This is a genomic window from Kaistella yonginensis (assembly GCF_030409525.1).
Lineage (GTDB): Bacteria > Bacteroidota > Bacteroidia > Flavobacteriales > Weeksellaceae > Kaistella > Kaistella yonginensis.
On record NZ_JAUFQB010000019.1, the window covers coordinates 1 to 57,671 of the forward strand.

Genomic DNA, 57,671 nt, shown 5'->3' on the forward strand with positions numbered 1-57,671 from the left:
TATTCTATATATCAAACACTTAAATACATAAAAAAGTGCTTTTTTATGTATTTTATTTCTATTACATTTGGTTGTGCAACAAGCACATCGCATTGGCAAAATGGCAGGTTAAGTGCTAAATTGAAAGTTTCTGCATTTTATTCCGCCGAATGTGTTCCACATTCGCTTTTTATTTGTAAGTTAGCTCTGTGGAAACACATCGGCTACGTTCTCGCTAAATTGAACTTTTTGTCCAATTTATCCGCCACTTCGCCAATGCGTTTCCCGTTATGTGCCATTTTTGAATGACAATGCGAATAGATACAGACAAACAAATGAATTTACTTAGTGATAAGAACGTTGCAATAATTGGTGGTGGACCCGTTGGACTGACTATGGCAAAATTATTACAGCAAAACGGCATAGACGTTTCAGTTTACGAAAGAGACAACGACCGAGAGGCAAGAATTTTTGGTGGAACCCTTGACCTACACAAAGGTTCAGGTCAGGAAGCAATGAAAAAAGCGGGATTGTTACAAACTTATTATGACTTAGCCTTACCAATGGGTGTAAATATTGCTGATGAAAAAGGCAATATTTTATCCACAAAAAATGTAAAGCCCGAAAATCGATTTGACAATCCTGAAATAAACAGAAATGACTTAAGGGCTATCTTGTTGAATAGTTTAGAAAACGACACGGTTATTTGGGATAGAAAACTTGTTATGCTTGAACCTGGTAAGAAGAAGTGGACACTAACTTTTGAGAATAAACCGAGTGAAACAGCAGATTTGGTTATTCTTGCCAATGGCGGGATGTCCAAGGTAAGAAAATTTGTTACCGACACGGAAGTTGAAGAAACAGGTACTTTCAATATACAAGCCGATATTCATCAACCAGAGATAAACTGTCCTGGATTTTTTCAGCTATGCAATGGAAACCGGCTAATGGCATCTCACCAAGGTAATTTATTATTTGCTAACCCCAATAATAATGGTGCATTGCATTTTGGAATAAGTTTTAAAACACCTGATGAATGGAAAAACCAAACGCAGGTAGATTTTCAAAACAGAAATAGTGTCGTTGATTTTCTTCTGAAAGAATTTTCCGATTGGGACGAACGCTACAAAGAATTGATTCATACGACGTTGTCATTTGTAGGATTGGCTACACGGATATTTCCTTTAGAAAAGCCTTGGAAAAGCAAGCGCCCATTACCCATAACAATGATTGGGGATGCCGCACATTTGATGCCTCCTTTTGCAGGACAAGGCGTAAACAGTGGGTTGATGGACGCCTTTATATTGTCTGATAATCTGGCCGATAGGAAATTTAACAGCATTGAAGAGGCTATTGAAAATTATGAACAGCAAATGTTTGCTTATGGAAGAGAAGCACAGGAAGAATCAATAATAAACGAAACGGAAATGTTCAGCTCCGACTTTTCGTTCCAAAAACTAATGAATCTATAAAACAGAAAGGCGAGGAAATGAAAGAGAAAATAGTTAAAACAGACTAACAAAAATGGTATTTTCATTAAATCATATTATCTCGGAGATACAGCGAAAAGAAAATAAAATTTCTGTGTCTGCCACCAATGCGATTGATGAAGCGTACCAAATGCTGATATTCCTGAAAGAATATTTATGGTCGATGAGGGAGGTGGTTACAAAACAAGGCTTTAAAAACCAATGGGAGGAAATCAATTTCTTCCGCAACATTAAACCGTATATTCTCTCTAAACTCATTTACCACAATAAGATATTTCGCATACAGACATGTTGTCCTGTTGACGGAGGGAAAATGTATGCAAGTTATTTTTCAGAACAGTTGCAGGAACTAAAACAGGAATACAAAGAGCATATCTACTATTCTGATTTTTACAGGTATTATCGTTCGGGAAGAACCGATCGTGATGAAACCTACTTTAGGTTAGGCAACATTAATTTCCACGATGGTCTGAACAGTTTCGTCTTTGAAATTGACCCACTTTTTTCAACTTATTATGACAACAAAGTGGCTCGGATAATAGCAAATGAGCTACTCTATACCTACATACTCCAAAAAATTAACGATGATGAAATAGCAGGCTCTCTTTCTGCAAGAGATATTTCATCCGATGGTATTCTTTGGACGGATAGCAAAAATGCCTTGATAGAACTTATTTATGCTCTTTATGCGAATGGCTCTCTTTCCTATGGTAAAGTAGGAATACGAAAAGTCAGTTTAGTTTTAGAAAAACTATTCCGGATTACTTTAGGAGATCTGCATAACTCTTTCCATCGAATGAAATACCGTGCCGGTTCCCGCACCTCGTTTTTAGACCAACTGAAATCTTCTTTGGAAGAATATATGGATAAACAGGACGGGAGGTAGGGTTTATTTAGTATTTAATTGGGTGTATTCAAGATTTATATTTTCAATGTCATAGACATTAGTTTCAATGCACTTGAATTTTTCAGGATAAAATATTGCAACGTTATAACCCTGCGAATATAATGAACTTCTAAATTCTATACCGTCAAATCCCATTGATTTTATCAGTTCTGAAAGATACTGTGTTGGCAGATAATCCAATTCGCTGTCATTCTTTCTTCTTGGCTTTGAAAGTTCTTCTTCTAATTTATCAATGAAAGAACCGTGTAACATAACTTCTTCTAAAGACTCTAATTCTGCAAGCCTGAATACATCGTATGTGGAGCGACTTAAATTAACTACTCTTATGTCTTCTTCAAGTTTAAATGTACCGACAGAAACGTAATCAAATAAACTTGCTCTTGCTTCATATAAAGTTGTTGTTATGTCATTAGCAATATAGAGATAAGAAATACCATTTGGATTGGCTCTTCCGCTTTTAGCTAATTCATTAGGAGGATTACCCATTTGTTCGAAAGGATACCCCTGTGGATTATTACTAATTCTTGCTCGATAAAATTTCTTTCCCTTTTTGTAATCTTTCTGAAAATGTTTGAATAAGGATTTTAATTTTTGTAAATCCAAAGCATTTACAAAATGAAATCTATTTACGGTTTTTATTTCTTCGGAAAACTTATCCCAAGAAAGGAAAAGCGGTTGAGTAACGTCTTCCTCTGCTCCTGTATTATGAAACCTTAATCTTACAGGGTTGTCTAAAACATTTTGATAATTGGCAATGTCATCTTTAATAATCTCAGCAATGAGCTGTTTTATATTATTTGTATCAATTAGTTTTTGGGTAAATACCTTTTTATGAAAATCCGTAATGATTTGACTTTCTAATGGTTTTCCATTGACGGTATCAACTTCATACAAGTCAATAATCCCAAGAAAGAAAGGGTTTAATTCGGAAGCCTCATAGACACTCACATTTTCGGACAGGCAATAATCACAATTATCTGTTATCTTGTTACCCAAAATGATAGCATTTATATAACTGCTCTCAAAACAATTTGTGCAACAATTCATACTAAATCAATTTCAATACTAAATCTATATGGTTCATTAAGGAAAGTTTCTTCAATGTCCCTAATCCTGGAAAGTGTCCGTTTTCGTGAAATCGTCTAAATTCAGATATAGCAATAGAGTCATAGCCTGTTTGGTCACACCAAGCAATAAGTTTATCTAACGCCTCAGCAAACTTTCCTGCAATATCTGATGTGTCATCATTTGAGTCAGAAACAAAATGTTTAACTTTTATTCTATTTGTCTGTGCTTCCGCATAAGATAAATGTATCGCAACAGCATAGGGAAGAAACCCTGTTTCCGAATATTCCTCTCCAATAGAAAGATAGTCCGAAAAACCTTCAAACCCTTCTTCTTTGTAATAGATATGTTCTTCTGAAAAATTGCTTTCATCTACTTGCAAATAATCCGCATTCTTTGTTTGAGCATTGAAATAATCATCAAGTTCAATTAAGGTATTTCTTTCAAAATTTCTAAAATATCTTCTACTTGTCGATGATAGATTGATTACATTATATCGAATGGCAAAATGTTCTTGATATGATTTAAGAACATCTGAAATGTTATCAAACACGGCATTATGAATAATACTTAGAGCAGGAATAACTTTTGCATATTGTTGTAAAATGCCAATAGCTTTTGAATGGTCTATCCTATTATGGAAAATAACACCTATCTGATAATTTGTATAATCTCCAACTGAACTGCTAATAGCATTAAAGATTGCATTGGTATCTTTGAATGTTCCTACTTGTGGATTAACAACAACTGTAAAGTTGATATCATTACTTGCTAATTCTTTTATCGTAGTCTTTAAAGTAGAAGAATCCTTGACAGGTTCAATAATAGGAGATACTTTTTCTTTATTTGGCAAAAGAACAGGTTTAGTTAATTCTCTTATTCCTATCAACTCAAACTGCTTTCCTCTTATATACGGTTGATACATACGCTTTTGGTTGCTAAAAAATTATACAATCTTTGATATTCCTGCTCATTAAAATCCAAAGAATTACAAATGTGCTTTAGTTCTCTTGGGGTTTTAGATGATTTCAGCAAGTCGGGGTTCAATAGTTTTCTCTCTTTTAGTTTATTTAATACCTGCTTTTGAAAATCAACTATATCAATTGTGGCAAGTAGTTCGTAACAAGCTCTAAAAATCTTTGTATTAGGAACATCAGGGACAGAACCAAAATTAACAGCAACTAAATCAAGATACTCTTGCTTTCTCAATATTTTAAAAATAGTTTCAAAGTCGAAGAAAGATTTATTTGCATCTGCCTCTTTTATTGTTTCCAATTTATTTTTGGCATTTAATGCGATAATACCAATGCTTGTATTTTCGTATTCAACTTGGAGCTTTTTAGCATATTTTTCATCTGTAACAATATGTACCTCATTGGCAAATTTTTGGTAGTCATTTATTTGTTTTGCCAATTTTTCTAATCCGTCAAGTTCCGTTTTAATCTCATAGACTCTTACAGCACCGTTCAACATAACCAAGTCAGCTTTTGAAGCACCAATTTTTAGTTCATTAAGTGTTAATGTTGATTTTAAGCTATGAGTTTTTATAATATCAATAATCAAATTATTCTTATAGATGTATTCACATCTATATTGCTTTTGTAAGGACTTATATAAAGACTTGATTATGTCTAAGTTGGTTTCGTATGAGGTAGTGTTGAAGTATTTATCTATTTGTTTTTGAAAAAGCACATAATCGTCTTCCCGTACTATCTTTTGGAACATAGGCGGGGAGAAAATTTGTGATAATACTCTCAACTTTTGTATAGTTTTCATACTACTTCTTTACATTACAAAGGTAACAAATTACGAAAAGATAACTATTATAATGCTTGATAATTCGGTTTCGTGGCTTAAATAGGTTATAAATTTAGTCAAAAAAATGTACCAACATATACTTTAACATTATAAAACAGTATCAACAAATATATTTTTTCATTAGGGTTCTACTTAATGCTTTTAGGCAGTAGCTTCGTGACTTAACGAGTTTAACCGTTCCAAATCTTCCAAAAAATGTTTCGAGATTTGTTCGGGTTCGGCTACAAAAGTCCAGTATTATACTGGACTTTTTCTATTTACAATTCACTCTATTTTTTATCGAAATAATGTAATTTGTGATTAATAATCATAATTTATGTTATCTGAATGTTTATGCTTGTTTAGATGTGAATTTATTTTAATTTATGCGTTTTAAATGCGGGAAACGTAACGATAATTTTTTATAGGTCAATTTTAACATTTTTTATGGCAAAAGGTTTTGCTATTATAATTATTAGTGGTACATTTACAACGCTTTAATATTGGCATTTGTCAAATTAAAGCAATAAATTTTTTTTCATCATTTGTGTTTTTAGAATCGCGTCGTAAGATGCGATTCTTTTTTTTTATAAAATCCTCTATGGCTGATAACGGATAAGGAAATCAATGAAATAGGAGTAGGTAATGCTGCCTTCTTGTTGGTTACTCTTCAGGAATAGGTCATTGGTAAATCCGAAAAAATCATCCAATAATCCTTCGTGTTTTTTTACGAAAAGTTTCTCGGCAAGCCGGTCACGTTTCATTTCTGGGGAATATTGCATGATAATTTCATTAACAAAAACTCTTTCATTTTCAGCAAGTGAATGAAGTAATGTTTTTAAAACAAAATATTGAGTACTGTATTTTAAATCGGTATTTCTTGCCTTTTCACCAATTAAAAAACCAATGAAATTTGCTTCTTGCTCTCTGGCGTAACCGAGTTGATGAGCGCTTTCATGTGCAAGCGTAAACGGGACATACGTTGATGGCAGTGTGGCGTTGTACTGCGCTTCTGCGGTGAAAGGATTGTAATACCCAAGAATCCCAGTATAACTCATCACAGGTTCAAACAGGCTGGGTTTCAGGGTGCTAACTCCTGTGCCTTTTTTGTTATTCCAATACGAGGGAATCTTGACTTGATTGGAGAGAACCTCTGCTTTAATCGAAGGTAGATCTGTTATGATAAAGACACCGCGATCATCTTCATTTACTAAAGTTCTCGTTTTCTTGCATTTTTCTAAATAGACCAAAGTAAGTCGTTTCACCTCTTCCACTGTTATTTCCTTTTCTGGAAGTTTGTCGAGTATGGGTTGTTGAAAATATAGCATTCCCCAAGAAACCTGATACATTAAATAAAGGATGTTGAGGGCTATTAATCCTCGCAATAAAAATTTTCGCCGACTGTTTTTATAAGAAATTTTAAAGAGGAAGTAACCAAAACTAACAATCAGTAGAATGTAGAAAATATCACCAACTGAAAATGGGACGATAGAAAATAATTTTTGATGGAAATATTTCTGAAATTCAAAAAACCATTCAAAGAAATTACTGGCATATTTGATTTTCGAGAGGGTAAAAAACAAAAGAAATTGGGCAAGTAATAAACCAGCCCAAAATCTTTTTTTCTTATATGTTTTTAGTAGATTAATGATTGCTGCTTGGTTCTTCTCCCATTACAATGCCTTGTTTTTTAAGGATTTTTGGGGTTACAAAACCATAAAAAGCAAGATATGCAAAACAAAGAATAGGAATAACATAAGAAAAATGGGTCCAGGTAATTCCCATAATTCCAGCAGGATTGGTTAAATCAAAATCGCAAATATAACCTTGAATTAATGGAATGATCCCACCACCTAAAATCATCATCACTAAAAATGAAGATGCTTTTCCCGTGTTTTTACCAAGACCTGCGATTGCTAAATCAAAAATTGATGGCCACATAATCGAACAAAACAAACCACCAGAAATAAAGAAATATTTAGCCATTTCTTTGTCAGGGTAAACCAATCCCAAAAACATCATTGCAATTCCGGCGATCCCGAAAATCATTAAAGTTTTGCCTGCATTTTTACCTCCAATAAGACTCATGATAACAAAGGCAATAATCCAAATGGCGTAAATATAGAACGATGAAACATCTTTGCCACTCAATTCGTTTGCAACAATGATAATTAAAAATGCTATAAACGGAACAATGAATTTCAAAATCATGTTCGTTATCTTAGAAATATTAAAAACATTGATACTTCCATTCCATCGTCCAATCATCAAACTTCCCCAATAGAGCGAGACGAATGGCGCAATATTATGTTCTAAAATCCCTCCGAATTCTTTGGTATGCAACAAAGCGGGCAGATTACTGATGATCGAAACTTCTACCCCTACATAAAGGAAAATTGCGAGCATTCCTAAATAGAGTTGGGGATAGTCTAAAATTCTAAATTTTGTTGTTCCTTCTTCTATGACAGCTTCCTCTTCTTTTGCTGGATCTTCGATTTTAGAAAAAAGCATAAATACAGCAACTAAAATAAATGCGAGCCCTAGGACAATAAAAGGAGTTTTTACTAATTTTAAATGATCTTTAACGAACCCAATTGGGTAGCTGATATTAGTCGACCGTTGTTTGATTTCACCAAGTTTAGTAGAATATGCATCAATTTGGGAATCATTTGCAGCCGCATTTTCTTCAATTGAAGCGATTTGCAGCTCAAGATCACTGATGTTTTTTTCTACGGTTGCAACAACCTCATTAACTTTTATAGGATCATCTTGATTGTCTTTTCTTAAGTCCAGTATGTTTTTGGTGAGTTCTTCACGATGAACTTGATATTCGTTTTTAACGATTTCAATTTTCGTTAAATTTTCGTTTTTGGGTGCAGAGTCTTCTTTGTTGCCCATTCCGAATAACGCGATACCCACTAAAATAGGACCTATTGTTGTTCCTAACGAATTAATTCCTCCGGCCATTGTTAAACGGTGTGCGCCAGTTTGTGGACTCCCCATTTTGATCGCCAACGGATTGGCAACGATTTGCTGAACAGAAAAACCTAAACCTACGATGAATAAAGCAGTTAAGAAAAACCAGAAACTAGCCGCAGAAGCTGCCGGAACAAATAAGAATGCTCCAATCGCGGATATTACCAATCCTACAGCAAGTGTTTTCTTATAACCAAATTTCTGTAAAATATCGGTTTTAATAGAAATAATAAAAAAGATGACTGAGCCAACAAAATACGCCACATAAAACGCCCAAGCTACAAGTTGACTCTGAACTTGGGAAAGAACAAACCATTTCTTGAAAACGGGAATTAAGATATCATTACTAGCGGCGACAAATCCCCAAAAAAAGAACACTACAATTAAGGATAAAAACTGTGACCATTTGGTCTGTTGCTGATTAGCATTCATATGTTTTAATTATTTCTTGAAACAAATATAACTATTTTAATTTCTCAAATTGAGATTTTCAAAATATTTTTAATTTTCTGATGGGCTTCAGCCTTTAGCGATTCAATGGATTGATTCGGTGCGATGATATCATTGAAATAAACTTTCACTTTCCCTGGGCGACCTTTAGAATAGTCAAAAGGAAACATTTCTTTTAACCCAACAAAAGTAAATACTGCAATCGGTGATTGATGCTTGGAAGAGAGCGTAAAAGCACCATCTTTAAATGAATCCAAAATTAGGGTCGTGTCATCGGGTACGCCTCCTTCTGGGAAAATAACAATGCTTTGCCCTTCTTCCATTCGCTCCGCACAACGGCGATAAACATCAGCGCGACTTCGGGGAGATGTTCGATCGACTATCACGCAAATTCTTTTATAAATAATCCCGAAAATTGGAATCTTAACAAGTTCCTTTTTTCCCACATAGCATAAAGGATGCTGCGGCATTAAAATACACGGCAACATCACATCCATAATCGAGGTGTGGTTAGAAATAAAAACGTACTGCTGATTTTTGTCAATTTTTTTGTCCGTCAACTTTATTAATTCGTAACGAAAGCCCATGCCGTAGAACATTCCCAGACACCACAAACGAATAAAAAAATAGGCATAAGGATAATGCTCCTTTTTTATGGATAAAAGTAAAACAGGAATTCCTAAAATGATGGTTAAAACTGCGCCCAAAATGATCATCCAGCCACGCCAGATATAATTTAATATTTTTGTCATGTACTCTTAAAAATTATTTTTACAAAGATTGCGAAAATAGTTTGGTGTAAATTTTTACGGTTAACCATTAAAAATCACTTTTTTCTTAACCGAGTAATTTAGTATAGAAACCAACAGAATTGCTGCGATTTTACTCAAAATCTCTTGGCTGATAACGAAAAAGCCGAGGTCGATGTGCTCCTTAAACACAAATCTAAAGAAAACTTGAAAGAAAGCAAGGCTAATGATTGTAGAGAAAAAAGAAACGAACATAAAATAAACAAACTCTTTCCTTTTGGAATGTTTGCCACGTTCAAAAACAAACCAAATGCTTAAAAAGTAATTGGTGATGATACCGCAAGTCGTAGAGAATATGTTACTTAAAGGAAAGTGAATCCCGTGAAAATTATTTTCCTGCGAAAAAATCTGCGGCAAATAAACACTAAATGTTTTAAATGAACCGATTTCTACCACGGCACTTAGTGCGCCGGCAAGCACAAATAGTAAAACCTGTTTTTGTTTTAGTATAATTTCTTTCATAGATAGGTGATGCAAATTTAAAACTATATGTTAAACAATCAGAAAAACTTGTTAAAATATTTTTTTACATCGATTTATTGTTTAATTTTAATTTCTCAATGTAGATCGTATAGGGTTACTTAGTCATTTTTAATGAGTTATTGAATGTGTTTTTGGATCCTAATCAGCAGTGTAATTTTCAAGAACGTGTCTAAACTTAAAATCTATTAATTGTCATGATCACCAAAAGAACCTATAGGAAATTCAATCCACAACAGAAAAAAATTGAGGAGTTAGAGAAAAATAGTCCTCGTTTTAAGAGAGTGTATTCAGAATATGAATTAATGGCGGATCAATTGTGGAATCTTGAAAACACCGATACTTCTAATATTCCCGATGACTTTATCGAGGCCATTAAATTACAGACAGAATATTTGGAAGAAGAAATCGATGATTGGCTTTTAGAAAATCCATCAAAATAATAGGAATTATCAGATATTTAAACTCATTAAATAATGAGTTTTTTTGATTTAGAAACCTTTAAAAAACCTTTGTTTCATGCGGAATAAGACCGTGATTGACTGAGAAACTTTATCTTTGTATAAAATTTCGCTGCCATTCTTATGAAAATCAATCTTAACCAAAATAAAAATCTCAAACTTTTTAAACTTATTTCAGAAGTCGCTTCCGATACTAACCAAAACGTTTTTATCGTGGGTGGTTTTGTGCGGGATTTATTGATGAGCCGAAAAGCGCCCACGGATATTGATTTTGTAACCGAAAGCAACGGAATGACCTTGGCAAAATCTGTTGCAGATGTCTTAAAACCTGCTCCCAAAGTTTCTATTTTTAAAAACTATGGCACCGCGATGTTTAAATATAACGGACTCGACTTAGAATTTGTAGGGGCTAGAAAAGAAAGCTATGCCGAAGATTCCCGTAATCCTTCCGTGGAAATCGGTAATTTAGATGATGACCAGAAACGCCGTGATTTTACCATCAACGCCTTGGCGATTTCTTTAAATAAAGAAAATTTTGGCGAACTGATCGATCCGTTTGATGGAATAAATGATATTAAAAAAAGAATTATTCGTACACCATTAGAACCAAGTCAAACCTATTCTGATGATCCTTTGCGAATGATGCGGGCGATTCGTTTTGCGGCAACGTTAAATTTTAAGATTGAAGAAAATTCTTTAGCATCGATAAAGAAAGAAGTAGAAAGGATCAGAATCGTGTCTATGGAAAGAATTATGGTTGAGTTTAATAAAATTATGCTTTCTGAAAAACCTTCTGTAGGTTTGAAATTATTGGAGGAAACAGGAATTTTACACCTCATAATCCCTGAATTAACTGCCTTGAAAGGCATTGAAGAAGTGGAAGGACAAACCCATAAAGACAACTTTTGGCACACCTTGGAAGTGGTGGATAATATTTCAAAAAACACAGATAATCTCTGGCTTCGATGGGCGGCTTTGCTCCACGATATTGGAAAGGCCCCGACCAAAAAGTTTGTAGAAGGAAGTGGCTGGACTTTCCGCGGACATGAATTTTTAGGCTCTAAAATGGTGAAATCCCTTTTTTATCGTTTAAAACTTCCGCTCGGAAGCGATATGAAATATGTGCAGAAATTGGTAAAACTTTCATCCAGACCGATTGCTTTAATTGATGATGATACTTCAGACTCTGCACTACGACGTCTTTTGTTTGATGCTGGTGAGGATTTGGAAGATTTATTTATTTTGAATAAAGCAGATATTACCACCAAGAATTCCTCAAAACAAGCGAAGTTTAAAAAGAATTTTGAAGAAGTAGCACAAAAAATTAAAGAAGTCGAAGAGAAAGATCAGGTTCGGAATTTTCAACCACCGATATCCGGCGAAGAAATTATGGAATTGTTTAATCTAAAACCAGGTCGAGAAATTGGGGTTTTAAAGGAAAAAGTGAAAGAAGCAATTCTAGAAGGTGACATCGCCAACGATAAAGAAGAAGCCAGAAATTTTGTGATTAAAGAAGGTCAAGCCATCGGTTTGATTCTGGCATAAATGAGAAATAAATCATAAAAAAGCCCTTACAAAATATATTTGAAAAGGGCTTTGTGTTAAATATATGAAAGAATGTTTTAATTTTTGTAGAAACCATTGGTTCCTTTTCCTGCGGTTACTGTTTTAAGTAATGAGCCTGCGGTTGTATAGATTTCTACGGTACTGTCTGCCGTGAATCCATTCGCATTAGAAATATAAATTTTCCCATCAATCACATTAAATCCATACATTGCTGACCAAGAATTATCTGCAATGGTGATGATTGGAGTGGTTGGTGTTGTGGTACTGCTCATCTCCATCGTATAAACATTTGAACCCGCTGTAAAGAAAAATTTCGAGCCATCAATTTCTAAATTAGTTGCATTTGCAAGGCCGGTAAGGGTAATCGTAGAAGTGATGTCTCCTGTTGGGCTGAGTTTGTAAATATAGGAATCGGTCGCTGTTTTAGCAATAGTGTAAACGTTACCACCATTAGAAATTGTTTTTTGGATATTCCCATTCGGAAGGGTTACAATACTTTCTACGGTGTTTGAAGTCGGGTTGATTATGGTGAGCTTTTTACCTGATCCAAACGAGGCATTTTGCACGATGATTTTCCCGCCGGCTTCTACAATTCGCTCGCCGTTGTTTGCCAAATCAATCTTTTTAACAAGGGTGTTGGTTGAAACGTTGTAGACATTTACAAATTTTGCAGAACCTGAGCTGTTGGTTACGTAATAGTGATTATTTGCAAATGCCATATATCTTGGCTGAGAAACCTGGTCAGATACGGTTGCTACTTTTTTAAAAGTGTAGCGGTTTACAACTTCAATTTTATTGGAATTATTAAGAATTAAATAAGCGTTATCCCCTTGTATTGCTACGTTTTGAAGAACATCTCCTAAGGCCGCATTTCCATTATTTGCACTGTAGATGTTATTTTCTACCTTGGTTAAATCATTGGAGATAAATGAAACCGTGGCGGTAGGAGTGCCGAAGTTTCCTTCGTTAGACATAATGATTCCGTTTTCATACGCACCTTTGGGAAGCTCTTCTTCAACAGGGTCATCATTTCTACAAGCAATGTTAAGAAGTAGAGTTAGAGCGAAAGCGGAAGCAATCAGTTTTGAAATTTTCATTTTATTTTTATTTAAAAGTTTATTAAAAGATTGGCGCTGTAATTTCTTTTCGGTAAAGGAAAGTAAGCGGTGGTTTCGTAGATTTCGTCGAAAATGTTATTGATTTTAAATCCTAATTTATAGATTTTCAACAGCGTTAAGTTCAAGCCACCATTCACTACAAAATAAGGGTCAAGTGCCTCTCTTCGCTTTTCGTCGCTGGTTGTATAGGTCAGCCCGTTATACATTCCTTGAAGAAAAACCTCTGCAACTTTATATTTGTAAGTCGCATTTCCAAAAATTTTATGTTGAGGTACATACATCAGAAATCGGTCTGCATCAGTGTCTTTAGAATGAGTGTAAACGTAACCGGCAGATAATTTCGTTTTATGATTTCCTAACTCTTTTTCAAAATCCAGTTGCGATTCTAGTCCGTAAGATTCTACGTTGTTGGTATTCACTGGCGACCAATATCCATTGGAAGTTGGCAACCAACGAATCAAGTCTTGAATGTTGATATAATAAGGAGTAACATTCAATTTAAAATTTTTATACTTGAATTGATTTCCTAATTCTGCTTGAAGAGAGGTTTCAGATTTTAAATCCAAATTTCCACCGGGTTGCCAATATAAATCATTGAAAGAAGGATATCTAAAGTTTTTAGAAATATTTAGCACAGTACTATACCAGGACGAAGCCTTGAATTTTCCAGAAAGAGAAAATAGAACTGGAGCGGTTATTTCTTCTATAAAATCTTGTTTTACTCCGGCCTCAAAATTTAATTTCTTTGTGGGATTCCATTTCAATAGTCCTGCAATTGAACCTGTATTTCTACGAACTGATTGAATACCTGATTGGTAACCTTCGCCTTTATTCAGTTGATATTCTCCAATGAAATTCAGTGCAATTTCATCATTAAAAACATAATTAAAATCATTTTTTGTCAAATACGTTTCGCCGGAGCCACCACTGCTTTTAGGATAATCAATATGATCGAAATATTGAAATTCATCTTGCAGATAAGCAACTTTAAAACTATTCTGAATTTTTTTAGAATGATAATTCCAGTTCGCTAAACTTCGGAAACTATCAGAGAAATATTTTGTTTTCGAGTAATCTTCCGACCGAATTGGATAATGCTGAATTCCATCGTAAAGCTGCGTTTGCCACGAAATCATGTTTTTAGAATCTACTTTATAAGCTGCACCCAAATTGAAAGTACGGTTGTTATATTGCCCATTTAAATTGAGATAATCTTTTTCCGAAACCTCGTAATTATTGTCACTTTTAACAAAATTTCCCGAAACCTTCACCGATAATTTATCGTTGCTGTAAGCACTTTTAACAAAAGTATTTGAAGTATTAAAGGAACCGTATTCCCAAAATAAATTATTTTTAAACCCTTTATTAAAGCTCAATTCATTATTCAAATGAATGGTTCCACCGATTGCACCACTTCCATAAATCACACTTCCACCGCCAGATTTTATTTCTAATTGATCGTAGCCGAGAAGGTTTAGATTGTTAACATCGCCTTGACCTAAGAAAGTAGAATTGATGTTAATTCCGTTCCAAACAAAAGCGGTTTGTTGTGCTGTTGTTCCGCGGAAAGAAGGTGAGGAAACCATTCCACGACCGTTTTCTTTGATGTAAACTGGAGATTGAAAACGCAAAACTTCAGAAAGGTTCGTCGTGTTTTTGAGTAAATCCACTTGATTGAGTTGGATTGTTTTTTGAAATTCTTTCGATTTTTTCAACTGGTTGTCGAAAATATAAACCGTATCAATTGTCTTCTCCTGAGCAAAACTCAACAAAAAACAAAATAGAAATACCGTAGAAAATTGGAATTTTTTAGTCATTATTCAGGCCTTTCCTCCGAAAGCTTTATTTAAGTTAAGACTTTCAGCAAGGTCTCCTGACTTTCACAAAACTGCACCTTCCCGATTGCTCAGTGGTTGTATTGCAGTTTCACTAATGGTGATTTACAGTTGCGGGGACAGTTTGTGATTCGCACACAATTCCCTTTTCTAAAAGCTCTGCAAAGGTATCATTTATTATTTATCTAACAAAGCAATCTGCAACAGTAAAAACACCATAAGTGATAATGATCACATTAAATATGCCGGCCTCTTTGTTTCTTTACGGGTTAATTTTTTAAAATGAAGAACGCTCTATTCTTACTCCTTTTATTTCTTGTTTTCTCTTGTAACCAAAACAATCAAAATGGTTATAAAGAAACATCTGATCACAAGTTAATGACCGATAGCGTTGCTGTCTTGGCAAAAATAGCCATGGAAACCCATTGTTATTTATGTCATAGTCCAACTGCCGCCGAAGTTGAAGGCAGAATTGCGCCGCCTATGATTGCAGTAAAAGCGAAGTATTTAAAGCATTATATTTCGCAGGAATCATTTACCTCTGCGGTGGTGAAGTTTGTAGAAAACCCCACCAGTGAACACGCTATAATGGTTGATGCTGTGAAAAAACATGGGATAATGCCGAAGCAAGATTTTCCAAAAAATTCTTTGCAGCAGATTGCAAATTATATGTATCAATATCAAATTGAAGAACCGGTCTGGTTTGCGAAACAGTGGGAAGCAGGAGCAAGACAGAAATGGTTGCAAACCGGTCGGAAATTAGAGGTGCTGAAGACTGAAGAAACATATGCAGATATTGGTTTAAGATATGCGCTGGGCACAAAAAAGATTTTAGGTAAAAACTTGATGGGTGCCATTCAAAAAAAAGGAACTTTGGAAGCATTGGATTTTTGTAATATGCAAGCCATGCCTTTAACAGATAGCATGTCAACTCATTATAATGCTAGAATCAAAAGGGTCTCAGACAAAAACAGAAATCCGAATAATAGAGCAAATACAGAGGAATTAACCTATATTTCTCAATTCAAAAAACAAACTTCTGAAAAGCAGGAGATAAAACCTTTGGTGGTAGAAAAGGAAAATAAAGTACACGTTTATTATCCAATTGAAACCAATACAATGTGTCTACAATGCCACGGGAAACCGCAAGCAATCCAACCAAAAGTCGCAAAACAAATTTTAAAATTATATCCCAAAGATTTGGCAATTGGCTATAGCGAAAGTGAAGTTCGTGGAATGTGGAGCATTGTTTTTGATAAAAACTAATCCTATTTAATTAGAAAGATGAGGCTTTGTTTTTCAAATAATGATAAGTTTCAATTTGTGAGCGTATTTCTTTAGCATCTGTTTTTACATATTCATTTCGCAATTTTTTATCCAGAATTCTGGCTTTTACGTTGTCGCTCAACTGAATGTCGAGTTGGTCTTTGATTTCTTTTTTAAGGTTTTTCTGGGTGATTTTTGCGGCAGCTTCAATGCGGTAATCTAAATTTCTAGTCATCCAATCTGCAGAGGAAATGTACAAATCTTCATGGCCTTTGTTATAAAAATACATCACACGGGAATGTTCTAAATACTCATCAACAATACTGATGGCGGTAATTTTTTGTTTAAAATCTTTTTGATTAATCGCACAATATATTCCCCGAACAATCATTTTTATAACAACGCCTTCTTTCGCGGCATCATACAGTTTTGATATTAAATCCCGGTCGCTCAGTGAATTTACTTTGATAATGATTAAAGATTTTCGACCCGCTTTCGCTTCTGCGATTTCTTTATCAATATGGTTCATGATTTTTTCGCGCATATAATCGGGGCATACCAACAGATTTTTACACGATTTTAAAGCCGCGACAATATCTTGTTTTGGTTTTCTCAGTACGGTAAATATTTTATTGATATCGGCCATAATTCCACGGTCAGCAGTCATCAGTAAATGATCGCCATAGATTTTTGCAGTTTTCTCATTGAAATTTCCCGTACTTACAAAACCGTATTGGAGCGTCTTATTTTGGACTCTTTTCTTAATAACGCAGAGTTTCGCATGCACTTTTTTATTAGGGATTCCTGTTAATACTTTTACCCCTTCCTGCTCCAGAATCTCTTTCCATTTCAGATTATTCTCTTCATCAAATCGAGCCCGAAGTTCGAGCATCATGGTGACTTCTTTGCCATTTCTTACCGCATTAATAAGCGCATTGATGATTTTAGAATTGCTTGCCAAGCGGTAACCGGTAATCTGGATTGATTTCACATCAGGATCCATGGCAGATTCCCGCAATAGATCAATAACCGGTGTATATTGATGGTAAGGAAAAGTAAGCAGAACATCAGTCTTCTGAAGAACATCAGTCACTCTTTTACCGATAAATTCGGGATGGTCAAAAGAAGTTCTCTCGATCGGTTTTTGATAGGTTTCAAATACCTCTGGAAATTCCATAAAATGGCGGAAATTATGAATTTTGCCACCGGGAATAATGCTGTCTTTTTTGGTGAGGTGAAGTTTTTTTATTAAAAATTCCAAGAGGGCTTTATCCATTGCTTTATCAAAAACGAAACGGGTAGGTTTTCCTTTTCTACGGGATTTTATTCCCTTTTCAATTTTTTCTGCCAGGGTTGTTTTAATGTCATTGTCTAAATCGAACTCTGCGTCTTTGGTTACTTTAAAACAATGGGCCTCAAATTCCTCATATCCGAAATAAGAGAAAATATGAGGTAAATTGTAGATGATGACATCCTCTAGCAGCATTACATTTTTCTCGTCCTTATTTTTAGAAGGGAGCAAAACAAATCTTCCCAAGGTGCGCGACGGAATTTCAATGATGGCAAACTTACTTTCATATTGAAACTCCTTTTTACGCATGGCGATGCCAAGGTAAAGTGATTTATCACGCAAATATGGCATCGGCGAATTGTCATTTAATAAAATGGGAATTACATTGCTTTCCACCACTTCGTCAAAATAGGAAGTGACAAATTTCTTTTGTGCAGAATTTAAATTCTTTGCTGTTTTAATAAAAACTTTTTGATCAGCCATTTCAACCAGTATTTTTTTCCAGGTTTTAGCGAAATTCTGTTGTTGCTGAATGACGACTTCATTTATTTTTTGCAAAATTTTAGTTGGCGGTTGGTAAAATGATTCGGTGATAAATTTATCTTTAAAATCCATTGCACGCTTTAAGCCAGCCACACGAACCCTGAAAAACTCATCCAGATTATTAGAAAAAATTCCTAAAAAACGAATTCGTAAATGCAGGGGAACCTTATGATCCATTGCCTCTTGTAAAACTCTTTCGTTAAAAGAAAGCCATGTAATATCTCGGGGATTAAATTGATTTGCCATGATGATTTATTGTCTTTTCAAAAATAACAATTTAAATGGGTCTTTTCAAGTAATTTTTACTGATAAATCGCCCAGAAGATGGTGTAATTATGAAAAATTTCATAAAAAATTTATTATATTTGAGAAATTACTATAAATAAGATGGAATTTTTACTCGATGATGATCTATTGAAAGCAACCAGAGCTGAGAAAAAGATTTTTTATAAAGGTGATATCGTTTTAAATGAAGGCGATATTTCGCAGTTTTTTTACTTTTTGAAAGAAGGAGAATTATCTGTTTTTAATTTTACAGAAAAAGGCAAGGAACTGTTGCAACATAAAGTAACGGGCGGTCATTTTTTTGCCGAACCTGCAATCATTCTGGGCCAAGCGATTCCGGGTAATGTAGAAGTGTACTCTGCCAAAGCTCATGTGATAAAAATGAACCGAGAATTATTATTCACTTATTTAAAAGAACATTCTGATTTTTTATTTCAATTTATGATTTCAGTTGCGCAGAAGTCTCTGAAAAAAAGTCTCTTGCTCAAGCAAATTGTTTTGCTCAATCCAGAGGAGCGAATTATGCATCAACTCCGTGATATTAAAAGAGAATCAAGTGATACTCCACAGGAAAAGTTTATGATTAAACTTACCCGTAAAGAAATTTCTCATATGACTGGACTTCGGATTGAGACCGTAATTCGAACGATTAAAAAAATTGAAAAAGATGGCAAGTTAGAAATCATCAATGGTAAAATTTTTATTTAAATCATGACGATGGTCATAGTGCTAAATCATGCTCCCAACTTATATTTGTAGAATGAAAAATATTATTTTTTGGCTTCGGTTTTCTGTGCTTAATTTCCTGGTTGTAGCTGTTTTAGGTGTTTTAATGCGTTATAAAATTGCCTACTCCTTGCCGATGGTCGATCAGAAACATGTGCAAGAAGCACATTCGCATTTTGCCTTCTATGGCTGGATCACCCAAATTATTTACGTCTTGATGATTCGGTATTTGCATGGGATTATTCCAGAACAGAACTTGAAAAAATACCATACTTTACTGATAATCAATGCCATTTCAGCCTATGCCATGATTCCGAGTTTTATTTACAGCGGTTATTATTGGGCTTCTATTGCAGCCTCTACGGCAGCGCTATTAACAAGTTTTGTGTTTTTCTATTTCTTGATACGGGATTTAAAGAATCACCGCGACTTGATCAAACCATGGTTTTTGGCAGGATTATTTTTCGCGGTAATCTCTTCAGTAGGAGTTTTTGGCTTGAGCTATATGATGTCCTCTGGAAATATGACCCAAAACTTATATTTATCGGCTACCTATTATTATCTTCATTTTCAGTATAATGGCTTCTTCATTTTTAGTTGTATTGGCTTCCTACTTCTCTCATTAAAGGAAATTGGTGCTGAAATTTCTGAAAAAGAAAATAAGATGATTTTCTGGCTGATGTTTGTGAGCTGTATTATTGGTTTTGGCCTGTCGGTACTTTGGATGAAAATGCCGCTTTGGATTTTTATTGCAATCATTTTAGCAACCGTCGCACAAACGGTTGGTTCTGTAAAATTATACTTGTTAATCAAAAGAAATTGGGCGAAATTGGTGCTTAATTTCTCAGCATTACAAAGATTTGTTTTAATGTATGTGGGTTTTGCCTTTTTTGCAAAAATCGCGCTGCAATTGGGCTCCAATATCCCTGCATTAAGTCAGTTTGCGTTTGGATTCAGAAATGTAGTAATCGCCTATCTGCATTTAATCTTGCTCATGTGTGTATCGGTTTTTCTGCTCAATCAGATTTTAGCAACGAATGTATTCAGAATGACCAAACCCGTGATTACTGGACTTCAACTTTTACTTTTAGGAATTTTTTTAAATGAAGCATTTCTTGGTTTAATGGGGGTGTTTTCTATTAAATATATTTCAATTCCATTTACTCCAGAAATTCTTTTAGCAGTTTCTTTATTAATGATGGTTTCACTTTTCATCATCTTGGTTAGTTTAAAGAAGAAAGTGTAAGGGTCATTTCATTTTTATCACATTTTTTTCCACTGTTAGAAGAAGTGTTTTTTAGAAATTCATTCTAGGTTAAGGTTAAAAAAACACTTCCTGAAAATTACTTTCAGGAAGTGCTTACAACATTAAATTCAAATTATTATGCTCTGGATTTTTATTCAGGTAGGATAACAGCGTCAACTACATGTACGATGCCGTTTGCAGCAGGAACAGAAGCAATAATGTTGATAGTTCCGTTTACCACTGGTTTTCCATTGACTATTTTAATACTGATTGGCTTTCCATCAACCATACCAAGATTTTGTCCGTCGGTAAGTTGGTCGGTTTTGATCACACCAACATAAGTATGATGACTTAAAATATCATTTAATTTATCAACGTTTTCAGGTTTTAGCAATTCATCTAAGGTTCCAGCTGGAAGTTTGTCAAAAGCCTCATTTGTTGGGGCAAAAACGGTGAATGGACCTGCATTACTCAGCGATGTAGCCAGTCCTGCAGCCTGTACTCCTTTTACCAAGGTTGATAAGTCTGGATTACTTACGGCAAGTTTCACGATGTCTGGTGCGCTGTCATTATCTACAACTGCTTCTTGACCTCCTGCAGAAACAGGTTCTGTACCAGCGGATTCTGTAGTTGTTGCTTCAGCGGTTGTTTCACTTTTTGCACAAGAAGAAAAAGCGAGTGCTAGCACCGCAAGAATCATAATTGATTTTTTCATAGGCTTTATTTTATTTGTTAACTTATTTCAAACAATTAAGAGGCAGTACCCTCTTTTTTAATTTGATATAAAAGTAAGACAAACCAATGAGCAATTGCTATGACTGTAATCACATCTTAAACAAGTATTTAAGTGAATTTTATCAGGTTTTATTTAAAATTTTATTAAATCGCTACAAATCCTTCTTATTAAACATGATTAATGACCATAAAAAAGGAACCAACGTCCATATCGCTAAAATAACAATCGAAATAATCATCCCTCCTCCAGAACCAAAAACCTGTCTGAATATAGCACCAGCTTGTCCCAGCATGGCTGCAACATCTAATTGCAACAATACAAATATTCGCGAAAGACCGATTGGGTTAACCGCTGCAACGGTTGCCATGATGCCCTCAATTGGGTAATCTGCAAACTGAAACATTAGAACCAATAAAATCCCATCATATATAATGGCAAAAAACATCCAGATGAAAATCGAAACGCCAATTCCTTTCGCACGGTCTCTACTCATAATGGCTGCTAACATGGCCAAAGAGGTAAAGATAATCGATAAAAATACGCCTGTGATCAATAATGAAATCCCAGTTTGAATCGAGGAATATAAGAGAATTGGGATGCCACAGCCTATTAGAAATGCTAGGATCAAGGCGGTTGAAAGTCCTAAAAAAAGATTGAACCATACTTTACCCCGCGGCACGGGTTGACTCAGCAGCAACTCTATAAACTGACTGCTGTTATACACGTAAATGGTAGAAAATATGATGCTGACCAAAGGGACAACCAACAATACCACATTCAATAAACTGAGGGTGGCCTTGGTATAATTGTTATCTAAGCCTAAAACTGACCAAGAAATGATAAAAAGTAAAATGGTATAAAGAATGACGATTTTATTTTTTAAAATATCAAATAAGATAAAGCGAGCTATTTTGTTCATTTTTTCATTGCTTTTAAGATCGAAATAATTCCATCGGAAATTTTCTCAGTATTGGTTTCTTTTTTTAGATCTTCTACCGATTGATGCACCACGACTTTGCCTTCATTCATGAAAACAATTTCGCTGATAATATCATCCAGCTCACTTAAAAGGTGAGAGGTAATGATGATGAGTTTTCCTTTGTTTTTCTCTTTAATGATTTTATTTTTCAGGATTTCCGTCGCCAAGGGATCGAGGCCAGCCGTAGGCTCATCAAGAATAATAACCTTTGGATTGAACAGAAAAGCCAGTACAGCACTCACTTTCTGCGTGGTTCCACCAGACAGGGTACGCATTTTTTTATCGTAAATGTTTTCTAGTTCGAAGGCTTCTAAAAGTTCAGTATCAAGATTGTCACCACTTGTTTTACGGGTGTCCTTGATCATTTTAATGGTTTCCTCGATCGTCATATTCTCAGGATAGCGACCAATTTGTGGCATATAACCAATGATTTCACGGTATTTATAATCTTCTTTTACACTTTTACCATCGACTAGTATATCGCCTTCTACAACCACATTTAAGCCTAAAATGCATTTTATCATGGTTGTTTTTCCACAGCCATTTGGTCCTATAAGTGCAATAGAATGCCCATTTTCAAAGGACAAATTAACCTCATCAAGTGCGGTGAACTTTTGGAACTTTTTGGTTAAATTATTAATTTGAATCATATCATTGAGATGCTAAAAGTCAACATCAACTTTCATTAATTATTTATTTATTTCAAAACTTTAAATAAAAATCCGAAAGACGGATTACTTAAATTTTTACAGGCTTCATGAGCGGTTGGTCATCCACAAAACTTTCTGGGGTAATGCTGGGGATTATTTTTTCGGTTCGGTCCAGCATGTCTACGAGAAAACTTCGGAAAAGCAACATGACCGAGGCGTTTTGTTCTACCAAAACAGAGTATAAACTCAAAGGATGGAAGGGAACGTCGCCGATTTTATCTTTATCCAAATCATAGCCTTCATATTTATCCCAATAATTATATCGAAACTCATTCATCACCACGGTGCCATTGGTACTTACATCAAAAGTATTATTGATGAAATTGTTTCTCATCAATTTGTTTTCCATACAGTTAGAATTAATTTTAATGGCCCAGCCGTTGTTTTCAAATTGGTTGTTAAAGAAATCTATTTTAGTCGCGCCATCTGCAAAGATTGCAGTGGTATTGTTTTCGAAAATATTTCCTTTGATGGTACTGTAAGAAATTTCTTTTAATAAAAGACCGAAAACACTATCGCCCCAATTGTTGATAAACTTGTTATCGTACATGCTCACGTTCATTGCATACATTACGGCCACGCCAGCTTCATTATTATCAAATACGTTTCCGGTATAGACACTGTCATTAGAAAACATAAAATGTAAGCCATACCGTAGATTATGTCGGGATAGGTTATGGAAAATAAAACATTTTGCATTTTTTTCCAGGTAAATACCATCTTTATGGCCACTGATATAGTTGTTTTTCACCCAAATTTCACGACTTCCGAGAAGGTGAATTCCATCGCCGATATTTTCCTCGGAAGTCCCACGGTTGGTTGTAATTTTATTATTGCTGATTAAACAGCGCAAACCTCTTTGAACATAAATCCCGAAATGATTATTTTCGAAAATATTATTATCGATCACCGAATCGGCACTGGTGTAAATGTGTACGGCGGCTACACTTTTAATTTCATCTCTACCGCTATTGATAAATTTGAATCCTTTCAAAGTGATGTGATCCGCGTAAATGGTGATAATTTCGCCATCCATATTTCCATCGATTATCGGTCGGTCGATTCCTATTAGGGTTAATGATTTTTCGAGCATAATGGTTCCTTCGCGATAAATTCCTTGATGAACTAAAATAGTATCGCCGCTTTGTGCTGCGGCGATAGCTAGTTTTATGGTTTTATACTGCTCACTTTTACCGACTTTTAGCACGGCGGAAAAAGTAAAAATCGGTAAAAGGACTAACAGTAAATAGGATATTTTATTTTTCATATTTCATACCAACTGCAATCTTGTAAGACTGCAAGTGTGCAGATTTTTAATTACGGTGTTAAGGTTGCTTGTAGCTCAGTTGCAGCTTTTTCAGCTGCTGCTTTATCTTTGTATGCTTGCGTATTACCTCCCATTGGACTTTTTATATCTCCACCTTTAATAAACGTAGCGGTGGTTTTTTCAATAAATTCTCCACTGGGGAAATCGGCGACGTATGTTTTGGCATTTCCGGTTGATTCTGTATTAGAAACTTCGTAATCATTCATACAGCTAATGTCATCAAATTTATAAAGACGACCCTTTTCTGTAATGAGTTGTGTTGCATATTTTGGTTCAGAGATTGTCATTTTGCAATTCGCACACTGATCTTTGCCAACTGCAATTTCTTGTGGCATACTTTCAGAGCAGGCCGCTAAAACAATCATACTACTTGCTACAAGTAATTTACCAAATAATTTCATAATAGTAATTTTAAAATAGTTAAATCGTGGAAACTTTTTTAAGCTGTTTTTTAGCGATTCGATTTTCCATAAATGCTAAGATAATAAAAATAACGCCAGCAACAAGCATAATACTACCCCCAATATTGGGATAAGACCATACCTCAAAGTTTAGCAATTGCTTGTAACCAATTAATGGCGGCTGGTACGTCATGCCAGGAACGATAATCGCTGCTTGAGGATTAAGGTTATGTCCATAATCGTATAACCATCTGTAGAAGTCAACTACGAATCCTATACCGAAAAGTAAATAAATACCGGTTAAGATATAAAGAACTTTACGACTGTTTAAGAATGCAGCTAAGAAAGAAAGTGCGGCAAAAATACCCAATGCATACGGTAGGATTTTGAATTCCCAAAATTCATCAGCATGTATTTCTTTCATACCGATATAGTGGTTAAGGCCGTTAATAATTTCGTACTCCCCAGAAACTTTATTAGAATGTATAAACATTGCTAATCCTTCAGGATATTGTGGTGCATTTAGATAGATTGACCAGATCGGAACAAAAATAGCTACAACCAACCCAACGCCTAAAAGCATGAGAAGTATTTTACTCCATTGATGTAATGAGTTTGTTTTCATTTTGATTTTTTTAAGTGTTTATTTTTTTAGTGAATGACTTCGTAAAGTTAGTCACTTTATTGATTGGCTTTTGTAATGTTTGTCACAAAATGACATCAATCATAAAACGAAAAAAGGGCAGTAAAACTGCCCTTTAATTAAAAATAAATTACTTTGTTTCACCTTGTTTTACGGGGCTTTGCGCATTATCCTTTTTATTATTCAACGAATAAATTAATGGAGTGTTGCTACCTGCAGGTGATACTCTCACGTATCCTTGCATTTCCTGGTGTAAAGCAGAACAGAAGTCTGTACAATACATCGGATACATTCCTGGTTTCAAAGGAACCCATTTCAAGGTACTTGTTTCACCTGGCATAATAAGAAGCTCAGCATTTTGTGCTCCTTTAACTGCGAATCCGTGAGGGACATCCCAGTCTTGCTCTAGGTTCGTAACGTGGAAGTATACTTCGTCACCTACTTTTACACCTTCAATATTATCTGGAGCAAAGTGAGAACGGATAGAGGTCATATAAACATGTACTTTATTTCCTTCTCTCACAACTTTACTTTCACCTTCACCTCGCGTTACATATGGGTGTTTATTTTCTTCTAATTTATAGAATTTAATTTGGTTTTTAGTAAACAATTCTGCTGGTCCTGCTTGTGCATAATGCGGCTCCCCAATCGTTGGGAAATCCAGTAGAAGTTTCATTTTATCACCACTAATGTCAAATAATTGTGCTGATTGCGCCAATTCTGGACCTGTTGGTAAGTATCTGTCTTTGGTAATTTTGTTATATGCTACCAAATATTTACCATAAGGTTTTGCAGTGTCTCCACCAACAACCATTAAGTGACCTGTTGAATAGAAAGTTGGTTGTCTGTCTAAAATTTTCAATGTTTTAATATCCCATTTCACAACTTCAGACGATACAAACATGGAAGTGTAAGCATTTCCTTTTCCATCAAATTCAGTATGGAGTGGGCCTAAACCTGGTTTTTGAACTTCACCGTGTAATACAGCGTCATATTTCAAAATTGGAATTCCATCAAATTCACCTGAGTAATTTTTGTCAGCGATTGCTTTGATCATTTTATCAAAACTAAATACAGGAATTAAAGCTGCCAATTTTCCAGAACCAATAATGTATTCTCCAGTAGGGTCGATATCGCAACCGTGAGGAGATTTTGGACAAGGAATCAAATAGCAGATATCTTTCAATTCTTTCGCAGAAAGTACGGATACTTCTCTTAAGATTTCAGACTTCGCCATGTGAGTAGTCTCATCATAGGTGTTATGCGCATATTCTACCGCCATTTTTTTAGCTTTTCCAGCTTTCAAATATTCCTCGGCTTTTTTCCAGTTTACTGCCATGATGAAATCTTTCTCATTTTGAGAAGCATTTACTTCAAGGAGTGTGTTTGCTTGTTCAGAGTTATAACAAGAGAAGAAGAACCATCCGTGAGATTTTCCTTTTCCTGCGTGAGATAAGTCAAAGTTAAATCCTGGCGCTTCAATTTGGAAAGTGATGTCCATTTTTCCATCTTCTTTACCAATTCCGATAAAAGAAAGATAACCTTTAAAGTTTTCTTTAAAAGACTCAATTGGCACGTCGCCTTCACCATCCACAGGCACTGCGAAACGTGTTCCAGCAACTACATATTCTGTGTTTTCAGTTAAGAAAGGAGAAGAGTGATTCCCTGCCGAGTTCGGAATTTCAAGAATTTCTGTTGTTTTGAATGACTTCAGGTCAATCTTTGCTACACGTGGTGTATTATTGGCGTTTGCAAATAAATATCTGCCGTCAATTTCACCATTTGTTTGTGATAAAGCAAGGTGGTGTTGATCATCCCAAGGAATAAAACCGTGAGAAGTTTCTAACATTGGCTTTGTTTCTTCACTAAATCCATAGCCATTTTCCGGGTGAACGGAAAATACGGGAATAATTTTTAATGTTCTGCCGCTCGGTAATCCAATAACACTAATTTGGCCATTGAAACCACCGCTGACGAAATTCATTACTTCGTCATGTTTTCCAGGAGCGACATACACTTTCTCAGCTGCATCACCGGAAACAGCAGTCTGTGTTCCCTTGGGCTTACATGCAACGATACTCACCGCAGCAAACGCTGCGAGTCCAATTTTCTTGTAAGTTTTCATATAATATTGATTAATTCTTTCTTAATGGAAAGGTATAGATGATGAATGGTAAGTTTGTTTTTTACATACCATTCATCAAAAAGAAATTTATTTAGCGCCGTCGATTTCTCTCATGTATTCGAGAACTTCTCTTGCTTCTGTATCATTAAGGCCTTGATTTGGCATTCTAACCAAACAAAGTTCCAATTGTTTTTGTAATTCTGGATCTACATCGATCATTGGATCTGGATCAGAAATAAAGTTCATAATCCATTGTGGGGTTTGTCTTTTAGTAACACCTGCCCAACCTGGTCCAACCAGTTTTTCATCTGTTGTTTTATGACAAGAAGTACATTTCACCTCTGCTAGTTTTTTACCAGCTGCTGCCATTGCAGGATCAAATTTAGACACGTCTACATTATCATGTTTACCAAGACCCCTATTTGGATCGTAGTCTGCAGGACTCTTTGCAGCATCAGCAGTGCTTTCATCTGCCGCAGTGGCTCCAGCTTCAGTAGAACCAGAAGGGATTGAATCTGTTTGTTTGTCTCCTCCACAAGAGAATAAAGCGAAGGTTAGTGTTGCGAGTGCAATAGTTTTTAATAATTTCATTGTATTGATTTTTTGTATGTTCAAAAGTACTAAGGTTTGGTCGAATCTCGTTATGACTGTAATCATATACATCATATGATAATTATCGTGAAATTTGTACTTCAAAATTAACACTTATTCTTAAAATAAAAAACGAATGAAAAAGTATTTGATGATCTGCGGAATTGCCGCAGTAGTTGTAGCATGTAATAAAAAAGAAGCGAATCCTAATATGGATTCCAACGTAATGTTAGAAGAGCCCGTGGTAAAAGTAGTTGATTCAGCTGCAGCTGGTAAACATGAGGGGTTGGCCCTAATTGAAGGAGCAGATTGCCTTACTTGTCATAAAGACGATGTGAGAGTAGTTGGTCCATCTTATCAAGAGGTTGCCGATAAATATACAGATGGAGATCTGGATATGCTTGCTGATAAAATTATTGAAGGAGGGAAAGGAAATTGGGGGGAAATCCCAATGACTCCACATGCAGGAATGAGCAAAGAAAATGCAAAGAAAATGGTAGAGTATATTATGACACTTAAGAAATAACAGACATTTTAAGTACAATAAAAGACATCTAATATATAGGGTGTCTTTTTTTTTGCTCCAAGACTTAGCCAATCTGTCAATTTGTCATAAATTTTTGCATGGTATAAAATTGGAGAAGTTCAGGTTGTAAAATTAACTTTAATACTTAAAATATAAATAAAATGAGCAAAATAATTGGAATTGACTTAGGTACAACCAATTCATGTGTTGCGGTAATGGAGGGTAAAGATCCAGTAGTTATCCCTAACGCAGAAGGTAAAAGAACAACACCATCCATCGTGGCTTTCACAGAAGATGGTGAGAGAAAAGTAGGGGATCCTGCAAAAAGACAAGCGGTTACTAATCCTACGAAAACCATTTATTCTATCAAAAGATTTATCGGAACACACTTTAAAGATGATGCGACCGAAATAGGACGTGTAGCTTATAAAGTAGTTAAAGGTCCAAACGATACTGTAAAAGTAAAAATCGACGATAGAGAATATACGCCGCAAGAAATTTCTGCGATGATTCTTCAGAAAATGAAGAAAACAGCAGAGGATTATTTGGGTCAAGAAGTGACCAGAGCAGTAATTACGGTGCCTGCTTACTTTAATGATGCGCAGAGACAAGCGACAAAAGAAGCAGGAGAAATCGCTGGTTTGACGGTTGAAAGAATTATCAATGAGCCTACCGCAGCAGCTTTAGCCTACGGGTTAGACCAAAGCCATAAAGACCAAAAAATCGCAGTATATGATTTAGGTGGAGGTACTTTTGACGTGTCGATCCTTGATTTAGGAGACGGCGTTTTTGAAGTATTGTCAACAAATGGCGATACACACTTAGGTGGTGACGATTTTGATGATGTAATTATCAATTGGTTGGCAGATGAATTCAAAAGCGAAGAAGGTGTTGAATTGAAAGGCGATCCAATTGCTTTACAGAGATTGAAAGAAGCTGCAGAGAAAGCTAAAATCGAATTGTCTTCTGCTTCACAAACTGAAATCAACCTTCCTTACATTACAGCAACAGCGACTGGTCCAAAACACTTGGTTAAAACTTTAACTAAAGCGAAATTCGAGCAGTTGGCTGAAGATTTAGTAAGACGTTCTATGGAACCTTGTAAAAAAGCGCTTTCTGATGCCGGATTGCAAACTTCAGACATCGATGAGGTAATCTTGGTTGGTGGCTCTACCAGAATCCCAATCATCCAGGAACAAGTAGAAAAATTCTTCGGTAAAACACCTTCCAAAGGAGTGAATCCAGATGAAGTAGTAGCTTTAGGAGCTGCAATTCAAGGTGGAGTTTTAACAGGTGATGTAAAAGACGTTCTTTTATTAGATGTTACGCCACTTTCATTAGGAATTGAAACAATGGGTTCTGTTTTTACCAAATTAATTGATGCCAACACAACCATTCCAACCAAAAAATCAGAAGTATTCTCAACCGCAAGTGATAACCAACCTGCAGTGTCCATTAGAGTTGGACAAGGAGAAAGACCGATGTTTAATGACAATAAAGAAATCGGAAGATTTGACTTATCAGATATTCCACCAGCACAAAGAGGTGTTCCTCAAATCGAAGTAACTTTCGATATTGATGCCAACGGAATCTTGAGCGTTTCTGCGAAAGATAAAGGAACTGGAAAAGAACAAACCATCAAAATTCAGGCAAGTTCAGGACTTTCTGAAGAAGAAATTGCTAAAATGAAACGTGAAGCGGAAGAAAATGCTTCTGCTGATGCGAAGAAAAAAGAAGAAGTTGAAATCTTCAACAAAGCAGACGGATTGATTTTCCAAACAGAAAAACAACTGAAAGAATTTGGTGAAAAATTATCAGCTGATAAAAAAGCCGCCATCGAAACTGCACATGCAGAATTGAAAACTGCTTTCGAAGCGAAAGATATGGACAGCGTAAAAACCAAAACAGAAGCTTTAGACGCAGCTTGGATGGCAGCATCTGAAGAGATGTACGCACAAAACGGACAACCTGGAGCTGATCAGGCTCAAGGAAATCCAGAAGGAAATGCAGGACAGGAAGATGTTCAGGATGCTGATTTCGAAGAAGTCAAGTAATTAGCAATTATCATCGATTATTATCGATTGAAATAAATTAGTAAATCGCTGTAAACGTAATGTTTACAGCGATTTTTTTGTTTTTAACTTTTTTCTATAATAGTCGATTTTAATCAATTTTTATCGTATTTTTGTATCTTACTTGTACCGAGCGATATTTTAATAGTAGGTGCGCCTTATGCGCCGTAATTGAATTTAAACTTGTAAAAAGAGAGAATGTGCAGGATGTAATTACAGTATGGGATTTAGTAAATTAAAAATACCGAGGGTTTGTGAGCATTGTTCAAAACCATTTGAAGCAAAAACAGTTATGACCCGTTTTTGTTCTATTTCTTGCAATAATAAAGCAGCAAAAGAAAATAAAAAAATCGAAAAAGAAAGGATTGAAAAATTAACACTTTTGAAAAATTATGCAATTAAAATCGCAGAAGTTCAATCTCGGGAATTTATTTCAGTGTCTGAGGCAACTGTCATGTTTGGGATTTCTAAAGATACGGTGCACAGATATATAAAAAGAGGAATTATTACTGGAGTTAATCTGGGTTCAAGATTGACTCGCGTAAAGCGATCCGATTTAGAAGATTTATTTTCATCTGTAGAAATGCCAGATAAATCAAAAGAAATTGCTGAAAAACCAAATTTTGAAGTTGGTACTTGCTATACAATTTCAGAAATTAGTGCAAAATACCATGCTGATCCGGGAACGGTAAATAGTGTCATTAAAAGAAACAAAATCCCAACTAAAAAGGTGGGAAGTTTTGTGTACGCACCTAAAAATTTAATTGACAAAATTTTTGACGGAAAATGAAAGAGTTATTAAAAACCAAAGTTACCGTAAGACTGCGAAAAGCCGAGTTCCGAAAAGAATGGTTCATTTATTTGGAAAGTTATCCCGTGATGATTCCAGGTAAAAATGATCCTCAAAGAATTCGGGAATACTTGAACCGAAGTATAACAACTGTAGATTTTGACAAGAAAAGACCGGCACGGACAACAGAGAGTTCAGTTTCATTCAAACCCAAAAGAGATGATAATGGAATTATCGTTTGCAAAAGTGAAAATGACCGCGAGACCATGTTTTACGCTGATTCATTGCGAAAATTGAGACAGAGAGAATACGATAACATTGAACTTTATAACGAGCTTGATATAATTCAGCAGGAGCAAAAAGAAAAATCCGAGGAGAATTTTTTGAGGTATTATGAATTACTTATTGATAAACGACATAAAAATAATTCAGAATCCATAAGAGTGAATTGGTATCGCTCGATAGAATTTCTAAAAGATTTCGGAGGACAAACTATCATGTTTTCACAGATTAACACAAAATTCTGTGAAAATTTCAAATCTTATTTGTTGACTGCAAAAAGTGGTAGTAATAAAGAAGCGATAATTTCTCAAAATACGGCTTCAACTTACTTTTCTGTTTTCAAAGCTGCACTGAAAGAAGCTTTTATTGATGGCTATTTCACGACTGATATTGCGGCTAAGATAAAATCAATTCCGCATGAAGAATCGAGAAGAGAATATTTAACGCTGGAAGAATTGAATACTTTAGTTGAAACACCATGCGAACTTGATGTTCTAAAACGTGCAGCGCTATTTTCTGCATTGACAGGTTTACGACATTCCGATATTCAAAAATTAACGTGGAATGAAATCAAGATTGAAAACGATCAGGCACGAATAAACTTCACTCAAAAAAAGACGAAAGGTGTAGAATATATGCCAATGTCTAAACAAGCATTACAACTATGTGGAGAAGTTGGTCTACCAAATGAATTGGTTTTTAAAGATTTAACGAACCCTGCTTGGATTTCCCGACCACTTAAAAAATGGATTGAAAGTGCAGGAATTACCAAAAAAATAACTTTCCACAATTTCCGACATACATTCGCGACATTGCAACTTTCTAGCGGAACTGATATTTATACCGTCAGTAAAATGTTAGGACATACAAACGTGAAAACTACTCAGGTCTATGCAAAGGTTGTTGATGAAAAGAAAAATACGGCATCAAAAGCAATTCAGTTAAAAAACTTCTAGAATGAATTTGAAATATTTTGATCATATATTAAAACATTTGCCGGTCATTTTTGCTTGTGTATTATTAGGCGCTTTGGCTAGAGTGGCTTTTCTTTATAAAGGCGTTGATGATTATACGGCAAACATTATTTTTTGGTGCGTCAGTGCATTATTTATAGTTGTTTACGCATCTATAGTTTTATTTCTTGATGGTATAATAGTTTTATTCAGAAAAATTTTTCCCAAGAAGAATAATTCTAAAAATTCTACTGTAGATTTTATTCAAACTAATAATCATGAGAATATTATAATTGCGCAAAAAAAAATATTTGATGACAATACAGCAAATCAGTTAATTGAAGATTCAAAGGAAAAAATTGAGGAGCAAACTATTGAAAAGGTAAATCTTGAGTCTATAAGAAAAACACAACTTCAGCAAAAGCAACAGTTTGAAAGTGAGAAATTGCAAGTAGCTGTAGATTACACTAGAAATCAATTTGCATTATATTTAAAGGATGAAGATCTTGATGCACTTTGCGACGCCGTAAATTTATATTCAATAAAAGAAGATATTCTTAATAATAATTCTGTTTACACAAAGGACTTAACAAATCTAGACCTTTATCACTTCGGCTGGAATATCTGGAATCATTTCAGACCCATAAAACAGGAGGAGGTTTCAAAATTATTAAAAAATGTTTTCGTTTCGCTTGATGATATTGATTTAGAAAGTATCAAATCACACCTGAAAGATGAACCTAAAAAAGGCATTATAAAAATTCAAGAAAACCTGGCAGACTACCAAAAGACATAAAAAATCACAAAACGAAGTGTATTTTAAGTGATTCCTCTGTGATTGCGTGTTTACGTTCATCACAGAGGAATCACTTTTTTTCTTTGCACCATAACAATCAAAAACAACAGTTATGGAGAGTAATGAAATCTCATTTGAAAATTTACCAAAAGCAGTGGCGCATCTGGTCAGCGAAATTGCTATAATCAAACTTTTGGTAGAAGTAAAGCAACCACAGCAACTTCCTCAAAAAAGAATTCCAATAGATATAACGGAAGCCTGCCAAATTATTGGAAAGGCCAAACCCACTGTTTACACTCTCGTGCGGAAAAGATTGATTCCTTGCTACAAAAATGGTAAGAAACTCTATTTTTTTGAAGACGAATTATTAGAATGGATTTCCAAAGGGAGGAAGAAAACTTTGCAGGAAATCGAATCTGAAGCAAACGCAGATTTCAAAAAGAATTTTAGAAAAACTTCAGCAGAATTTAATCTAAAATCAAAATCATGAGCGACAAAATACCATACTTAAGAGTTGGAACAACTTACTATAAAACCATCGAAAAGCCATTAATATCAGGAGATAAAATCTCAATTCTTGTCAGATGGAATCGAGAAACGATCATAAGCGACCACGGAAAAACATACGTTTCAAGCGTTCCTAAATTTGATGGATTTTGCTGTATTCCAAACCATTTGAATTATCAACAAGTAATTGAAGGATTTTACAACGTGTACAATGAAATGCCTTTTCAACCAAATGGTGAAAAAGCCGACCTTCAATCAATTAAAGAAAAAATTCCCTTTTCTCTGGATTTTATGCAGCATATTTTCGGAGAGCAGATAGAACTGGGATTAGATTATTTAAAAATTTTACTTTTATATCCCACGCAAATTCTTCCGATACTTTGTCTGGTCAGCAAAGAAAGAGTGACCGGTAAAACGACATTTATAAAATGGCTCAAATGTATTTTCGGATTGAATATGACGTACATCAAAGGAGATTCTTTTGGAAGCCAGTTTAATGCAGATTGGACCTCTATGCTAATTGTGGCAATTGATGAAGTTTTCTTTGATAAAAAAGAGATTACTGAACGTTTAAAATATCTTTCCACCACAGATAAAGATAAAAAAGAAGCGAAAGGAAAAGACCGGGAGGAAGTCGATTTTTTTGCGAAGTTTATTCTATGTTCCAACAATGAAGATAATTTTATTCAGATAGATGAAAACGAAGTACGCTTCTGGATTATCAAAATCAAACCAATCAAATCTGAAAGAACAGAATTTCTACGCGATCTAAATACTGAAATTCCACATTTCTTAACCTACTTGATACAAAGACCATTTCATAGCCAGAAGAAAACAAGAATGTGGTTTACGCACACGGAACTACGAACCACTGCCTTGCAAAAATTAGTCTGGAAAAATAACAATAAACTTGAATCCCGGATAATTGAATTACTGTTTGAATTTTTTGAAAGTGTAGAAGATCAAGAAATAAATGCAGTTCCACAAGATATTTTGAATATGCTCAATAAAATGTTCAAAAGCAGTTACTGGACCATCAATGATGTGCGAAAATTATTAAAGGAAATCTGGAAACTCGAACCGCAACAAAATTCTTTGGCTTACATCAAATACGACATGGATTATGGCGGAAGTTTTTTTCAGCAAAATAAGACAGGTCGCTTTTTTTCCATAGAAAGGAATTTTATTTCTGAAAAATTTGATGAAATGATGAGATAATTGATAATGAAAAGAAAATCAATGAATTACAACTCATCAAAGTACTCATCAAATTTAAAAACACTGTTTTTTGATGAGAGATTGATGAGCAAATAAATTGAAGTTTGATGAGACGATGAGCGTTTGATGAGTATATAACTAATTGATATACAATTAAATACAACGTTCCCTCATCAAATCATCAAACTTTTCCCAAAACTCAACCCCTAAACTTTACAGCAATGAACTGCACACAATTTAATAAAATATCGGTGGAAGAAGTCCTGCAATCTCTCGGACATTTTCCCACAAAACAAAATGAAAAAGAAGCATGGTTTTTAAATCCATTTTCCAAAGAAAACAATGCCTCTTTTAAAATCAATAAAAACCTCAATTATTGGTATTTATTTTCAGAAGGAATTGGAGGGAACAATACCGATTTCATGAAGAAATATTTAAACGCTTCCATTAGCGAAGTTTTGGCTTGGGCAGAAAACCAAAATTTTTCTTCTTTTCACTATCAAACCAATAATCAGAAATTATTCAACCTTCCCAAAACTTATGAAATAGTAGAGGTGAAAGAAATTCAACATCCTGCATTATTACAATATTTAAAAAGCAGAAAAGTGGAAAATCAAAAACATTTAGTTTCTGAAATTCATTATCAAATGAATGATAAAAAATATTTCGGAATTGGTTTTAAAAATGATTCCGATGGTTATGAAATCCGGAACGCTTATTCTAAAATTTGTTTGGGCAAAAAAGATATTACCACCATAAAAAATAACTCAAAATCGCTTCAGATCTTTGAAGGCTTTTTTGATTTTCTCGCCTTTAAAAATATTGAAAAATCATTAGAAAATGAAACTTCAGATTACATGATTTTGAATTCAATTTCGATGATAAATAAGATTAAAAATTCACTTGAAAATTATGAAAAAATAGATCTCTATTTTGACAATGACGATGCCGGAAATCGCGCCGTTGAAATCATTAAAAATGAAAATAATGAAGCAGAAGATTGTAGGGTTTTGTATTCTGATTTTAAAGATTTAAATGATTGGTTGATTCATGAAAATCCATCTAATGAGAGAGTCGTTAATTTCAGACGATGGTGAGTAAAATAATAGCATGTTCAAAATTATTATTGAAGTGATTTCAGGCTTTAGATCTGCGTAAAATGAACGCAAGTTAAGCTAAATACACCTGCGTAAATTAAGTACAGGTAGAATAAATACGCCTGCGTAAAATAAGGTACGGTAAAATATGGTAGAATTTTAGTGCAAAAAGTACCCATTGTTTACAAAAAGCGCGTGACGCTTTTTTATAAAAATGGGAGTTTTTGATTTCTTCCTATCGTCAGAAATACAATTAGATTGAAAAATAATAAAAGATGAAAGCAGGTAATTTGAAAATATTTATTGATAAAATGGCTCAAGAAAATGAGCAAAAATTGCAAAAAATTAATGCTGAAAAAAGAAAAAAACACTTCCAAGAAATTGGTAGAAAAGGAGGTTTGAAAAAGAAATCTGAACCTCAATTATCTAAAGTAATATCGTTTCGATTGACGGATTTGGAATATGAAGATAGCCAGAAAAAAGCGCAGGAATTTAACCTGAAATTATCCGCTTATTCGAGAATGGTTCACCTGCAAAAAGAACTAAAAGTTCATGAATTTACAACCGATAAAACGCTGTTAAATTACGGAAATAATTTTGTGAGAATCACTAACCTTTTGCGAAATAGAGAATGGAATATGTTCCAAAATAAGAAGCAAATTCTGAAGGAAATCCAAGAACTTCTTGACCTTATCCGTGAATATTTATATTCAAAAATGAAAAATAAAAATTTAAAATGAACAACTCTGCAACAACCAGGTTGATCTCCAAGATCGCATTAGAATACAATGGAAACGACAAAGGAATGGCAGAACTTGCGGCAGTAAATTTTCTTTTGAGCAGCAATTCAGAAGATCAATTTCACGAAATGAAAATTGTAGCTGATCGAAATCACAAGGTTAAAAAATGGGCATTAACCGGCTATATTTCTCCACCAGAAGAAATTGGCAAATCGCTTTCCAATGAGGAATTGTCGGACATTGCGATTGAAGCATTAAGGAAAGTTGGCGTTACGGATTTAAATCAATTTCGCTTGGATATTCACAATAGTACGAAGCAAAAACATATTCATTTTGTGGTGAATAGAATGAATATTCATGGGAAATGCACGGTAAAATCGCATAGAATTGGAGAGAGATTCGGAGAAGCAGTCCGACAGATTTGCCAGGAACGAAATCTAAAAACCGATGTAGAAATTGGAATTGAGAAAAAAGCAGAAATGCTGAAAAACCTCACAGAATCTTTGCGAACATCCAATAATTTTGAAGAATTAATTTCAAAAATGCGTGCAAAAGGTTTTGATGTGCAACTTTCATCCAATGTAAAAGATGGAATTTCTGGAATGCGAATCATTTTGGAAAAAGACAAGAATCCTAATACTGAACGACAATACAAAGCAGGTTACACGCTTTCTCAAATTTCAAATAAATTGAAAATTTCGGAAGTAAAAATGGCTTTTGAGATTAAACAATCGTTCAAAAAAAATCTAAACATTGCTAGAAGTTTGAATGATCTACAAATTAAAATGCACCAAGATGGTTTCAAAATGAGATTTCAATACAAAGGAGAATTTAAACCCAATCAAAGCAATGAAGTGCAAGATGTTTGGATCAATAAAATCTATCACAATATACAAAACCAACCAAAAGATGGCTTTTTTTATAAGAAATTCGATGGTTTTTCGCTTTCTGCAATTGATAGTAATTATTCTGATTTAATCGGCGCAAATTCACGCAATAAAACTATTACAAGTGGTTCCAAAAAGGCAGAAGATTCCATTTTAGAAGTTGCAGAAGAGCTGATTGAAGATATTTTGAAACCAACTTATGTTGCACAACAGGAAGATGATTGGTGGAAAAAGAAAAGGAAGGGAAGGAGGTGAATTTTCAAAAATGAATGTTTAACATTATTTAAAATGATTGTTATTTCAAACAAATAACATATTTTTGTATGAAATAACGAACGTTATGAATACAAAAGAACAAATCATCCTTCCGAAATTCGCTCAATTATTGGAGGAAATGGGAGAGAATATTAAACTTGCCAGAAAACGGCGAAAATTAACAGCTATTCAAGTTGCAGAAAGGGCAGGAATTGCTCGTTCAACATTGTATTTAATAGAAAAAGGTGATTCCAGCGTTTCTTTGGGTGCTTATTTTAATGTTTTAAGAGTTTTGGGATTGCAAAATGATTTTCTGAAATTAGCTGCAGATGACGAGTTTGGAAGAAAATTGCAGGATTTGGAATTACTCAAATAAACGTCTAATACTATGAAACAAGCGAAATTTGAAATCTATGTTTTCGCCGATTGGAAGGGAATGGCTGAACCAAAACTGATGGGAGTTCTTTCCGCACATTACGGAAAAGGAAAAAAAGCGTTTGGTTTTGAATACGATAAAGAATGGATTAAAACAGGGTCTCAACGATTAATTGATCCTGATATTCAGTTTTTTTCAGGTGCCCAATTTCCAAATAATAAAGAAAATTTCGGCGTTTTTTTAGACAGTATGCCCGATACTTGGGGAAGAACTTTAATGAAAAGAAAAACCGCTCAGCAAGCCAGAGAAAATGGAGAAAAGACACAAACGCTTTATGATATAGATTATCTTCTTGGTGTTTTCGACAAAACCAGAATGGGTGCTTTGAGGTTCAAAACTTCTTTAGATGGCTCTTTTCTTGATGACGATCATGAACATTCTACACCACCTTGGTCGTCCATTCGAGAACTTCAAGCAGCAGCAAAAAATTTGGAAGATGATGAAAATGCAGACGTCAAAAAATGGTTAGCAATTCTTTTGGCACCTGGATCTTCTTTAGGTGGAGCAAGACCAAAAGCCAATATTGAAGATGAAAAAGGAGATTTGTGGATTGCTAAATTTCCTTCAAAAAACGATACTATTGACAAAGGAGCTTGGGAATTTTTGGCGTATCAATTAGCTTTGAAAAGTGGCGTTGAAATGACCGAATGTAAAATTGAAAAAATTGCAGGAAAATACCATACTTTTTTCACGAAAAGATTCGACAGAGAAGGCGATAGCAGAATTCATTTTGCATCTGCAATGACCATGACCGGAAATAGTGAAGAAAATTTAAGATTTCACACCGCAAGTTATCTAGATATAGCCGAATTTATAATGAATATCGGGTCGAATGTCAATACAAATCTTCATCAATTATGGCGAAGAATCGTGTTCAATATTTGTATTTCAAATACAGACGATCATCTTCGGAATCACGGCTTTATTTTGACGGATAATGGCTGGATTTTATCTCCTGCTTATGACTTAAATCCGTCTGTTGAGAAAGAGGGATTAGCTTTAAATATTGATATGGACGATAATTCTTTGGATCTCGAATTAGCAAAAAATGTCGGGATTTATTTCCGATTAAGTGATACTGAAATGGATGCTATCATTCTTGAAGTTCAAAATGTTGTTCGCAATTGGAAAGATATTGCAACAGAAATCGGGATTCCGAGAGGAGAACAAGAGTTGATGAAAGGCGCTTTTCTGTATTGAATCTATATCAAATTCGAAATTAATTTTCACAAATTATATCATAATTATTCGCTACGTCACGTTTCGGCGTAGCTAGTTTTCATCTTTGTATTCTAAAACAAAAGAATATGGAGACAAAAGAGAATTTCAACGCAATGGAATGCATCGAGAGTATTTACCAATTTTCTAAAGATAGCAAACTTCGGCAACCGCTTTTTGAGGTTGTAGAAAACGAAATCAATTTGCTTTCAAAATATTTGCAACTTAAAGAAATTGAAACGGTTTTGTTTGCAAATGCATTTGTTCTTTGGTTTGAAAATAGCGATTTTACAGATGTTTTTGAGCATTTTGGCTTAACTAAATTCCAGGTTCTGAAATATAGAGAAGCCATTGAGATGTTGTACTGTAGAAATCTTTTGATGAATAAAAATGCTCGTAAACGGCAAATTTCCAGTTTTGAACTTTCGCAAAATATCATCAATAGTATTTCTAAAAATGAAGTTATTAAATATGCTAAAATAGAAGAATCTTCAGACGAAAAAAACTTCGTAGATCTGCTAGAAGACTTCGATAAAAAAAGTGATCAGTTGAACGAAGGATTAATTAGTCCTTACGATTTCAGAGAATATATTTCGACTCTGTGTGAGGAAAATTTAGACCTGCCTATATTTCGTGAAATCAAAAATTACCAGCTCAATGCTTTCGAAACTTATTTCTTTTTAGATACGATCTGGGATGCTATTCAATATGGCGACAATGATTTTCATACCCACATACAGATTACTGTAAATGAGTATTTTAACCGGAAAAGTCAGGCAATGAAATTTCAGAAATTAATTATCAACAAAGAAACTAAACTATCAAAATTCAATTTAATTGAAATCTCAAAGGAAAATTTTCAGGATCGGAATAAGGCCAAATTGACTAAAAAAGTCGTCGATTTTCTAAAGGATAATGAAGATCTGCTAATTGACGATATTTCTAAAGACGATTCAAAATTGATCAGAGCAAAAGATATTTCAACAAAAAAGCTTTTTTATAATGCGGATGAAAATACTCAGCTGCAACAGATCTCAAATGTTTTGCAGGATGATAAATTTAGAGAAATGCAGCGACGTTTGAAAGAAAAGACCATGCCGATCGGAATTACAGTAATTCTTCATGGCGTTCCCGGCACTGGAAAAACAGAAAGCGTTTATCAACTGGCAAAAAATTCGGGCCGGAATATTTTTAAAGTAGATATTTCCGAGACCAAAAGCATGTGGTTTGGTGAAAGTCAGAAATTGGTGAAGAAGATTTTCACCGAATATGAAGAGATGAAAAGCAACGAAAAACTTTGTCCTATTTTACTTTTTAATGAAGCAGATGCAATCATCGGTAAACGAAAATCTGCAGGAAGTTCCAATGTTGCCGACACCGAAAATGCGATTCAAAATATAATCCTGGAAGAAATGGAAAATTTCGACGGAATTCTATTCGCCACCACAAATCTTGTCGAAAATATGGATGCTGCTTTTGAGCGAAGATTTTTATTTAAAGTAAAATTCGAGCAACCATCTACAGAAAACTCTGCTAAAATTTGGCAGGAAAAACTCCCTATTCTCTCTAAAAAGGAAAGTCAAATTCTCGCCGAAAAATTCAAATTCTCCGGTGGTGAAATGGAAAATATTACCCGAAAATGTGCAATGCAGGAAATTATGCATGGAGATATTTTGAATTTTACAGACATCGAAGGTTTGTGCAAAAATGAAAAATGGAGTGGAGAAGAGAAACGCAAAATTGGATTCTAAAAACACTAATAATGAAAAAAGTATTTAAAATCTTTTTTGAAAAAATTCCCACTGAGCAATTAATTCAAGAAAGAACATTGACCTGGAAAATCTTGCTTCCAAAGTCACGAGAAAATGGAGGTTTAAAATTTCTCAAAATAATCATTCTCGTATTTTTTACATTTTTGATGCTGGTCCCACTATCAATTATTGTAGCGATAATATTTAGAATAAGATAGATCAAATTTAAAAATTGCAAGCATGTCACAAGTTATTTACATCGGACTTAAACTCATCAAAATTCCAGCTGAAAATCGATTTCAGTTAATAAGTTCGGATAATGCAGGGATTTCCTGGCAAATCATTTTTGAAGGATCAAATGAAACAGGAGAGTTTTTTGAATTGGGAACGAAAGGAAAAATTGTTTTTGCCAAAACTTCAAACGGGAAATTTCGATCCGTCACGGGAGGTAGAACTTGGACAAAAATAAGATAGGCTAGGAATATTACTCGAAACTATTTTAAATTAGAATTTCATGCTTATTTAAAAAGAAATAAACGAGAATTGTAGTAACTGATTTTATTGATAAATAAACGTAATTTTAAAAAAAATAATATGACATTAGAAAAATTTGAATTGGCTGAAAAAGAAAATGATCAACTATTTTCAGGTGAAAACGTTATTCATGACGGGATTGTGGATTTTACACAGTACAATAAAACATCCCCTAAAATTCTTTGGATTTTAAAAGAGGCGAATAGTTCAGAGTCGGGTTGGACGATGCGTGAAGCACTTAATGATCTGAAAGAAAAATCTGGAGGACTTAAGACTGGATGGGCAAATACTTTCACATCAATAATATATACTACAAACGGTATTTTTACTGGCGAGGATTGGGATTCTATGGGTAATTTTCATCAAGATCAATCTATTATTGAGGTGTTGCAAAAAGTTGCGTACATTAATGTGAAAAAAGTTCCCGGCGGAAGTAATGCAGATTGGAACTTGATTAAAGAATATTATTCTGAAAATAAAACTGCGCTGCATCAACAAATACAATTGATTAATCCGGAGATCATTATTTTTGGCGGCACTTATAATTTTTTTGATGATGACTTTTTTGAATTATTCGGAGAACTTGAGTCAGATGTAGAAAATAATTCTTTACATATTTATCAGAACCAGGATTATTTACTTTTAAATGCATATCATCCTAATAATCGTGTTATTAAGCATTCAACTTACTGCAATTTGATTTTAGATGCGGTTAAAAATTGGCAACTTAAATTTGGAAAATAAATCATAATTGAAGCCACTCCCGCAGTGGCTTTCTTCTTTTCAATAGCAAAAGAATCACTTCCGTAAAAGTTGGGATTTCATCAAAAATAAATGGAATGATAACATGTTCTTGAAGATCAATAACTGCATATTTTACCTTTCCTCGAATGTTTTTTCCCACAGCAAAAAACGATTTTCCTAAATGTTTTCCTTTCAGATAATAATCTGTAATTTTAATTTCACCTTTTCGGTTCATAAATCCAAAGTTGTTTCCATTTCTACTTACACAGGCGTATTCGTTACAAAAAGTAGTAACATGCTTAAATTCTATTCCGTTTATTTCAATGTTTTTAAAATTGTAAAGTTTCCATTTGTGATTTTTTCGAGCCCAAAAGTGAAAATCAAACGCGGGAATGATTTCTTCATATATCGGTGGAATGATAGATCCAAAATCGTCTGCAATTAGACCGAATAATCCTTTTGAGGAATACACGAATACTCCTTCGTATAAACAAATATCTGTAAGTGGTGTCTGGTCATCCAGCTTTTCTATTTTTAAAATTGGGTAGTTCATATTGCTTCAAAAATAATACACTTCTAAGACAAAATGAGTCATTATTCTCTTCATCAATTTTAATGAATTTCTTTTTTAAGTGTCCTGTTTTGTCTTACCAGTCAATTAAATTTGCTTCCTAATTTTAAAAAGGAAAATGTCGCAACTTATAGAATTTAAAGGAACATTTATTAGAATCTGCCCTACAAATCCATCGCATTTGCTTCAATTGAAAGATCGTGGAAAATCGTGGAGTTTGCTCTATGATGGATCAGAAACGATGAACTCAATAATGCAAATTGCTGCTGACAATACGATCATTCTATTATTTTGCAATAAAGGTTTTTTTATTTCCAAGTCGGGAATTGTCTGGACAAAAATCAGAGATCGACAACAGCTTGAAGATTTAAAGACTGATTACGAAATTTAAAAGACTAAAATGGAAAGAAAAAACTATCTTTAATTCAAAACAAAAACCAATAGAAACGCTGTGGAAACGATTGATTTAATTAAAGAACTGAAACAAAATATTCTTCATATTCAAAGTACAGATTCTCTTGATGACGTGAAGGAAGCCGAATTCTACGAGTTTCAAATTATGAATACTATTTTCCATTACTGTTTGAAAAATAAATATTCAACTGAAGGATTCCCCGAGAAATATCAAGATCTCTTGGATAGTGAGGATGAAGATTTTCAGGATTTTTTAGATTTTAGCGTGAAATCATATTATGTTTATAAAGTTTCTTTACAACAAAATGATGTTTTCAAAATGGTGAAACTTTATTGTAATGATTCTGAAGTTGTTTACAGCGATCAAGATTGTAGGAACGATATTTTAGTAGCGATTAAAATTCTTGAACAAGAAGGTGTAACTTTAGTTTTTAATCCTGATCTTTTTGTGAATATTCCACTTTTTAGACCTAAACTTCCAGGATAAATGTAAGAAGAATCTTATTAATTTTAAAGATAAACAACTTTAATGAAAATCGTTTTTATTTCCGACACTCATGGGCAGCATCGCAAACTTAAGAATCTCCCAAAAGCGGATTTGATTATTCATGGTGGCGATGTTTCAAAATTGGGACAAGCTCATGAAGTGGAAGATTTTATCCACTGGTTTCTTAGATTAGATTATGCTCACAAAATTTTTATCGCGGGAAATCACGATTTCTATTTTGAAGATTATTCTCGCGATTTTATCCAGAAAAAACTAACTTCAAACTGTCATTATCTTTGCGATAGCGGCGTTGAAATTGAAGGTGTTAAAATTTGGGGATCACCGGTTACGCCCACTTTTTTTAATTGGGCTTTCAACGTAGATCGTGGAAAACCCATTCAGAAATATTGGAACATGATTCCCTCCAATACCGATATTTTGGTAACCCATGGTCCGGTAGGTGGGATATTAGATGGAACGACATCCAACATCAATGCAGGTTGTGATGATTTACTGAAAACGGTAAATAGAGTAAAACCCAAATTTCATTTGTTTGGTCATATTCATGAAGCTTATGGCGAAGAAAAAGTAAATGAAACCACTTTTGTCAATGGCAGTTTGTTGAATGAATATTACAATTTGGTGAATAGTCCTTGGGAATTTGAGTATCCGAAAGAATAGCTCTTTTCTTTTGCCTAAATTTGTTCAAAATGTAATAGAATGAATAGAAAGTTTTTGAGAATGACGTTACTGGTTCGGACGATTTTAAATGAAAATGGAAAGCTAAGTGTTGAAGAGATTCTTAAGAAAGTCGAAAAACAATTTGAGGCTTATGCTGACATTGCTGACCTACGGTATGAAAGTTATTCCCTTTCAACGTTTAATAAAGATAAATCAGCAATTAAAGAAGCCTGGAAAATAGATCTTGAATGTGATAACCAGAATCGATATTATATCAATTCAGACTTTGAAGGCCTCTTCCAAAATGACTTATTAAATTCTACCATCTTTCTAGCCTCTTTAAATACAGATTTGTTGTTGCCGGGCTTTGTTATTCCTGAAACCAGAAAAAATACAGGCTTACGCCATTTCTATCAAATCTCGAGAGCAATTGAAGAAAAGAGCGAACTCAAAATTTCCTATTTCGATTATATTTCCGAACGAGAAAAAAATAAAACGATTCAACCCTATCGTTTGAAACAGAAAGATTTTAAATGGTATGTTTTAGCCACGGATTCGAGTGAAGTTCCGTTCAAAAGTTATGCCTTGGAAAGAATTCGTGATATTGAAACTTCAGGAAAATTTAGACCAAAAGAAATTGACTTTGTCGTACCTTTTCAATACGCAATAGGAATGTTCACCAATGAAGAAGCCGTAAAAGTGATTCTGGAATTCGACCACCGCGATGGACATTATCTGAAAGCTAACCCAATTCATCCTTCCCAAGAAGTGCTTTCAGAAGATAAGCAAACCATTCAGTTTGAGTTTTTCGTAAAACCCAATGAAGATTTTATCATGGAAATCATGAAACGAAGCTGGTCTCTAAAAGTCGTAGAACCACAGTTTTTAAAAGACAAATTCCTGGAGTATTGGAAAGCTGCGTTGAAGAGAAATAAATAGGAAAAGCCAATAACTTGTGGCTTTTCCAAATATACTGATACAGATTTAAATTTATTTAATTCTTATTTTTCCAATTTATTCGAATATTATTAGAATTAAAATTTGGAGTATTGACATCTTTAATCATTGCCATATCTTTAAATTCATCGTAAATTTTTGGAAACTCTTTAGATATATAATTTTCCACATGTTGTAGTAATTCTTGTTCTTCCCCAAGTCTTTTCCCAAAATATTTTATCAATTTATTTTTTGGTATCAAAAAAGAGTTTAATGGATGTATTAATCTGACAAAGTGTGCTTTTATTTTTTTTATACTTTCATCATCAAATTCTGTATTTAAATCTATTCTTGTATTATGGTCGTTACTCCAATCATTTCTATCAGAATTAACTATAATTTCACTAAAATTGCAAAAATTCACGGTGTGTAAATGTGAAAGTTGCCATCCGTTTGCGTTAAATTTAGAGTTGGTAATAATTGCTCCTTTATTTTTGTAGAAAGATAATTCTCTTTCTTCGTTTGTTGTTATAAAAGCACATATTAGTTTATTTTGATTAAATAAATTTTTTAGGTTTTCCGTAGAATAGCTTAAATCAAAAAGTTTCATTGCATTAAATAACATAACAAATGTATCATCACAGAAAGCTATATTCAAATTTTCCTTTTCAAAATATATTTTAAAACCTCTTCTAAGACTATGATAATTATCTTTTGATGCGGTATTATAGTTTCTCAAAAAAAATAAATTTTCCTCTTCAATATATGATTTTATAGTATTATGAATTTCTCCAATTGTTATTTTATTTTCAAATTGATTTTTAATTAATTGATCAACTAGATCTTCATACGAGTTAGCACTTCCTTTTTGCACTTTAGGATAGGTGTGTTTTTTTACTTCGAAAAATTTTTCCATAAGTTTTCTTTTTCTAAATATATATTTTAACTCAAAATGTCCAGCTAAGAAAAGGTCTTATCTAAATCTAAAACATTACCCGTTGCGCACCGATAATAGAAATGTTCATTATAAAAGCAATCTCTGCCACTTTTTGTTATAGTAATTTCTAAAAATTGACGCCCCAGCAAACTTCTTTTTTTAAACGTAAAATGATCCTGTTCAAATGGGTAAGATAAAGGAAGTAATAGCTCCATGATAAAAGCCATTCCCTGAACGAGATGCTCATCTTTTTTATCGTCCATCGCTTGGTTTTGACCGAAAATTATGGTTCCTCCCTCGGTATTTAAGAAGGCGCAGCTGCTTTCTAAGAGCTGCTCCAGACTGTCTTTTGCGCTAACATTACCTATAAAATCTATTTTTTCTAAAGACGTTTCTTTAATTCGATTAAGTTCCGCCATTGATTGCAGTCGTTTTGCTGTACCTGCGAGGTTCGCTTTTTGGTTGGCGTCAGATTTTATTTTTAATAATTTGAAATATTTCTCTTCTGTGTTCTTTCCCACTTTTAGTCGATTCTTATCCCGGTTTGAAAGGTCGAAATGCCCGCCAATAATATATAGAGTCTCGGCTTGATCTACAATACCGAACTTATTGACATCCTCATTGATTCGCATATAAATTGCAATTCCCCGATCATACTTTTCGGGATTTTTATAAGTGATTTTACCAGAATTTTCATCGATTTCAATCTCGTTTTCACTTTTTAAATATCCGATGGCTGCCTCATAATACTCAAATGCATTTTGTCGGGCAGTCAAAATGTTTTCATCAGTAAATACTTTTTGATATAAAGTTTTTAAGCCGGCTTTGTTAGTGACATACTGCGTTTTTACAACGTAACTCAGGAGCGGTTTTTTGGTTTCCATAATTCTTATTTTTAAATGATTTCGATAATGTTTTGTAATTTCTGGTCAATAGCCGGCATGTCGGTCAGGTCGGAAAAAGTGGTATTTTCATCAACTTCTTTTACGCCATTTTGATCTCTGATATACAGTTTGCCTGTTTTCGAAAAGGTGAGTGCGCAAGAAACAGGATCGTGCTTATAAACATAAAATTTAACTCCCTCAATTTCTACAGCAGTATGAAATTCATATTCATTTTCAGGCGAAAAAGTTTGTACCAGTAAATCAATGACAGCCGTTGCATTTTTATGAAAATGTTCTGGTACAAAAAGATATTTAGTAATGATAAACGTATTTTGAAAGGATAAGAAAATCCTTTCAAGCGCTAAAAATGAGTTTGTATTTAATATTTCCTTTTGATAATTATTATTTTGATCAAAATATAATTGTTTAGCTTCCTGTATTTTCAGTTTTTCGAAATAATTGAGGTTCATATTTTCGTTTCTTTTGCGCACGAAAGGATTGCCACTGCTTTCTCTTTCTTCATTTTTAATTTTAATGACTGTTGATCTGGAAGGTTTGTCAGATTGATTTTCGATCAAAGCGAAAAAACCGTAGGATGCTATTTTTTGGGAGGGACTTCCATGACGGTGCCGATTGAACACCGCATTTTTTATAATGTAATTGTTAAATGTGTATTTAATTTTACATTGAAGAATTCTTTCAAAATTGAGAATTCCATTTTCTTCTCTATAAATGGAACTTTCCAGATCAGTGATTTTTTTTAGATCTGCACTGACTTCATTTTCAAAGTCCCAAATTTCAATGATTTCTTTTTCCACTGCTGCTCTCAATACTTTTGTCAAGTAAGAAAGCGCTTCCAGTTTTGCACCTTGTGGATCTTGATGTTTAAAAATAGCTGTTTCCAAACCCAAAAGTAAATAATGGATGGGTGGAATTTCGACCGTGTAAGTAGTTGATGACATAATTTTCGTTTTAAATTCTTACGCAAAGAAAAGCGGAGCGACTTCCAAAAACGGGTAGTCGGAAAAACAATTCGCACAATTTTTAAGTTGAAGATATTTATTGATCGTTATTTCACTTTCTCTCTACTTAAAATTTTTGCTAAAAATTTATAAACCGTCACGGATTGTCGTACAACTTATCTATCTTTGGAATATATTGAAAGGAAATTTCATAAAAACGTGAAAACTTCTATGTATTAACATAATCTTAAACAAAAAACTGTAGTTATGGGAAATCTCTGGAAAGTAACCGCTAAAAGAGAAAGCGGGAAATTAGTAAAAGGAATGAGTGTAGAAATACCCATTTCCGAGCGAAGTGGAATTCCACGTGCAAAAGAAATTGCACAAGCAATTTTATCCAAATACAATATTGAAGTTGGAGAAACAAGATGTATGGAAATTTATTTTGAAATTGTAAAAATTTGATGTATGAATGATTTCGAGTTAAAAAGAGAAAAATGGTTAAAAGAAGTTGCAGAGGGTTGCCACGAATTAGCTACTGAATTTCCAGACGGTCCTGATTTTTATGTATTTCAATCCAGATCTGATTTATATTCACCAGAATTACTAATTATTGGTGCAAATCCGGGAGGAGCCGGAAAATATAGAGACTCTGAACCTTTTAAAAATAAAGGTTGTAGAGATTTGAATGATTTAGGTTATAATTCAAATCAATATATAGATGAAGAATTCAATAAAAATTGGCATATAAATAAACCAATTCTTAAAATGTTTCCAGAAGGTAGATTAAGAAATGTCTTATCCGAATCGGTTATCATGAATGCTATTTACTTCAATACAGGTGATGTAAAGGCATTAAAATCTTTAGAAAATGGTAAAGAAATGTTTAAATTTTGTATAGATAAAACTAGGGAATTTATATATGAAATTTTGAAACCCAAGAATGTTTTATTGTTAGGTATGGATGCTCCTAAATGGATGAAAATTAATTTTAATAAAGAAGAAGATACAATTTTAGAAACACCTGATAATCTGTTCTTAATTCAATCAAAATATATTAATGAAATTAATCACTTCCTTGTTCATCATCCTTCGATGAATCAAAAATTTAACTCCGGACTAAATTTAGATTTGAAAATGAACTATTTTAAAGAATATTTCAAATGAAAAATCTCCAACCAAAAGACATCGACGATGATTTATTGATGCATTTCGAGAATACAGGCGAGGATCCAACAGATTGGGAAGAAGTTACTTTTTTTGATGAAGAAACAGGTTTAGCGGTGGTTTCAGTTGATGGAGTTTATGGAGCGGTCAACAGAAATGGTGAAACGGTAATCCCAATTATTTATGATTATGCAATGATCAGATTTTCCGAAAGTTTACTTGCCGTGAAGAAAAATAACAAATGGGGCTATGTTGATTCTCATCACAAAATTGTAATTCCGTTCGAATACGACAATATTTCAGATTATAAATTTGAAGATGGAAAACTCTGGATGAAAAATAATTCAGTGCTTGGAACAGTAGATTATTTTTCTGAAGATAATGCTTTTGTTTGTAAAGATGGTAAAATTGGAATCATCAACAAGCAGAACGAAATTGTATTCCCGTTCATCTATCAAGAAATTAGTTCTTATAATGAGAAATATTTATGTGTTTCTTACGACAAACTAAAATATGGTGTCGTAGATTTTAATAACAAAACCATACTTCCTTTCAAATATGATTTTTTAATACGAATGAAGCGTTTTTAAATTTTGCAGAAATCAGCGATAAAGATGGCTCCAAAATCGACACTTCTATAAACCTCTATAAAGTAAAAGAAGGAAAATTACTGATGCACGGGATTATGGATTCTAAAGGAAATATTGTGGTTCCCGCAATCAGCAGTGTAGCAATCAATAATTTTATTGAAGGAAAAGCAATGTGTTTCGATTATGAAAAACAGGAATTTTTCATTTTTGACAGCATTAGTAAAGAAATTATATACGCTCCAGAAGATTTGAAAGAAAATGAATCCGAAACCGCGAAAGTCAATTTTATAAGACATTTGATGGGAATGGCACCAGTTAATTTCCCAATATTTTGAAATAAATCAATATCAATATGGCAAAAATAGAACAAATGCTTCGGCTCAAATTTATTGAAGATTTCCTCCGGAGCAGAAAAAACAAAGGCGCTTCCTACGACGAAATTCAGAATTACTTGGAAAAGAAATATGAAGAAGATGATATCGATTTGGATGATCTAAAATTTACAAAACGCACTTTTCTACGCGACAAAGTAGCGATTTCCAAAGTTTTGAAAACGAATATAATTTACCGTCGTTCCACCAATACTTACGCAATTGATGACGATAACTACGATGAATTTCAAGAAGATGTTTTTGATAATTTATTGCTGGTAGAAGCATTTCGCACCATGAAAGGTAAAAAAAACATCATGCTTTTTGAGCAAAGAAAATCCCGAGGTTTGCATTGGTTAAGCGGTTTGGTCCACGCGATTACGCATCAAAAAATCATCACTTTGCAATACACTAAATTTTGGGAAGGCGTTTCACACAAAAAAGTTCTGGAACCTTATGCGGTGAAAGAATTTAAAAATCGATGGTATCTTTTAGCTCACGAAAAAAATGATGAAAAATATTTTCTCAAAACTTTTGGTTTAGACCGTATATCCGACCTGGAAATTGCACCTTCAACTTTTAAACCCAAGAAATATGACGCCGAAAAAGATTTTGAAAATTCGTTTGGCATTATTTCAACCTTAAATGAAACGCCGGAAGAGATTGTACTTTCCTTCGATGCTGATCAGGGGAAGTACATAAAAACGCTTCCGCTGCATCATTCTCAGGAAATTTTGATTGATGATGACGATGAATTCCGAATCAAATTAACACTCGTTCCAACCTATGATTTTGAACGGGAAATACTTTCTCATGGTAGTTCCGTCAAAATTATTTCGCCCCTAAGTTTTAAAAATCATTTAAAATCAGAGGTAGAAAAAATGATGAATAACTTTTCTTAATCTTCAACCGCAATTGTAATCTTTGCTACAAATATGAAAACCCTCTCTAAATCACGCTTCGTTTCTGGCATCCAATGTGATAAAAAAATCTGGTTTGATTTCTACCGTAAAGATTTAAAATTGCCAACCGATGAGCAAACCCAGGCAGTTTTTGATCTTGGACATCGCATCGGAATACTGGCGCAGAACATGTTTCCCAACGGAAAAGATGCAACTCCCGAAGATTATTCCAACTTAAAACCTTCTATAGAAAATACCCAAAAATGGATTTACGAAAAAGTGGAAACTATTTATGAAGCCACTTTCAGCGCCAAAAATGCATTTTGTATGCTCGATATTTTACACCGAAAAGATGAGGAAGTTTGGGCAATAGAAGTGAAGAATAGCACTTCTGTGAAAGATTATCATCTTACGGATGCTTCCCTGCAATATTTTGTGATGAAAAATGCAGGTTTTCCTCCAGATCGATTTTTTATGATGCACATCAATAATCAATACGTAAAACAAGGTGAATTGACGAGCGAAATTTTTGCGTTAGAAGACATTACCGAAGAAGTTATTGCAAATCAAGATTGGGTTGCAGAAAATTTGGAAAGATTACTAAAAATGTTGGAAATTAATGAAGAACCAGAAGTGAAAATTGGCGGACATTGTTCCGATCCTTTTGGTTGCGATTATGCCCATCATTGTTGGAAACATATTCCCGAAAATTCGGTTTTTGAACTATATCGCGGTGGAAATAAAGGTTGGAATTTGTACGAACAAAATATTTTAAAAATTGATGAAATTCCCGATGATTTTTCTTTAACTCATTTTCAAAATCTACAACGAAATGGTTTGCAAAATAATGAAAGTTATATTGATGAAATTGCGATTAAAAATATTATTTCTCCTTGGGAATTTCCTTTGTATTTCTTTGATTTTGAAACTATTTTCCCTGCCATTCCAGTTTTAGATGGTACAAGACCTTATCAACAGGTTCCGTTTCAATATTCCCTGCATATTTTAGATGAATACGGAAACCTTTCTCACAAAGAGTTTTTGGCAAATCCCGAAGATTTCAGCAATGGTGAAAATCCTCTAAAGCACTTGGTTCAGCAATTGAAAAAAGATTTTGGCAGCAAAGGAAATATTGTTACGTACAACCAAAGTTTTGAAATATTAAGACTAAAAGAATTAGCACAACGTTTCCCGGAAGATTCAGATTTTCTATATAGTTTAGTAGAACGAGTTGTAGATTTACTCCCAGTTTTTCAAGGTGGATATTGTTATTTTCCTGCAATGAAAAATTCGGCTTCCATCAAAGCGGTTTTGCCGGCAATTGCTCCCGATTTTACTTATGAAAATTTAGAAGTTCAGGATGGTGGAGCTGCCAGTTCTCTGTTTCATCAATCGATCGAAAATGGAAATTTCACAGATGAAAATTTGAGAGAAAATCTTCTAAAATATTGCGAAAGAGATACTTTGGCAATGGTGGTCATTTATCAGTTTTTGATGGAGAATATTTAATTTTACTCTGCGACGCAATTTGTCTGATTGCCAGCTTACCTTTACCTCAATAAAAAATTACATAAAATGGAAAAAGAGGCAGTAAGTGCATTTGAAATGCATAATAATGAAATTCTCGTAGCGATCAAATGCCGCGAAAAGGAAAATGAAGTGGGTTTTGATTATTTTCTGGAATTCACGCCAATCAGCAATATACTGGAAAAAATACCGACAGATCAAAACCAGATGCACGACAGTTTTTACGGTGCATTTGATGAGCTGAATGAGCGTTTTCCCTGGCATGATTTTCAACCCGTAAATATTGATGAAGATTTTTCGGAGTATGTCGCAGACCTTTTGGTAGAGAAGATCAACCACAGCAACAGACTCTTTCGCAATGCGCAAAAAAAGGAGTTTGAAGAAATTTTAGGTATCCATTTAAGATCCAAAGATGTAGAGATAAAAACGGGCGTTTTTTCAATTGATGTCGAAAGCCTGAACAAAGTAACCGACTATGATTATCAGGAATTTGTAGATTCTTACGCGCAAGAGATCGGGCAGAAATTTAAATTGCTGAGCACAGTGGAAAGATGGGAAACCTTCAATGCAGAATCTTTCGAATTTGTGGGTAATTTAGAGATCGCCGAAAGTTCCATCGTTCTCAAAGACAGTGATGGTGATGTCCGGTATGTTTTAGCCGCTGATAAATATAAATTCACGGTTGATCCTTTGACATATAGTGCGAAGAAATGGGAATGGGTTTCGGTGAGAAAGTAGCTTTTAATATGGACGGAAGTTTTATTTAGCTAAACCTTAAAAAAATCGTTAATTTTTCTTAAATTTCAACTTCTAATAAATAATTTATCAATTCAATATTTACTTCCAAATGAATCATATTTCCACCCTACTTCAGGAAATGAACCTGGAGCAAAAAAAAGCTTTCGTTCAGATATTAGGTTTAAAGCAAAATGATGATAAAGAAATTGTTTCTAAAATCTCAAAGCTTTTACTTCCGGCAAAGGGATTGTTTCAGGATCCTTTAAATTACAAACAGTTTATTACTTCTATTGCTGAAAAGAATAATGAAAACATTGATTTTTCCAAAGGAATTCTTCATGCTGAAAGAGAACTTTATTTAGAATTATTTCAAAACGAATTTGAAAAATTAAGTCAGGAAGAAAAAGACAAAATCGTTGAAGAGCTGGGAAAAGCGGGATTAGATAAAAATCAAATTGCTTCCTTAAGCGGAATTGGTGCGTTGGGCGCAGCTCAACTCTCTGGCTTTGGTATTTACATGTTAGCAAGTTCTACGGTCGGTGCCATTACTTCTCTTTTGGGGATTACGCTTCCCTTCGCTTTATACACCGGAATGTCTTCCGCTATTTCTTTCGTCATAGGTCCTGTCGGTTTTCTGGTAATGGGTGTAATGCTGTACCGCAGTTTCAAACATGTTAAAAGCTGGAGTGAAGCTCAGGAAATATTGCTGGCAAGTTGGAATGAATTGGGAACACTCGTAAAAGGTGATTTTGCAAAAGGAACGCAGATCTTTAAATACATTGCGGCCTCCAGAATTGTTTTAGAAACGAATTATGCCAAGGAAATTGAAGAAAATGAAAATAAAATAGAAGCGTTTGGTCGTGAGGGGGAAAATTTAGAAAACGAATATTTAAACTTGGAGTCAAAAATTTCTTCAGTTGAAAATGAAGTATTGGAAATGAAATCATCAGTCAGTGATCTTAAAATAGAAATACTTCAACTGGAAAAACAAATCAATAATATCGGTTTAGAAATTTCGGATAGTGAAGCAGAAATGAATAGTCTTAAAAATAGTCAGACAAAAATTGAAGATGAAAAGCGCTCTCTACTTTCAGAGATCAATAGTATCAAAATGGAATCTACTCAGCTCAATGAAAAAATAAAAAATATTACTGAATAATCTTTAAACATAAAAATATTACTATGTCCAACGAAATTTTTGCAAAAGATTTATATATAATTATTACCAAAGAAGATGTCGATAAGGCAGTTTCATATCTATCGAAAGGAAAACACAATTTGATAAATTCTACCAAATATGATGTGCTTTTACCAAATGGTAACACGCTTCCGCCCAAAGAATTGATGAGATGTACAGCGGAGATAATGGGATACAGTTTGAGGGAGGATGGTTTTGCTGGTGGACAGGTTAATATCCCGCTTAAAAAACTAGGTTTTAAAATTGTCGACAAAGGAGGAAATCCAATTTGATTTTTTAAAAGAAATCAGAAGGAAAATGATTAATTAAAAAATCTATTGTATGTTTAAGATACAAATGTTCCTATCTAAAAGTCTACTTAAAGATAATCAAAATATTTCCCAGAAATGAATATTAAAATTTTACGCAAGAAGAAAACTGCTTTAAAAGAGATTAAAATAATTGTCAGTAAGATTAATAGGGGCATCATTGAAAATAGAAGTCAGAAAGTAAGTCGGAAATATAATTTGTTTCTTACCGAAATTGGAATGTCGACCAGAAGGAATTTTGATGAATTAACCAGATACGAGAGACAATTCAAAAATTTTGGAATAACTTTTTGGGATAAAGAAAAAGAAATAAAACATCTGCGAAAATTTAAAAAAAACTCAACGATAACATTTAAGAAAATTTTGATGAAAGAAAATTCGGAAGACAACAACATGGCTCAAGTAAAACATGCTGGAAAAATAAATATTTCTAAATCTGAAAGCGGAATAACTCCATACCAACACCAACAAGATGCATTTTATAATCTACAGAAAGAAATAATTAAGAGTGGAAAAAATCCTTTTGCAGGACTTTTAGTGTTACCAACTGGTGGAGGGAAAACCTTAACTTCCGCGTTGTGGATTGCGAAAAATTTTCTTGATAAAAATAAAAAAGTTTTGTGGATTGCACATAGACATGAATTATTGGAACAAGCAAAAGGAACTTTCACAAACACTTTAGCTTACTCGGATGTATTTCGGGAGAAAGATAATTTTAATTACAGGATTATTTCAGGAATTCACGATAAGCCGATTAACATTAAGAAAACAGATGATATAATTTTTGCCAGCAAAGATAGTTTGAACGCCGGCTTTGAACATTTACTTCAAAACTGGATTAAAAATAATACCGACGAAATTTTTTTAGTGATAGATGAAGCGCATCACGCAACCGCAAAAACGTATAGAAAACTCATTGATAATATTCAAAAAAATGTAAAAACATTTAGATTGTTAGGACTTACTGCAACACCAACCAGAACTGCAGAAAACGAGAAAGGACTATTAAAAAAAGTATTTGCGGATGATATTATTTTCAAAATAGATTTGAAAACCCTTATTAGATTTGGAATTTTATCTAATCCAGTTTTTGAAGAAGAACCTACCGGACAAAATTTTATTAGAGATTTAACGGATCAGCAAATTGAATTGTTGAAAACCTTTGATATAAATAGCATCGGAGATAAAATTGCTGAAAACATCGCAAAAAATAAAGAAAGAAACTTCAAGATTGTTGATACCTATGTTTCAAATAAAGAGAAATATAAGCAGACTTTAGTGTTTGCATTAAATGTGGATAATGCGATTGCACTTAACAAACTTTTTCAGGAACACGGTATAAAATCCGATTACGTAATTTCAAGTGTGAGAGATTCAGTTACTGGTATAACCTCAAATTTTACTAAAGAGAACAAAGAAAAAATAGAAGATTTTAGAAAAGGAAAACTTGAAGTTCTAATCAATGTAAATATACTTACGGAAGGAACAGATGTTCCCAATGTGCAATCTATATTCCTGGCAAGACCTACGATTTCTACCATTTTAATGACACAAATGATTGGTCGTGGTTTGCGTGGTCCAAAAGCTGGAGGAACGAAAGAAGCTTATATAGTAAGTTTTCTGGACGATTGGGAAGATAAAATCGCCTGGATAAATCCAGAAAAATTATTTATTGAAGAAAATGTAGATTTTAATGATACAGATAAAGAAACTAAAAAACAATTAATCAGATTAGTATCCATTAGCAAAATTGAAGAATTTGCAATTTTGGCGAATAGCATTATAGATCCTGAAACTAAAATGCAATTGGAGAAGCTAGACTTCATTCAAAGAATACCAAAAGGTATTTATCAATTTAGATATCTGGTGAAATCTGAAGGAGTGGAAGTTGAAAAAAACTGTGAAATTCTGGTTTATGATAATATCGAAAATTCATACAAAAATCTTGTTGAAACGTTGCCATACTTTGTAAAGGATAACAATTTAGAAGAAAGAGAAATTCTCGATGAGCAGGAACTTGTTTTATACTCTAAACAAATAGAAGATGAATTTTTCTCTGGTGTTGACCGCTATCCTGCGTATAGCATTGAGGACATTAAAAGCTTATTACAATATTATATTGTACAAGATGAAATTCCACAATATATAGAACTAAAAGATCGCGAGAATTTTGATATTGATAGAATAGCTCACGAAATCTATGATAAAGATTTAGGGCCACGCTCAGAAAAAGAATTAATTGATAGCTATTGGATCGGAAGTGAAATTGAATGGCAAACTTTCTTTAATTATGACAAAAGAATCTTTTTAAATGAAATAAATATTGCAAAAAGTAGACTCCTCCATCCGGATTTGTATTCCAAAGAACGCACTTCTCCCACAGAAACTCA

General features: G+C 33.9%; 58 protein-coding genes and 1 riboswitch (1 of these 59 running past the window's edge). Of the genes, 36 read left to right on the forward strand and 22 right to left on the reverse strand.

Going from position 1 to position 57,671, the window contains the following annotated elements:
- Window positions 1-284 precede the first annotated feature (284 nt).
- Window positions 285-1,451 (forward strand): tetracycline-inactivating monooxygenase Tet(X), encoded by a 1,167-nt coding sequence (gene tet(X), locus QWY78_RS07410; protein WP_290218140.1) that lies wholly within the window; start codon window positions 285-287, stop codon window positions 1,449-1,451.
- Between the two features lie 52 nt (window positions 1,452-1,503).
- Window positions 1,504-2,355: an RteC domain-containing protein gene (locus QWY78_RS07415; RefSeq protein WP_229986995.1), complete on the forward strand. Its 852-nt coding sequence runs from the start codon at window positions 1,504-1,506 to the stop codon at window positions 2,353-2,355.
- Window positions 2,356-2,358: 3 nt separating this feature from the next.
- On the opposite strand, the gene QWY78_RS07420 is transcribed toward QWY78_RS07415, so the two are convergent.
- The 7 genes from QWY78_RS07420 to QWY78_RS07450 form a co-directional block, all read right to left on the reverse strand.
- Window positions 2,359-3,372, reverse strand: a complete 1,014-nt coding sequence (locus tag QWY78_RS07420) for an RES domain-containing protein (RefSeq protein WP_066764787.1) — start codon at window positions 3,370-3,372, stop codon at window positions 2,359-2,361.
- A gap of 52 nt (window positions 3,373-3,424) precedes the next feature.
- Window positions 3,425-4,366 carry a sce7725 family protein gene (locus QWY78_RS07425; protein WP_066679298.1) on the reverse strand — a complete coding sequence of 314 codons (942 nt, stop codon included), beginning with the start codon at window positions 4,364-4,366 and terminating at the stop codon, window positions 3,425-3,427.
- The gene (locus QWY78_RS07430) at window positions 4,348-5,217 is read right to left on the reverse strand and encodes a sce7726 family protein (RefSeq protein ID WP_066679297.1); all 870 of its coding nucleotides are present in this window, start codon (window positions 5,215-5,217) and stop codon (window positions 4,348-4,350) included. Before QWY78_RS07430 ends, QWY78_RS07425 begins: the two co-directional genes overlap by 19 nt.
- A gap of 620 nt (window positions 5,218-5,837) precedes the next feature.
- Window positions 5,838-6,821: a DUF3810 domain-containing protein gene (locus QWY78_RS07435; RefSeq protein ID WP_290218160.1), complete on the reverse strand. Its 984-nt coding sequence runs from the start codon at window positions 6,819-6,821 to the stop codon at window positions 5,838-5,840.
- 61 nt (window positions 6,822-6,882) lie between these two features.
- Window positions 6,883-8,646, reverse strand: coding sequence for an MFS transporter (locus QWY78_RS07440; RefSeq protein WP_290218163.1), 1,764 nt, complete (start codon window positions 8,644-8,646; stop codon window positions 6,883-6,885).
- Window positions 8,647-8,690: 44 nt separating this feature from the next.
- A complete protein-coding gene (locus QWY78_RS07445) occupies window positions 8,691-9,416 on the reverse strand; it encodes a lysophospholipid acyltransferase family protein (RefSeq protein ID WP_290218165.1) in 726 nt (241 codons plus the stop codon).
- A 60-nt stretch (window positions 9,417-9,476) separates the two neighbouring features.
- On the reverse strand, window positions 9,477-9,935 hold the full coding sequence (locus QWY78_RS07450; protein WP_290218167.1) for a GtrA family protein: 459 nt from the start codon (window positions 9,933-9,935) through the stop codon (window positions 9,477-9,479).
- Window positions 9,936-10,150: 215 nt separating this feature from the next.
- On the opposite strand from QWY78_RS07450, the gene QWY78_RS07455 reads away from it, so the two are divergent.
- Together QWY78_RS07455 and QWY78_RS07460 are read left to right on the forward strand one after the other, a co-directional pair.
- Window positions 10,151-10,396, forward strand: coding sequence for a hypothetical protein (locus QWY78_RS07455; protein ID WP_290218169.1), 246 nt, complete (start codon window positions 10,151-10,153; stop codon window positions 10,394-10,396).
- Window positions 10,397-10,537: 141 nt separating this feature from the next.
- Window positions 10,538-11,959, forward strand: coding sequence for a CCA tRNA nucleotidyltransferase (locus QWY78_RS07460; RefSeq protein ID WP_290218172.1), 1,422 nt, complete (start codon window positions 10,538-10,540; stop codon window positions 11,957-11,959).
- A 77-nt stretch (window positions 11,960-12,036) separates the two neighbouring features.
- On the opposite strand, the gene QWY78_RS07465 is transcribed toward QWY78_RS07460, so the two are convergent.
- Together QWY78_RS07465 and QWY78_RS07470 are read right to left on the reverse strand one after the other, a co-directional pair.
- A complete protein-coding gene (locus QWY78_RS07465) occupies window positions 12,037-13,077 on the reverse strand; it encodes a YncE family protein (protein WP_290218175.1) in 1,041 nt (346 codons plus the stop codon).
- 11 nt (window positions 13,078-13,088) lie between these two features.
- Window positions 13,089-14,915 (reverse strand): TonB-dependent receptor plug domain-containing protein, encoded by a 1,827-nt coding sequence (locus QWY78_RS07470; RefSeq protein WP_290218178.1) that lies wholly within the window; start codon window positions 14,913-14,915, stop codon window positions 13,089-13,091.
- A 29-nt stretch (window positions 14,916-14,944) separates the two neighbouring features.
- Window positions 14,945-15,111, reverse strand: a riboswitch (cobalamin riboswitch).
- A gap of 104 nt (window positions 15,112-15,215) precedes the next feature.
- Here QWY78_RS07470 and QWY78_RS07475 point away from each other — a divergent pair.
- Window positions 15,216-16,199 (forward strand): Tll0287-like domain-containing protein, encoded by a 984-nt coding sequence (locus QWY78_RS07475; RefSeq protein WP_290218182.1) that lies wholly within the window; start codon window positions 15,216-15,218, stop codon window positions 16,197-16,199.
- A gap of 10 nt (window positions 16,200-16,209) precedes the next feature.
- Here QWY78_RS07475 and ppk1 read toward each other — a convergent pair whose 3' ends face one another.
- A complete protein-coding gene (gene ppk1, locus QWY78_RS07480; RefSeq protein WP_290218185.1) occupies window positions 16,210-18,279 on the reverse strand; it encodes a polyphosphate kinase 1 in 2,070 nt (689 codons plus the stop codon).
- A 141-nt stretch (window positions 18,280-18,420) separates the two neighbouring features.
- Between ppk1 and QWY78_RS07485 the strand changes: the two genes are divergently transcribed.
- Together QWY78_RS07485 and QWY78_RS07490 are read left to right on the forward strand one after the other, a co-directional pair.
- Complete coding sequence (locus tag QWY78_RS07485) at window positions 18,421-19,026, forward strand: Crp/Fnr family transcriptional regulator (protein ID WP_290218188.1); 606 nt, start codon at window positions 18,421-18,423, stop codon at window positions 19,024-19,026.
- A 52-nt stretch (window positions 19,027-19,078) separates the two neighbouring features.
- Entirely contained in the window at window positions 19,079-20,290 is a 1,212-nt protein-coding gene (locus QWY78_RS07490; protein ID WP_290218190.1) for an SH2 domain-containing protein, read from the forward strand.
- A 151-nt stretch (window positions 20,291-20,441) separates the two neighbouring features.
- On the opposite strand, the gene QWY78_RS07495 is transcribed toward QWY78_RS07490, so the two are convergent.
- The 8 genes from QWY78_RS07495 to QWY78_RS07530 all read right to left on the reverse strand — a co-directional run bounded on the left by QWY78_RS07495 (window position 20,442) and on the right by QWY78_RS07530 (window position 27,802).
- Window positions 20,442-21,005 carry a fasciclin domain-containing protein gene (locus QWY78_RS07495; protein ID WP_290218193.1) on the reverse strand — a complete coding sequence of 188 codons (564 nt, stop codon included), beginning with the start codon at window positions 21,003-21,005 and terminating at the stop codon, window positions 20,442-20,444.
- 172 nt (window positions 21,006-21,177) lie between these two features.
- On the reverse strand, window positions 21,178-21,945 hold the full coding sequence (locus QWY78_RS07500) for an ABC transporter permease subunit (RefSeq protein WP_290218195.1): 768 nt from the start codon (window positions 21,943-21,945) through the stop codon (window positions 21,178-21,180).
- The gene (locus QWY78_RS07505; protein ID WP_290218198.1) at window positions 21,942-22,655 is read right to left on the reverse strand and encodes an ABC transporter ATP-binding protein; all 714 of its coding nucleotides are present in this window, start codon (window positions 22,653-22,655) and stop codon (window positions 21,942-21,944) included. The genes QWY78_RS07500 and QWY78_RS07505 overlap by 4 nt, the downstream gene beginning before the upstream one ends.
- An 88-nt stretch (window positions 22,656-22,743) precedes the next feature.
- Window positions 22,744-23,982, reverse strand: coding sequence for a nitrous oxide reductase family maturation protein NosD (locus tag QWY78_RS07510; protein WP_290218200.1), 1,239 nt, complete (start codon window positions 23,980-23,982; stop codon window positions 22,744-22,746).
- Window positions 23,983-24,032: 50 nt separating this feature from the next.
- The gene (locus QWY78_RS07515; RefSeq protein WP_290218202.1) at window positions 24,033-24,443 is read right to left on the reverse strand and encodes a nitrous oxide reductase accessory protein NosL; all 411 of its coding nucleotides are present in this window, start codon (window positions 24,441-24,443) and stop codon (window positions 24,033-24,035) included.
- 19 nt (window positions 24,444-24,462) lie between these two features.
- Window positions 24,463-25,068 carry a hypothetical protein gene (locus QWY78_RS07520; protein WP_290218206.1) on the reverse strand — a complete coding sequence of 202 codons (606 nt, stop codon included), beginning with the start codon at window positions 25,066-25,068 and terminating at the stop codon, window positions 24,463-24,465.
- Window positions 25,069-25,216: 148 nt separating this feature from the next.
- The gene (gene nosZ, locus QWY78_RS07525) at window positions 25,217-27,211 is read right to left on the reverse strand and encodes a Sec-dependent nitrous-oxide reductase (RefSeq protein ID WP_290218209.1); all 1,995 of its coding nucleotides are present in this window, start codon (window positions 27,209-27,211) and stop codon (window positions 25,217-25,219) included.
- 87 nt (window positions 27,212-27,298) lie between these two features.
- A complete protein-coding gene (locus QWY78_RS07530) occupies window positions 27,299-27,802 on the reverse strand; it encodes a c-type cytochrome (RefSeq protein WP_290218211.1) in 504 nt (167 codons plus the stop codon).
- A 136-nt stretch (window positions 27,803-27,938) separates the two neighbouring features.
- On the opposite strand from QWY78_RS07530, the gene QWY78_RS07535 reads away from it, so the two are divergent.
- The 15 genes from QWY78_RS07535 (at window position 27,939) to QWY78_RS07605 (ending at window position 42,608) form a co-directional block, all read left to right on the forward strand.
- Window positions 27,939-28,328, forward strand: coding sequence for a c-type cytochrome (locus QWY78_RS07535; RefSeq protein ID WP_290218215.1), 390 nt, complete (start codon window positions 27,939-27,941; stop codon window positions 28,326-28,328).
- A gap of 161 nt (window positions 28,329-28,489) precedes the next feature.
- On the forward strand, window positions 28,490-30,382 hold the full coding sequence (gene dnaK, locus QWY78_RS07540) for a molecular chaperone DnaK (protein ID WP_290218218.1): 1,893 nt from the start codon (window positions 28,490-28,492) through the stop codon (window positions 30,380-30,382).
- Between the two features lie 310 nt (window positions 30,383-30,692).
- A complete protein-coding gene (locus tag QWY78_RS07545; protein ID WP_290218221.1) occupies window positions 30,693-31,190 on the forward strand; it encodes a helix-turn-helix domain-containing protein in 498 nt (165 codons plus the stop codon).
- Complete coding sequence (locus QWY78_RS07550; RefSeq protein ID WP_290218224.1) at window positions 31,187-32,428, forward strand: site-specific integrase; 1,242 nt, start codon at window positions 31,187-31,189, stop codon at window positions 32,426-32,428. Before QWY78_RS07545 ends, QWY78_RS07550 begins: the two co-directional genes overlap by 4 nt.
- Before the next feature lies 1 nt (window position 32,429).
- Window positions 32,430-33,221, forward strand: a complete 792-nt coding sequence (locus QWY78_RS07555) for a hypothetical protein (protein ID WP_290218227.1) — start codon at window positions 32,430-32,432, stop codon at window positions 33,219-33,221.
- 112 nt (window positions 33,222-33,333) lie between these two features.
- Window positions 33,334-33,711, forward strand: coding sequence for a helix-turn-helix domain-containing protein (locus QWY78_RS07560; RefSeq protein ID WP_290218229.1), 378 nt, complete (start codon window positions 33,334-33,336; stop codon window positions 33,709-33,711).
- A complete protein-coding gene (locus QWY78_RS07565; protein ID WP_290218230.1) occupies window positions 33,708-34,946 on the forward strand; it encodes a primase-helicase family protein in 1,239 nt (412 codons plus the stop codon). The genes QWY78_RS07560 and QWY78_RS07565 overlap by 4 nt, the downstream gene beginning before the upstream one ends.
- 221 nt (window positions 34,947-35,167) lie before the next feature.
- A complete protein-coding gene (locus QWY78_RS07570) occupies window positions 35,168-36,043 on the forward strand; it encodes a DUF8464 domain-containing protein (RefSeq protein ID WP_290218233.1) in 876 nt (291 codons plus the stop codon).
- A 275-nt stretch (window positions 36,044-36,318) separates the two neighbouring features.
- Window positions 36,319-36,783, forward strand: coding sequence for a plasmid mobilization protein (locus QWY78_RS07575; protein WP_290218236.1), 465 nt, complete (start codon window positions 36,319-36,321; stop codon window positions 36,781-36,783).
- Window positions 36,780-37,925 carry a relaxase/mobilization nuclease domain-containing protein gene (locus QWY78_RS07580; RefSeq protein WP_290218238.1) on the forward strand — a complete coding sequence of 382 codons (1,146 nt, stop codon included), beginning with the start codon at window positions 36,780-36,782 and terminating at the stop codon, window positions 37,923-37,925. Before QWY78_RS07575 ends, QWY78_RS07580 begins: the two co-directional genes overlap by 4 nt.
- Before the next feature lie 85 nt (window positions 37,926-38,010).
- A complete protein-coding gene (locus QWY78_RS07585; protein WP_290218241.1) occupies window positions 38,011-38,301 on the forward strand; it encodes a helix-turn-helix domain-containing protein in 291 nt (96 codons plus the stop codon).
- Between the two features lie 12 nt (window positions 38,302-38,313).
- Window positions 38,314-39,561 carry a type II toxin-antitoxin system HipA family toxin gene (locus QWY78_RS07590; protein ID WP_290218242.1) on the forward strand — a complete coding sequence of 416 codons (1,248 nt, stop codon included), beginning with the start codon at window positions 38,314-38,316 and terminating at the stop codon, window positions 39,559-39,561.
- 107 nt (window positions 39,562-39,668) lie between these two features.
- On the forward strand, window positions 39,669-41,330 hold the full coding sequence (locus tag QWY78_RS07595; protein WP_290218245.1) for an ATP-binding protein: 1,662 nt from the start codon (window positions 39,669-39,671) through the stop codon (window positions 41,328-41,330).
- A gap of 240 nt (window positions 41,331-41,570) precedes the next feature.
- Window positions 41,571-41,804: a beta propeller repeat protein gene (locus QWY78_RS07600; protein WP_290218247.1), complete on the forward strand. Its 234-nt coding sequence runs from the start codon at window positions 41,571-41,573 to the stop codon at window positions 41,802-41,804.
- A 120-nt stretch (window positions 41,805-41,924) separates the two neighbouring features.
- On the forward strand, window positions 41,925-42,608 hold the full coding sequence (locus tag QWY78_RS07605; RefSeq protein ID WP_290218248.1) for a hypothetical protein: 684 nt from the start codon (window positions 41,925-41,927) through the stop codon (window positions 42,606-42,608).
- A 1-nt stretch (window position 42,609) separates the two neighbouring features.
- Here QWY78_RS07605 and QWY78_RS07610 read toward each other — a convergent pair whose 3' ends face one another.
- On the reverse strand, window positions 42,610-43,161 hold the full coding sequence (locus QWY78_RS07610; RefSeq protein WP_290218250.1) for a WG repeat-containing protein: 552 nt from the start codon (window positions 43,159-43,161) through the stop codon (window positions 42,610-42,612).
- 136 nt (window positions 43,162-43,297) lie between these two features.
- On the opposite strand from QWY78_RS07610, the gene QWY78_RS07615 reads away from it, so the two are divergent.
- The 4 genes from QWY78_RS07615 to QWY78_RS07630 are packed head-to-tail and all read left to right on the forward strand — an operon-like array spanning window position 43,298 to window position 45,700.
- A complete protein-coding gene (locus QWY78_RS07615) occupies window positions 43,298-43,570 on the forward strand; it encodes a beta propeller repeat protein (protein WP_290218253.1) in 273 nt (90 codons plus the stop codon).
- Window positions 43,571-43,630: 60 nt separating this feature from the next.
- The gene (locus QWY78_RS07620; RefSeq protein ID WP_290218255.1) at window positions 43,631-44,080 is read left to right on the forward strand and encodes a hypothetical protein; all 450 of its coding nucleotides are present in this window, start codon (window positions 43,631-43,633) and stop codon (window positions 44,078-44,080) included.
- A gap of 42 nt (window positions 44,081-44,122) precedes the next feature.
- Window positions 44,123-44,761, forward strand: a complete 639-nt coding sequence (locus QWY78_RS07625; protein ID WP_290218257.1) for a metallophosphoesterase family protein — start codon at window positions 44,123-44,125, stop codon at window positions 44,759-44,761.
- Between the two features lie 39 nt (window positions 44,762-44,800).
- Window positions 44,801-45,700, forward strand: coding sequence for a WYL domain-containing protein (locus tag QWY78_RS07630; RefSeq protein ID WP_290218259.1), 900 nt, complete (start codon window positions 44,801-44,803; stop codon window positions 45,698-45,700).
- Window positions 45,701-45,755: 55 nt separating this feature from the next.
- Here the strand turns inward: QWY78_RS07630 and QWY78_RS07635 are convergent, their stop codons facing one another.
- The 3 genes from QWY78_RS07635 to QWY78_RS07645 are packed head-to-tail and all read right to left on the reverse strand — an operon-like array spanning window position 45,756 to window position 48,480.
- Window positions 45,756-46,613 (reverse strand): hypothetical protein, encoded by an 858-nt coding sequence (locus QWY78_RS07635; protein ID WP_290218262.1) that lies wholly within the window; start codon window positions 46,611-46,613, stop codon window positions 45,756-45,758.
- A 44-nt stretch (window positions 46,614-46,657) separates the two neighbouring features.
- Window positions 46,658-47,518, reverse strand: a complete 861-nt coding sequence (locus QWY78_RS07640) for an RNA-binding domain-containing protein (protein WP_290218263.1) — start codon at window positions 47,516-47,518, stop codon at window positions 46,658-46,660.
- Window positions 47,519-47,529: 11 nt separating this feature from the next.
- A complete protein-coding gene (locus QWY78_RS07645; protein ID WP_290218266.1) occupies window positions 47,530-48,480 on the reverse strand; it encodes a hypothetical protein in 951 nt (316 codons plus the stop codon).
- 267 nt (window positions 48,481-48,747) lie between these two features.
- On the opposite strand from QWY78_RS07645, the gene QWY78_RS07650 reads away from it, so the two are divergent.
- The 10 genes from QWY78_RS07650 to QWY78_RS07695 form a co-directional block, all read left to right on the forward strand.
- Entirely contained in the window at window positions 48,748-48,945 is a 198-nt protein-coding gene (locus tag QWY78_RS07650) for a hypothetical protein (protein WP_290218268.1), read from the forward strand.
- 3 nt (window positions 48,946-48,948) lie between these two features.
- A complete protein-coding gene (locus tag QWY78_RS07655; RefSeq protein ID WP_290218271.1) occupies window positions 48,949-49,647 on the forward strand; it encodes a hypothetical protein in 699 nt (232 codons plus the stop codon).
- Window positions 49,644-50,237: a WG repeat-containing protein gene (locus tag QWY78_RS07660; RefSeq protein ID WP_290218275.1), complete on the forward strand. Its 594-nt coding sequence runs from the start codon at window positions 49,644-49,646 to the stop codon at window positions 50,235-50,237. The genes QWY78_RS07655 and QWY78_RS07660 overlap by 4 nt, the downstream gene beginning before the upstream one ends.
- An 83-nt stretch (window positions 50,238-50,320) precedes the next feature.
- Entirely contained in the window at window positions 50,321-50,572 is a 252-nt protein-coding gene (locus tag QWY78_RS07665) for a hypothetical protein (protein ID WP_290218278.1), read from the forward strand.
- Between the two features lie 17 nt (window positions 50,573-50,589).
- On the forward strand, window positions 50,590-51,510 hold the full coding sequence (locus QWY78_RS07670; RefSeq protein ID WP_290218280.1) for a WYL domain-containing protein: 921 nt from the start codon (window positions 50,590-50,592) through the stop codon (window positions 51,508-51,510).
- 33 nt (window positions 51,511-51,543) lie between these two features.
- Window positions 51,544-53,019 carry a DUF2779 domain-containing protein gene (locus tag QWY78_RS07675; protein ID WP_290218282.1) on the forward strand — a complete coding sequence of 492 codons (1,476 nt, stop codon included), beginning with the start codon at window positions 51,544-51,546 and terminating at the stop codon, window positions 53,017-53,019.
- A 66-nt stretch (window positions 53,020-53,085) separates the two neighbouring features.
- Window positions 53,086-53,775: a hypothetical protein gene (locus tag QWY78_RS07680; RefSeq protein ID WP_290218284.1), complete on the forward strand. Its 690-nt coding sequence runs from the start codon at window positions 53,086-53,088 to the stop codon at window positions 53,773-53,775.
- A gap of 109 nt (window positions 53,776-53,884) precedes the next feature.
- Complete coding sequence (locus tag QWY78_RS07685) at window positions 53,885-54,934, forward strand: hypothetical protein (protein ID WP_290218287.1); 1,050 nt, start codon at window positions 53,885-53,887, stop codon at window positions 54,932-54,934.
- A gap of 23 nt (window positions 54,935-54,957) precedes the next feature.
- Window positions 54,958-55,245 carry a hypothetical protein gene (locus tag QWY78_RS07690; protein ID WP_290218288.1) on the forward strand — a complete coding sequence of 96 codons (288 nt, stop codon included), beginning with the start codon at window positions 54,958-54,960 and terminating at the stop codon, window positions 55,243-55,245.
- Between the two features lie 114 nt (window positions 55,246-55,359).
- Window positions 55,360-57,671 carry the 5' portion of a DEAD/DEAH box helicase family protein gene (locus QWY78_RS07695; RefSeq protein WP_290218290.1) on the forward strand. The gene runs 265 nt beyond the window's last position, so the window shows 2,312 of its 2,577 coding nt (coding positions 1-2,312); its start codon is at window positions 55,360-55,362; its stop codon lies beyond the right edge, outside the window.

Excerpts from the sequence above, each read along its gene's own strand:
- QWY78_RS07585 (WP_290218241.1), top strand. The coding sequence starts at position 38,011 with ATGAATACAAAAGAACAAATCATCCTTCCGAAATTCGCTCAATTATTG.
- QWY78_RS07675 (WP_290218282.1), top strand. The coding sequence starts at position 51,544 with ATGAAAACCCTCTCTAAATCACGCTTCGTTTCTGGCATCCAATGTGAT.
- QWY78_RS07470 (WP_290218178.1), bottom strand. The coding sequence starts at position 14,915 with ATGACTAAAAAATTCCAATTTTCTACGGTATTTCTATTTTGTTTTTTG.
- QWY78_RS07610 (WP_290218250.1), bottom strand. The coding sequence starts at position 43,161 with ATGAACTACCCAATTTTAAAAATAGAAAAGCTGGATGACCAGACACCA.
- QWY78_RS07520 (WP_290218206.1), bottom strand. The coding sequence starts at position 25,068 with ATGAAAACAAACTCATTACATCAATGGAGTAAAATACTTCTCATGCTT.
- QWY78_RS07565 (WP_290218230.1), top strand. The coding sequence starts at position 33,708 with ATGAGCGACAAAATACCATACTTAAGAGTTGGAACAACTTACTATAAA.
- QWY78_RS07465 (WP_290218175.1), bottom strand. The coding sequence starts at position 13,077 with ATGAAAATTTCAAAACTGATTGCTTCCGCTTTCGCTCTAACTCTACTT.
- QWY78_RS07440 (WP_290218163.1), bottom strand. The coding sequence starts at position 8,646 with ATGAATGCTAATCAGCAACAGACCAAATGGTCACAGTTTTTATCCTTA.
- QWY78_RS07595 (WP_290218245.1), top strand. The coding sequence starts at position 39,669 with ATGGAGACAAAAGAGAATTTCAACGCAATGGAATGCATCGAGAGTATT.
- QWY78_RS07685 (WP_290218287.1), top strand. The coding sequence starts at position 53,885 with ATGAATCATATTTCCACCCTACTTCAGGAAATGAACCTGGAGCAAAAA.
- QWY78_RS07455 (WP_290218169.1), top strand. The coding sequence starts at position 10,151 with ATGATCACCAAAAGAACCTATAGGAAATTCAATCCACAACAGAAAAAA.
- dnaK (WP_290218218.1), top strand. The coding sequence starts at position 28,490 with ATGAGCAAAATAATTGGAATTGACTTAGGTACAACCAATTCATGTGTT.
- QWY78_RS07430 (WP_066679297.1), bottom strand. The coding sequence starts at position 5,217 with ATGAAAACTATACAAAAGTTGAGAGTATTATCACAAATTTTCTCCCCG.
- QWY78_RS07530 (WP_290218211.1), bottom strand. The coding sequence starts at position 27,802 with ATGAAATTATTAAAAACTATTGCACTCGCAACACTAACCTTCGCTTTA.
- QWY78_RS07645 (WP_290218266.1), bottom strand. The coding sequence starts at position 48,480 with ATGTCATCAACTACTTACACGGTCGAAATTCCACCCATCCATTATTTA.
- QWY78_RS07550 (WP_290218224.1), top strand. The coding sequence starts at position 31,187 with ATGAAAGAGTTATTAAAAACCAAAGTTACCGTAAGACTGCGAAAAGCC.
- QWY78_RS07680 (WP_290218284.1), top strand. The coding sequence starts at position 53,086 with ATGGAAAAAGAGGCAGTAAGTGCATTTGAAATGCATAATAATGAAATT.
- QWY78_RS07665 (WP_290218278.1), top strand. The coding sequence starts at position 50,321 with ATGCACGGGATTATGGATTCTAAAGGAAATATTGTGGTTCCCGCAATC.
- QWY78_RS07425 (WP_066679298.1), bottom strand. The coding sequence starts at position 4,366 with ATGTATCAACCGTATATAAGAGGAAAGCAGTTTGAGTTGATAGGAATA.
- QWY78_RS07605 (WP_290218248.1), top strand. The coding sequence starts at position 41,925 with ATGACATTAGAAAAATTTGAATTGGCTGAAAAAGAAAATGATCAACTA.
- QWY78_RS07515 (WP_290218202.1), bottom strand. The coding sequence starts at position 24,443 with ATGAAATTATTTGGTAAATTACTTGTAGCAAGTAGTATGATTGTTTTA.
- QWY78_RS07485 (WP_290218188.1), top strand. The coding sequence starts at position 18,421 with ATGGAATTTTTACTCGATGATGATCTATTGAAAGCAACCAGAGCTGAG.
- QWY78_RS07655 (WP_290218271.1), top strand. The coding sequence starts at position 48,949 with ATGAATGATTTCGAGTTAAAAAGAGAAAAATGGTTAAAAGAAGTTGCA.
- QWY78_RS07630 (WP_290218259.1), top strand. The coding sequence starts at position 44,801 with ATGAATAGAAAGTTTTTGAGAATGACGTTACTGGTTCGGACGATTTTA.
- QWY78_RS07475 (WP_290218182.1), top strand. The coding sequence starts at position 15,216 with ATGAAGAACGCTCTATTCTTACTCCTTTTATTTCTTGTTTTCTCTTGT.
- QWY78_RS07635 (WP_290218262.1), bottom strand. The coding sequence starts at position 46,613 with ATGGAAAAATTTTTCGAAGTAAAAAAACACACCTATCCTAAAGTGCAA.
- QWY78_RS07590 (WP_290218242.1), top strand. The coding sequence starts at position 38,314 with ATGAAACAAGCGAAATTTGAAATCTATGTTTTCGCCGATTGGAAGGGA.
- QWY78_RS07545 (WP_290218221.1), top strand. The coding sequence starts at position 30,693 with ATGACCCGTTTTTGTTCTATTTCTTGCAATAATAAAGCAGCAAAAGAA.
- ppk1 (WP_290218185.1), bottom strand. The coding sequence starts at position 18,279 with ATGGCAAATCAATTTAATCCCCGAGATATTACATGGCTTTCTTTTAAC.
- QWY78_RS07690 (WP_290218288.1), top strand. The coding sequence starts at position 54,958 with ATGTCCAACGAAATTTTTGCAAAAGATTTATATATAATTATTACCAAA.
- QWY78_RS07640 (WP_290218263.1), bottom strand. The coding sequence starts at position 47,518 with ATGGAAACCAAAAAACCGCTCCTGAGTTACGTTGTAAAAACGCAGTAT.
- QWY78_RS07460 (WP_290218172.1), top strand. The coding sequence starts at position 10,538 with ATGAAAATCAATCTTAACCAAAATAAAAATCTCAAACTTTTTAAACTT.
- QWY78_RS07450 (WP_290218167.1), bottom strand. The coding sequence starts at position 9,935 with ATGAAAGAAATTATACTAAAACAAAAACAGGTTTTACTATTTGTGCTT.
- QWY78_RS07650 (WP_290218268.1), top strand. The coding sequence starts at position 48,748 with ATGGGAAATCTCTGGAAAGTAACCGCTAAAAGAGAAAGCGGGAAATTA.
- QWY78_RS07580 (WP_290218238.1), top strand. The coding sequence starts at position 36,780 with ATGAACAACTCTGCAACAACCAGGTTGATCTCCAAGATCGCATTAGAA.
- QWY78_RS07600 (WP_290218247.1), top strand. The coding sequence starts at position 41,571 with ATGTCACAAGTTATTTACATCGGACTTAAACTCATCAAAATTCCAGCT.
- QWY78_RS07415 (WP_229986995.1), top strand. The coding sequence starts at position 1,504 with ATGGTATTTTCATTAAATCATATTATCTCGGAGATACAGCGAAAAGAA.
- QWY78_RS07535 (WP_290218215.1), top strand. The coding sequence starts at position 27,939 with ATGAAAAAGTATTTGATGATCTGCGGAATTGCCGCAGTAGTTGTAGCA.
- QWY78_RS07555 (WP_290218227.1), top strand. The coding sequence starts at position 32,430 with ATGAATTTGAAATATTTTGATCATATATTAAAACATTTGCCGGTCATT.
- QWY78_RS07670 (WP_290218280.1), top strand. The coding sequence starts at position 50,590 with ATGGCAAAAATAGAACAAATGCTTCGGCTCAAATTTATTGAAGATTTC.
- QWY78_RS07660 (WP_290218275.1), top strand. The coding sequence starts at position 49,644 with ATGAAAAATCTCCAACCAAAAGACATCGACGATGATTTATTGATGCAT.
- QWY78_RS07500 (WP_290218195.1), bottom strand. The coding sequence starts at position 21,945 with ATGAACAAAATAGCTCGCTTTATCTTATTTGATATTTTAAAAAATAAA.
- nosZ (WP_290218209.1), bottom strand. The coding sequence starts at position 27,211 with ATGAAAACTTACAAGAAAATTGGACTCGCAGCGTTTGCTGCGGTGAGT.
- QWY78_RS07575 (WP_290218236.1), top strand. The coding sequence starts at position 36,319 with ATGAAAGCAGGTAATTTGAAAATATTTATTGATAAAATGGCTCAAGAA.
- QWY78_RS07445 (WP_290218165.1), bottom strand. The coding sequence starts at position 9,416 with ATGACAAAAATATTAAATTATATCTGGCGTGGCTGGATGATCATTTTG.
- QWY78_RS07570 (WP_290218233.1), top strand. The coding sequence starts at position 35,168 with ATGAACTGCACACAATTTAATAAAATATCGGTGGAAGAAGTCCTGCAA.
- QWY78_RS07615 (WP_290218253.1), top strand. The coding sequence starts at position 43,298 with ATGTCGCAACTTATAGAATTTAAAGGAACATTTATTAGAATCTGCCCT.
- QWY78_RS07495 (WP_290218193.1), bottom strand. The coding sequence starts at position 21,005 with ATGAAAAAATCAATTATGATTCTTGCGGTGCTAGCACTCGCTTTTTCT.
- QWY78_RS07560 (WP_290218229.1), top strand. The coding sequence starts at position 33,334 with ATGGAGAGTAATGAAATCTCATTTGAAAATTTACCAAAAGCAGTGGCG.
- QWY78_RS07510 (WP_290218200.1), bottom strand. The coding sequence starts at position 23,982 with ATGAAAAATAAAATATCCTATTTACTGTTAGTCCTTTTACCGATTTTT.
- QWY78_RS07505 (WP_290218198.1), bottom strand. The coding sequence starts at position 22,655 with ATGATTCAAATTAATAATTTAACCAAAAAGTTCCAAAAGTTCACCGCA.
- QWY78_RS07490 (WP_290218190.1), top strand. The coding sequence starts at position 19,079 with ATGAAAAATATTATTTTTTGGCTTCGGTTTTCTGTGCTTAATTTCCTG.
- QWY78_RS07625 (WP_290218257.1), top strand. The coding sequence starts at position 44,123 with ATGAAAATCGTTTTTATTTCCGACACTCATGGGCAGCATCGCAAACTT.